We start from the raw sequence: 55,056 nt of genomic DNA on the forward strand, positions 1-55,056 counted from the left end.
CGTGAGGCTCTGGACGCCGGTGTAGAGAGCGACCACCACGAGCAGCACCGCGAACGTCTGCTTGAGCCGCGCCGACGGCACCCGGGCAACGACGCGACTGCCGAGCAGGCTGCCGACCACGGCCGCGCCGGTGAAGGTGGCGATCAGGGCCCAGTCGAGCTCGGTGGCCAGCTGCGCCCTGGCCGCCAGCGCGGTGGCGCTGTTGACCGCGATCACGAGCAACGACGTGCCGACGGCGACGGCCATCGGGACGTCGAGCACCAGCACCAGGGCGGGAACGATTGCGAATCCTCCTCCGACACCGAAGAACCCGGTGAGCAACCCTACGGCGGTCGCCGTACCCACGAGCAGGGCCACACGACGAGCGTCGTACGAGCGGGTCGGCGTTCGCGCGTCCCCGACGCGCCCCGCCTCCATGGTCGCGTCGATATCGATGTCGGCGTCGGTCGTCCCGTCGGCGGCACGAGGGGTTGGGCGAAGCATGAGCACCGCGACGACGAGAATGAGCGTCGCGAAAATGGCCAGCAGAACCGCAGGCGAGACCTTGACCGACAACCGGCTGCCGGCGAGCGACCCGACCGTGCCGAGCAGCCCGAAGGTGAGACCGTGGCCGAACCTGACCCGACCGGCGCGGGCGTGCGGCACCAGACCCATCAGTGCGGTGACGCCCACGATGAGCAGCGAGCTCGTGATCGCCACCCGCGGCTCCTGGCCCAGCAGGTAGACCAGGGCCGGAACGGTCAGCACCGACCCGCCCCCACCGAGAGCCCCCAGGCTGAGCCCGATGACGACGCCGAGCGGCAGCGCCAGCAGCAACACCGGTCAGCGTTGGCGGAAGAGGCGGCTCAGCAGTGATCCGCCGGATGTCGCCGGGTCGGCCTCGTGTCCGGGGCACCGCTGGCTCGACGGAACCCCCCGCAACACCTGGTCGACGTGTTGGCCGCAGCCGGCCCACGTGGTCTTGCCACAGGTTTTGCAGCTCACTGCACGGCACATGGCGGGGTACTCCTTCGGGTCGATGGTGCTGGGTTTGGTGAACACGCCGAGGTGATCGGCGCGGGGTGGGTTCGACTGGTGGTGCGGGGTGGGTGCGGGGTCAGGCAGCCGTGACCAGAGGGAGACCGCTGGCGGCTGCGCTCTGCTCGAAGTCGTCGTCGACGGCGACGACCTGGTGGCCGTGGGCCGCGAGTACGGAGGCGGCGATCGAGGCGCGGTAGCCGCCCGCGCAGTGCACCCACAGCTCGCCCGGTGGAACCTCGTCGAGCCGGCCGAGCACCTGGTGGATCGGGATGTTGACGGCGCCCTCGATGTGGTTCTCGGCGAACTCACTCGCTCGACGGACGTCGACGACGGTCACCGGGCGGTGGTGTCGCACCTGGGCGAGGTCGGCGAAGGCGGCCCGGGGGAAGGTGCCCAACGGCTCGTCGGTCCACTGGTGGGGCTCGCCATGCGCCGCCCCCTGCAGCTGGTCGATGCCGATGCGCACCAGCTCGCGTTGCGCCTCGGCGATCTGCGCGGGGCTCTCGCCGAGCAGCGTGATCGGCGTGCCCCAGGGAATGAGCCAGCCCAGGTAGGTCGCGAACTGGCCGTCCAGGCCGAAGTTGAGGCTGCCGACGACGTGACCGGCGGCGTAGGCGGTGCGGTTGCGCAGGTCGACCAGCCACTCCCCCGCCGCGAGCCGGCTGCGGATGACCTCCCGGTCGGCCATCGACGGAGGTGTGAGGTCGGGCGCGGTCGGGCCGGCTGCGTTGCCCGGCCCCATGTGGGTGTAGTAGGCGGGGTAGGCGTCGAGACCGGCCAGCACCTCGGCCACCCACTGCTGCTCGCTCTGGGTCAGCGCCGGGTTGTCGCGCTTCTCGTCGCCCATCGTGGAGGCGTCGCTCCCGCCGCTCGAACCGGCCGAGCAGAAGCTTCCGAAGCCATGCGTGGGCAGCACCTGGGCGTCGTCAGGCAGCTCACGGGCCAGACGCCGGGCCGACGCGTACTGATGACGCACGAGGTCGTGCGTGTGGTCCTCTCCGAGCAGGTCGGGCCGGCCGGTGGCACCGAAGAGCAACGACCCACCGGTGAAGACGCCGGCAGCCGCACCGTCTGTCTCCAGGGCGTACGACAGGTGCGTGTAGGTGTGCCCGGGTGTGGCGATGGCCCGCACCCGCAGGCTGGGTGAGACCTCGACGACGTCGTCGTCGCGAATGGGAGTGCGCTCGAAGCGCACCTCGTCATCGGCGTTGACGTAGTAGGCCGCTCCCGTGGCCTTCGCCAGCGCGAGGCCACCGGTGAGGTAGTCGTTGTGCAGGTGGGTCTCGAAGACGTGCGTGATGCGTACCTGCTCGGATGCCGCCAGCTCGAGAACGCGGTCGATGTCTCGTTGCGGGTCGATCACGAGAGCGACCTGACCGTCGTGAGCCAGGTAGCTGCGATCACCCAGCGTGGGCGTCTCGATCGTGAGAATGGTCGGCATCGCGTTCCCTTCCGGTGGTCGACGACCGGGTTCTCCGGCCCTCTCAATTACCCTAGGGGGTATCGAGACGATATCAAAACAGAGCGGGTCCGAGCCCGCCTCTCGGGGGTCGACACGGGTGCGTGATGAGGCCGGTCGGCCGCCCCCGCCGGGGCGCACGCGACCCCTCGGATCGCCGCCGGGGTCAGGAGAGGCGAACCCGTTCCCCGAGGCGCGGCACGACCGCACACCAACCCAGCTCGTCGGTGATGAGCTCGGCCAGGGCCCGCGCCGACGGGGGCTCGCCGTGCACCACGTACACGGTCACCGGAGGGGTCGGGAGCCTCCGCAGCCAGTCGATGACCTCGCCGGCATCGGAGTGCACCGAGAACCCGTCGTCGGTCACGACCTGGGCCCGCACCGGCACGTAGCCCCCCATCATCTTCAGCGCACGGGCACCATCGTGCAGGTCACGGCCACGGGTGCCGACGGCTTGGTACCCGGTGAGCACGATGGTGTTCCGTCGATGGGGCAGCATCCAGCGCAGGTGATGGATCACGCGTCCGCCCGAGGCCATGCCCGACGCCGACACGATGATGCAGGGCCGACCGGGGTTGTTCAGGGCCTTGGACTCCTCCGCGCTTCGGGCCAGCCGCAGACCCGACCAGTCGAGGGGCGGCTGTGGCGTGTCCGGTCGAAGCTCGCCGGCCAGGCCCGGGTTGCGGTAGACCTCCAGCGCCGCGAGCGCCATCGGGCTGTCGAGGTAGACCGGTACCGACGGGATGTCACCGCGCTCCATCAGCTGACGGAGCGCATGGATGACCAGCTCGGTGCGGTCAATGGCGAAAGCGGGGATGAGCACCGACCCACCCCGACCGATGGTCTCGCGGATGGCCTGGGCGAGAACCGGGTGGGCGGGGTCGGTGGGTGGGTGGGCGCGGTCGCCGTAGGTCGACTCCACCACGACCACATCGGATGCCGGCGGGTCGGCGCGCGGTAGCAGCAGCTCGTGCTGCGGCCGCCCGAGGTCGCCGGAGAACAGGACCCGGGCTTCACCGGCCCGCAGCAGTGCGCTGGCCGAGCCGAGGATGTGCCCCGCGCGGGTCAGGAGGACCTCGAGGTCGGGGGCGAGCATGACGGGCGTGTCGTAGGTGATGGGCCGCAGCAGGGAGATGGCGCGTTCGGCGTCGGCTGAGGTGTAGAGCGGCAACGGCGGGTCGTGTTTGGACCAGCCGCCCTGTCGGGCGTCATCGGCATCCCGCTCGAGCAGACGGGCGCTGTCTCGCAGAACGATGGCGGCGAGGGCGGCCGTCCCTTCGGTGCACCAGACCGGGCCGGTGAAACCTTCCCGCACCAAGGCCGGGAGGTAACCGCAGTGGTCGAGGTGGGCGTGGGTGAGCACGACGTTCTGGACCGAGGAGGCGCGCACGGGGGGCGGGGCCCAGTTGAGTCGCCGCCATTTGCGCTCGCCCTGGTACAGGCCGCAGTCGACCATCGTGCGCGCGTCATCGTGGTCGATGAGGAACTTGCTCCCGGTGACGGTTCCGGTGGCCCCCAGGAACGTCAGCGCGGTCATCGCACGACCACCACGGTGCAGGCGCTGTGGGAGAGCACGTGCTTGCTCGTCGAGCCCACCAGCAGCTCGAGGACACCACCGTGCCCCCGCGCGCCGACGACCAGCATGAGGGCGTCGGCCGAGAGCGTGACCAGCTCTTCGGCCGGGTGCCCGGCCAGCACGAGCTGGTCGATCCTGACCTCGGGGAAGTCGACGGCCACCTCGCTGGCGATATCCTGCAACGTCTCCTGGGTCACCTTCTCGGAATCGCCGATGCGCTCCCAGGGCGTGGTGCCGACCAACGGCTCCAGGGTGATCGGGAAGACGTTCCAGACCGCGACCGCGAGCACGTCGAGACCGCGCAGACGAGCCTCCTCGCAGGCCCACCTCACGGCCCTGCGGCTCTCCTTCGAGCCGTCGACACCGACGACGATCGTTCTCGGACCGGCCATCTCGAACTCCTTGGGTTCTGACAGGTGGCTCTGGGGCTGGCTGCGCCTGCCACAGGGCGGGTGGGACATCCGCGACTCCTACGTCTGCATTCTTCCCGCCGCCCATGCCGTGGGACAGAAGCCTTCGGCCCCCTCGACCCGGGACCAAAGACCCTGGGTCGGGTGGCCCACCGCTGCCGGACCGCGAGCCGGTCTACCGGCCCTGGAGATACGGACCTTCGGCCCTAGCCCTGCGACCACCCGGCCCGGAGGCTGGGTGTCATCAGTTCGACAACGCCTGATTCACGAGACAGGCGACCACGACAGACGGAGGCAGTCGTGAAGGCGCTCGTCTACCACGGTCCGGGCCAGAAGGCTTGGGAGGACGTGCCGGAGCCGAGAATCATCAACCCGACCGACGTCATCGTGCGGGTCGACACCACGACGATCTGCGGAACAGACCTGCACATCCTCAAGGGTGACGTTCCCGCTGTCACCGACGGGCGGATCCTGGGCCATGAGGGCGTCGGGACCGTGACCGAGGTCGGCGGCGCCGTCACCACGGTGGCCGTCGGCGACCGGGTGCTCATCTCCTGCATCAGCGCCTGCGGCGCCTGCTCGTACTGTCACCAGGGGCTCTACGCGCACTGCCTCGCCGACGAGGGTGCCAGCGGCATCGGATGGGTCTTCGGCCACCTCATCGACGGCACGCAGGCCGAGTTCGTGCGTGTTCCCTTCGCCGACAACTCGGTGTACAAGCTCGATGACTCGGTCAGCGACGAGGCCGCCGTGGTGCTCTCCGACATCCTGCCGACCTGGTTCGAGATCGGCGTGCGTTACGGCCGGGTGAAGCCCGGCGACGTCGTCGCGGTGATCGAAGCGGGCCCGGTGGGTTTGGCGGCGATGATGACCGCAAGTCTCCACGGCGCGGCGCGCGTCATCGCGGTCGACCTCGACGCCCACCGCATCGAACAGGCTTCGCAGTTCGGGGCGACCGACGGTGTCAACAACGGCGCCGACGACTGGGCCCAGCAGGTCAAGGCAATGACCGACGGCCTCGGGGTCGACGTGGCGATCGAGGCCGTGGGCGTCCCTGCCACCTTCGCGGCCTGCCTCGAGATCGTGCGCCCGGGCGGGTCGGTGGCCAACGTCGGGGTGCACGGCGCCCCGGTGGAGCTGCCTCTGCAGGACTTGTGGATCATGGACCTGTCGATCACCACGGGCCTGGTCAGCACCTCGACCACACCGATGCTGCTCAAGCTGGTGGCCCAACGCAAGCTCGCCGCAGAGCGCTTCGTCACGCACCACTTCCGTCTCGACCAGATGCTGGAGGCCTACGACGCCTTCGAGCGTGCGGCGGAGACCAACGCCCTCAAGATCGCCATCAAACGGTAGGTCGCCATCACGCGGATGCCGGGTGTCAGCCCGATGACCGCCAAGCGAAGGGATGACCCTGGTGTCTGCCACCGAGCCCCGAACGGGGCTCCCTCAATGGCACGCCGTGCTGGCCGTCGTCGCCCATCCCGATGACGAGTCGTTCGGGCTGGGCGCCATTCTCGATGCCTTCGCGAGGTCGGGCACGCGCACCACAGTGCTGTGCCTGACCCGCGGTGAGGCCTCGACCCTCCATGGAGTGTCGGGTGACCTGACCGCAGTGCGGGCCGGCGAGCTCGAGAAGGCGGCCCGGGCCCTGGGGGTGTCGGCGACCGAGCTCGCCGACCACCCCGACGGCGCCCTGGCCAGCATCGACCCGGACGTGCTGGCCGCCGAGGTCTCCGCCGCCGCCACCCGTCATGACGCCGAGGGACTGCTCGTCTTCGACCCGTCGGGCATCTCGGGTCACCCCGACCATGTCGCGGCCACCGCGGCCGCTTTGGCCGCCGCCGATAACGATGGGCTCCCGGTGCTGGCCTGGACCCTTCCGAGGGCGGTCGCCGACCGGCTGAGGCAGGAGTTCGACGTTCCCTTCGACGGTCACGGCGACGCCGAGATCGACCTCGTGCTTCCCGTAACACGAGACCGCCAGCGGGTCGCGAGCCTGGCGCACGCCAGCCAGGCGATCCCGAACAGCGTGCTGTGGCGCCGCCTCGAGCTCCTCGGCGACCGCGAGCACCTGCGCCGGCTCAGATGAAGAGCAGCTGAGCGCCGTCGGTCAGCTCGATGAAGTCGGAGGCAGAGATGATTCCCTCGACCTCGTCACGCAGGTCGTCCTCCTGCAGGTGCTGCATGTCGGCCGACATCCGACAGGCCCACAGATGACCCCCGAGCCCACGATCTGGTCGAGGAAGTCCGGAACCTCGGGCACGTCGAGCTCAGCGATGGACTTCTTCATCTTCGACGTCGCGAGGTGCGTCATACCCGGGATGCCGCCCAGCCCCATGGGCAGGTGGGTCGCGGGGTTGCCCCGCGGGGTGAACTTCAGAGTGCCCATCGTGCTCTTGTTGATCATGTCGAAGCCCCGGAAGGTGAGAACAGACGGGTCTCCACCCTTCCCCGAGGGCGGCGTTGGCCAGGATCAGACCGGGGTAGGCCATGTCGAGGCTGCCCCTGCTGCAGATGATCGCGAGCTTGAGCCCCTGCTAGGCGGGGCTGTCGAACGATGGCACGATCGGCGCCGGTGCGCCGTCCGACCGGGCTGTTGCTTGGCGGGCTTGCCGGGGAAGAACGAGACCTCCGGTGAACCGGTGAGCTGCTCGTGAAGCGCGCGCGCCTTCGTAGGTGTAGAACTCGCCGAAGCTGCGATGCCACAGCACACTCAGCATGCCCGGCGTCTGATCAGGCCGCGGCGACGTGCCGGTGTCGATGACGAGATAACAGGCGAACTCGCAAATTCGACCACTCGAGATCGCCCTGCTGAGGCCTACCCTCCGGGGTATGACATCAGGGTGGGGGCGGCTCCTGTCGAACCTTCTTTTATACCCTAGAGGGTATAGTTGTCCCACAGGAGGAAACCATAGCCAGCCGCGAGCTGACGACGGCGAGCTTCGAGCAGACCGTCACCGGCAACGACTCACCCCTCCAGCACGATCACCACGAAGGAGTCATCATGGGATACGCACTGACCACGGAGGTTGACCGGCCGTTCGAGGAGGTTCTCGAGCAGACCCGGGCCGCCCTCGCCGGGCACGGCTTCGGGATCCTCACCGAGATCGACATGGCCGCGACCCTCAAGGCCAAGCTCGACGTCGACATCGAGCGCCAGGTCATCCTCGGCGCCTGTCGCCCACCGTTGGCCCACCAGGCCCTGCAGGTCGACCCCTCGATCGGGCTGCTGCTGCCCTGCAACGTGGTGGTCCGGGCCATCGATGCCGGCCGCACCCGCGTGGAGGCCATGGACCCCGACATCATGGTCACCCTGACCGAGAACCCGGCGCTGGCCGACGTCGCCGCCGATGCCCGCACCAGGTTGGCCCAAGCCCTGCACGACCTCAACCAGCCTGCCGCGTGAGGCAGACTCGGTTCAGCACCGCCTCCAACCCCACCCCAGCCCGGCCCACCGAAGGACATCGCCATGGTCACCCTCAACCCCGATGACATGACTCCTGTCGTCAACCGGCTCAAGCGCGCTCAGGGCCAGATCGGCGGAGTCATCCGGCTGATCGAGGAAGGACGCGACTGCAAGGACGTCGTCACCCAGCTGGCTGCGGTCAGCCGCGCGCTCGACCGGGCCGGGTTCGCCATCGTGTCAACCGGTCTGCGACAGTGCCTCAGCAACCCCGACGGCATCAGTGACGAAGACCAGGCGACCATGGAGAAGCTGTTTCTCACCCTCGCCTAGTCGACCGCGCAGCCACGACAACGACGGCCGTGCCCACGGCGGTCAGCGTTCCCACAGCCGCAGTGAGCGCTCGAAGATGCCGGCCAGGTCGTCGGCCTCGACCGGCCGCGGGCTCGTGGCGAGCAGTCGCTGCTGTTTGAGAGCGCCCTCCACGAGGGCATCGGTGTCACCGCTGCCGAAGCCGACGGCATCCGTGCCGTTGGGCAGCCCGATGTCGCGCATCAGGTCGCAGAGCACCCGCGGGAGCAAGCCGGCGGGGTCGTCACCGGCCTCGGCTCGCGGGTCGAGAAAGCCGGCGGCCGACAGGTGTCGCTCGGGGTTGCTCTCGAACGTCCAGCGGAAGGCCTCGGGTGCCGTCAGCGACACGGCCATGCCGTGGGGCACCATCGACTCACCCGCGGGGTAGTCGACCGGGTGGAAGTCGGTGACTCTGCCGGCGATCGGGTACGCGTTGGCGTGCGGCACGTGCACGCCGGCGTTGCCGAACCCGAGCCCGGCAAAGGTGGCCGCCATGGACATGTCGCTGCGAGAGGCGGGGTCGCCCTCGAGCACGGCGGGGCGGAACGCCGTCGACAACAGCCGCATCGCCTTCTCGGACCAGAGGTCAGAGATCGGGTTGGCGCCGCAGTACGGCACCCGCTGGTCGGCCGTCTTCTGCTCGTAGGAGGTGTACGGGCGGGCGGTCCAGCTCTCGAGGGCGTGACAGAGGATGTCCATCCCGGCGCTGGCGGTGACCCCGGCGGGCTGGGTCAGGGTCAGGAGCGGGTCGACCACGGCCAGCACGGGCCGCAGCCGAGGGTGGCTGATGCCGGTCTTGACGTGCTGGTCGAGCACGTCGAGCACACAGATCGTGGTGCTCTCGGCACCGGTACCCGTCGTGGTCGGCACGGCCACGAGCGGCGCCAGGGCGTTCGGTGGGGCCAGCCCGCCGCCGACGGGTGCGTTGACGTAGTCGAGCAGCTCGCCGGGGTTGGTGAGCATGAGGTTGACGGCCTTCGCCGTGTCGATCGACGACCCTCCTCCCACGGCAACGAAGGCATCGAAGGGCCCGTCGGCCCGGGCCCGGTCGATCGCCACGAGCAGGCTGGCGTCGGTGGGCTCGACCCGAGCGGAGTCGTGCACCACGGCGACGATCCCGAAGGTGGCCAGCTGCTCGGCCACCCGCCCGGGAGAACCCGTGGCCGCCACCCCGGGGTCGGTGACCACGAGCACCCGGCGGGCCCCCAGCTGTCTTAGGTCGTGGCCGATCTCGGCCGAGGCGCCCGGGCCGAACTTCAGCTGTGGCGAGCCGTAGGTGAAGACGGTCTCGGCATGCTCGGGCAGGTAGGTCATCATTCCTCCAGGTCGGCGGGGCTCTGCTGCGAACCTAGCCTGCCACTCCGGGCGTCGGGTGCCTCGGCATAGAGTCAGGCCATGGCCAGTGCAGCAGCCGGCACGCTCGTGGTCGGCGCGGGAGCCGCCGGGCTCTGCCTCGCGACGAGGTTGCGTGAGCTGGGCGACGACCAGGCCATCACCATCGTCGGCGACGAACCCGAGCCGCCCTACGAGCGGCCGCTCCTGTCGAAGACCTACCTTCGCGGCGAACACGACCGGTCCTCCATCTTCCTGCGTGAGGCCGGGTGGTTCCAGCAGCAGCAGATCGATCTCGTCACGGGTGACGGGGTCGTCGAGATCGCCAGGGAGGCCTCGGGCGGCACCGCGCTGACGGCATCCGGTCGTTCGATCCCGTTCGCGCGTCTCGCCCTGGCGACGGGGGCAGCGCCGCGCCGGTTGATGGTCGAGGGCGCCGACCTCGACGGGGTCGTGCTGCTGCGAACGCTGACCGAGTCCGACGACCTCGCCCGACGGCTCCGACAGGCCGGTGACGTCGTCGTGGTCGGTGGCGGTTTCATCGGGCTCGAGGTCGCCGCCAGCGCCCGCGCCCTCGGCTGCCGCGTCACCGTGGTCGAGCTCACCGGGCACCTTCTGGGCCGGGCGGTCACACCCGAGCTCTCGCACTTCTTTCGGCAGGCGCACGAGCGCCGTGGCACCACCGTGGTTCTCGGAACGGGCGTCTCGCGGCTCACCGGCCACGACGGCACCGTCACCGCAGCCGTGCTGACCAACGGCACCCGCCTGCCCGCTGACGTCGTCGTCGTCGGTATCGGAGCGACCCCGCGCACCGTCCTGGCCGGCGGGCTCGGGCTCGACGTCGAGCCCCGAGGCATCGTGGTCGACCGCCACGCGCTCACCTCTGACCGGGCGACGGTCGCAGCAGGCGACTGCACCGTGTCACCGAACCCCTTCTCGCGCGGCCTGGTCGGCCTGACCCGCCTCGAGAGTGTGGCCCACGCCGACGACCAGTCCCGCACGGCCGCTGCCACCCTCCTCGGGCACCTGGCGGCCTACGACACGGTGCCGTGGTTCTGGTCAGACCAGGGCGAGCTGCGGTTGCAGATCGCCGGTCTGCCGATGGGCGCCGACCTCAGCGTGCTGCGCGGCGACCCGGCATCCGAGAAGTTCTCGGTACTCAGCTTTCGCGACGGACTGCTCATCGCCGCCGAGTGCGTCGGGGCCTCCCCCGACTACGTGGCGGTCAAGCGCGGGCTCGAGAAGGGCATGACGGTCGACCCGGATGCCGCTGCCGACCCGAGCGTGCCGCTGAAGCGCCTGCTCACGCCGCTCTGAGCAACCTTGATACCGGGCAAAACACCCCGTCTCCTCCTGTCTGACAAGGCTGCTGCTGCGCTAGCGTGAAGTTTCGCCCAACGAAGGGACGGCCCCAATGTCTGTACTGGCGGGTCTGCGCACGGCAGACACCCTGATCGACGCCAACCTGGTCGACTACACGATCATCGCGCTCTACTTCGTGTTCGTGATGGGTATCGGCCTCATGGCCCGTCGCGCCGTCTCCGACTCGCTCGACTTCTTCCTCTCCGGGCGCTCTCTCCCCGCGTGGGTGACCGGGCTCGCCTTCATCTCGGCCAACCTCGGTGCCGTCGAGATCATGGGCATGTCGGCCAACGGCGCCCAGTTCGGCATCTCGGCCGTGCACTACTTCTGGGTCGGCGCCATTCCGGCGATGCTCTTCCTCGGTGTCGTGATGATGCCGTTCTACTACGGCTCCAAGGTTCGCTCGGTGCCTGAGTTCATGTTCCGACGCTTCGGCACCGGGGCCCACCTGGTCAACGCCATCAGCTTCGCCGTCGCGCAGCTGCTCATCGCCGGGGTGAACCTCTACCTGCTCGGCTCGATCGTGCAGGCCCTGCTCGGCTGGCCGCTCTGGGTGGCCCTCATCGTGGCCGCCGTCATCGTGCTCTCGTACATCACCCTGGGTGGCCTGTCGGCGGCGATCTACAACGAGGTGCTCCAGTTCTTCGTCATCGTCGCAGCCCTGCTGCCGCTGACGCTCATCGGCCTCAACCGGGTGGGTGGCTACCAGGGGCTGAAAGACAAGATCACCGAGTTCGCCTCGACCCCGGCGGCCGTCGCAGCGAACGTGCCGTCTGCCGACCAGCAGCTCCAGTCGTGGCCCGGGCAGGCGCTCACCGGGTTCGGCTCCGGCACCCTCTCGGTCATCGGGATCGTCTTCGGCCTGGGGTTCGTGCTGTCGTTCGGCTACTGGACGACGAACTTCGTCGAGGTTCAGCGCGCCATGGCCAGCAACTCGATCTCCGCAGCGCGCAAGACCCCCATCATCGGCGCCTTCCCGAAGATGTTCGTCCCCTTCATCGTCATCATCCCCGGCATGATCGCCGCAGTGCTCGTCAACGAGATCCGTGAGCTCAAGAGTGGCGCCGCACCGGCCGGAGGTGCCTCGGGAACCGTGCAGTACAACGACTCCCTGATCCTGCTCATGCGCGACGTGCTGCCGAACGGCCTGCTCGGGCTGGCCATCGCCGGCCTGCTGGCGGCCTTCATGGCCGGCATGGCGGCCAACATCTCGGCCTTCAACACCGTGTTCAGCTACGACCTCTGGCAGCGCTACATCCGCAAGGACCACAGCGACGACTACTACCTGCGCATCGGGCGGCTCGCGACGGTGGGGGCGACGTTCGTCGCGATCTTCACCGCGATCATCGCCAGCTCGTTCTCGAACATCATGAACTACCTCCAGACCCTGTTCGGGTTCTTCAACGCCCCACTGTTCGCCACGTTCATCCTCGGTATGTTCTGGAAGAAGATGACACCGACGGCGGGCTGGGTCGGTCTGTCGGCAGGCACGATCTCGGCCGTGATCTTCGCCTTCCTCAGCAAGGACTCGTTCGGCTCGGCCAGCCTCGGAGTGATCCCGATCGGCGGGCAGGGCGCGGCGTTCCTCGCTGCCTCCACCGCGTTCGTCGTCGACATTGTGCTCAGCGTGCTCATCTCGCTCAAGACCGAACCGAAACCCGTGGCCGAGCTTCGGGGGCTGGTGTACTCGGAGACACCGAAGGAGGACCTCATCGACCCCGAAGAGGTGAAGCTGCCGTGGTTCCGGCGCACGATCCCGCTCGCGAGCATCGCCCTGGTGCTCGTCATCGCCCTCAACTTCGCGTTCTGACAGGGAGCCGGACATGACCGACAACCAGCACTCCGCAGACGACACCGAAGACGCACCCAGCGATGGCCGTCACACAGCGGGCGCCTTCGACATCCGCAACTTCATCGGGGGCCTACTCGGCATCTACGGCGTCATCCTCACCCTGATGGGCCTCTTCGGCGACCAAGAGCTGAACAAGACCGGCGGCTGGAACGCGAACCTGTACACCGGCCTCGCGCTCCTGGTCGTCAGCGCGTTCTTCGTCACCTGGGCCCGCGTCAAGCCGACGGTCGTTCCGGCGCACGTCGAGCCACCGGTCGAGGACGAGACCCGACCCGGCCCAACTGTGCACCCCCCGGGCCGCTGAGGGCACCGGGTCACGACGTGAACGTCAAGCCAGGCGTGGCCCTCGCGGGCGCGGCTGGCAGACCGGGCACGAGAACGACGAGCGGTTCATGAAGTGCTCGCGCCGGATGGGTGCACCACACCGGTCGCAGGGCGCCCCCTGGCGACCGTACGCATGCAGTGAGCGGTCGAAGTAGCCGCTCGCGCCGTTGACGTTCACGTAGAGCGCGTCAAAGCTGGTGCCGCCCTGCCCGAGCGCCTGCTCCATCACCTCGCCAGCGTGGTCGAGCAGCCGCGAGAGCGTGGGCTTGGTCAGCGCTGAGCAGCGGCGTTCACCGTGCACGCCGGCGCGCCAGAGGGCCTCGTCGGCGTAGATGTTGCCGATACCCGACACGAGGGTCTGGTCGAGCAACGCCCGCTTGACGGCACTCTCACGCCGCTTCATGAGACGCACCACGGCGGCCTGGTCGAACTCGGGGTCGAACGGGTCGAGCGCGATGTGAGCCACGCTCTCGGGGATGCCGTCGTCGCCCAGCGGCGAGAGCGCCAGGCCCCCGAACGTGCGCTGGTCGACGAACCGCAGCTGCGGCCCTCCGTCGGTGAAGTCGAAGCGGGCATGACAGTGCTTCTCGAGCGGCGCCTCGGCGGGTTCGACGAGCAACTGGCCGCTCATACCGAGGTGCACGATGAGGGCGTCGTCACCATCGAGAGCCAGCCACAGGTACTTGCCCCGGCGTGCGGCCGCGGTCACGGTGACGTCGTGCAGGCGGTCGGCGAGGTCAGCCGCGCCGGCCACGTGCCGACGCGCCACCCGGATGCCGCTGATCCGCGTGCGTTCGACGTGCCGGCCCACGACATGCTCGGCCAGGCCGCGGCGCACGACCTCCACCTCAGGAAGCTCGGGCACCCCAACGCCTCAGGGAAGGCTCGGCGGGGCAGGGTCGACGGCCGCCGCCGACCGGCGCTCGCTGAGGCTGGCCCAGGCCTGCTGGGCGGCCTGCTGCTCCGCCTGCTTCTTGCTGCGGCCGTGCCCCTCGCCGAGGACCTCGTCGCCAAAGACGACCCTGGCGTGGAACTCCTTCTCGTGGTCGGGTCCTTGTTCTGCCACCCGGTAGTCGGGCGAGCCGAGCGACGAGAGAGCCGCCATCTCCTGCAGGCTGGTCTTCCAGTCGAGGCCGGCGCCCAGGCCTGAGGCCGCCTCGATGAGGGGGTCGAAGTGGTGGTGCACGAGCCGTCCGGCTGGCTCGATGCCGCAGGAGATGAACACGGTGCCGATCAGCGCCTCCATCGTGTCGGCGAGGATCGAGGCCTTGTCGCGACCACCCGTCGCCTCTTCGCCCTTGCCGAGCATGACGTACTCGCCGAGCGAGAAGCTGCGCGCCACGTCGGCGAGCGCCCGCATGTTGACCACGGCCGCCCGCAGTTTGGCGAGGTGGCCCTCGGCGAGGTCGGGGTGCACCCGGTAGAGCGTCTCGGTCACGACGAGCCCGAGCACCGAGTCGCCGAGAAATTCGAGCCGCTCGTTGTTCGGCAACCCACCGTGCTCATACGCGAACGACCGGTGGGTCAGGGCACGCAGCAGCAGCGGCTCGTCGACGCTCTGTCCGACCACCTTGTCGAGGTGGTCGACCAGAGCGTCGACGGGCCGCTGCGGCGCGCTCAGGACCCCGGGAACACCCTGCTGGGAAGGGGTGCTCACGACGCTGATCAGGCCTGGTGTTCGGTGCGCTCGGCCACCGCGTAGTGCCGACCCTTGTAGGTGCCGCACGACGGGCAGGCGATGTGCGGCTGAGCCGCAGCACCGCACGACGGGCAGGTGGTGAGGGTGGTCGGCGTCGCCTTCCAGTTGGCCCGTCGCGAACGGGTGTTGGAGCGAGACGTCTTCCGCTTCGGGACAGCCACGTCAGTTCCTCTTCTCTTGCGGGTCGGCTTCCAGCAGCTTGCTGAGGGCCGACCATCGTGGGTCTGGTGAGTCGTGCTGGTGACCGGGGTCTTCCGCGAGGTGGATTCCGCATTCGGAACACAACCCCGGGCAGTCCTTACGGCACACCGGTTTGAACGGCAAGCTCGGGACGACTGCGTCACGAGCCACGTTCTCGAGGTCGATCAGGTCGGCCACGATCTCGTGCTCGTCGTCGTCCTCGTCATCATCGCCCACCTCATGGCGGTGGGCCATCCGATCGGCGTACGCGAACAGCTCCTGGAACCGGCCGCCGACCGCGCGGTCGACGGGGTCCAGGCACCGCACGCAAGCGCCGGTCGCCCTGCCGCTGACCGAACCTGTCACCAGCACCCCCTCGACGACCGACTCCAGCCGTGCCTCGAGGTCGACCGGCGAGCCGGCCTTCATCGAGATGACCACAGTGCCGACGTCTTCGGGAAGAGCGAACGTGCGCGAGAGCTCATGCATCATGCCGGGTCGCCGCACCAGCTCCCTGGTGTCGAACACCCAGGGAGAGCGGAGATCGGGACGGTTCATGGCTCCTGCGCACAGTTGATGGTTCGGCCCCCGTCAGACGGACGTGAACCGACGTCACACGCTACCGGAGCGTGGGCGCGCGCCCAAATCAGCCGAGCCTGTCGTGCAGCGCCCGCCCGACGGCAACCGGCACGAGACCGGTGACGTCGCCTCCATAGCGCACGACCTCCTTGATGAGCGAGCTCGAGACGTGGGTCAGGGCGGGGTCGGCCGCCAGGAACAGCGTCTCGATGCCGCTCAGGTGGTGGTTCATGTGCGCCATGGGCAGCTCGTAGGCGAAGTCGGTGCCCCCGCGCAGACCCTTGACCAGGGCAGCGGCCTCGACCTCCGTGCACACGTCGACGACGAGCGTGTCGGCCCAGGCCGCCACCCGCACGTTGGGCAGGTGCGCGACGGCGGCCTCGATGAGCTCGATGCGCTCGTCGATCGTGAAGGCGCCGTGCTTCGCAGGATTGTGCAGGATCGCCACCACGACCTCGTCGAACAGACCACTGGCCCGCTCGACCAGGTCGAGGTGCCCGTTCGTCACCGGGTCGTAGGACCCCGGGCACACGCACCGTCGGGGCCCCGCTGCAGTCGTCACGCGCCCAACCTAGCGTCAGGCGACGACCTCGGGCGGGGGCGGTTCGGCGAACCAGACCGTCGTGTCGCCATAGCGCTTCTCCCCCGACAGCTCGAGACCGGCCGGCCACGACGGCTGAGGCGTGCGGGCACCCCGCTCGACCACGACGAACGCGTCGGGGGCGAGCCAGCCACGGTCGACGAGGGCCGTCAGCACCGCCGTCAGGTCGGCCTCACCCACGTCGTAGGGCGGGTCGAGCAGCACGAGATCCATGCGGATGCCGTCAACCGGGCCCAGCGTCAAAGCATGCAGCACCGTGTCGGTGACCACCCGCAGGCCGGCGATGCCCAGGGCGGCGATGTTCTCGCGAATGACCGCGGCGGCCGCGCGATGGCTCTCGACGAGCACGACCAGCGACGCCCCTCGGCTGGCCGCCTCGAGGCCGAGGGCGCCAGACCCGGCGTAGAGGTCGAGCACGTGGGTGCCATCGAGCAGACCGCGGTGCTCGAGCCGGCTGAACAGCGCCTCTCGGACCCGGTCGGAGGTCGGCCGGGTCGTGCTGCCGGGCGGTGTTCGCAGGCGGCGCCCCCCGGCCGCTCCGCTGATGATGCGGGTCACGGGTCAGCCTCGCTCCAGGTAGGCGGCCTGGTCGTCGTCGAGACGCATGGCGACGGCCGCCGCGAGCGCAGGATGCCGGCGCAGCTGGGGGTCGTCGGCCACGACCGCGAACGCATCCTCGCGCGCGTCGGCGATGATCTGCTCGTCGTCACGTCGGCCGAGCCGCAGGTGGCGCACCGAGTTGCCGCGGCCGCTCTGGCGCGCCCCCAGCACGTCACCCTCGCGGCGCAACATCAGGTCGGCGCGGGCCAGCTCGAAGCCGTCGGTGGTGGCCGCGACCGCGTCCAGCCGTTCGAGAGCGCGGTCACCGGCCCCACCCGTCATGAGCAGACACAGACCGGGCACGCTGCCGCGCCCCACCCGGCCACGCAGCTGGTGCAGCTGGCTGATCCCGAACCGGTCGGCGTCGACGACCACCATCACCGACGCGTTCGGAACGTCGACCCCGACCTCGATGACCGTCGTCGCCACGAGCACGTCTATCTCGCCCGCCCCGAAGGCCCGCATCGTCGCCTCCTTGGCGTCGGCGTCGAGCCGTCCGTGCAGCACCTCCAGCCGAACGCCTTCGAGGGACGGGTTCGACCGCAGCTCGTGCAGCTGGGCGTAGACCCCGGTCAGCTCCCTCGGTGACTCGAGCGGGTCGTCGGGGCCATCCCCTGGCTCATCCCAGTCGAGCCCCCAGTCGCCGGCCTCCTCGTCGGAGGTGGCGTCCCCCTTCGCCGGCAGGGCCGGGGCGGCATCGGGGTGCTCGCCGATGCGCGGACAGACCACGTAGGCCTGGTGCCCCTTCGCGACCTCCTCCGCGACCCGTTTCCAGGTGCGCTCGGTCCAGCCGGGTCTCTCGGCGTCGACCACGTGCGTGGCGATGGGTGAACGTCCGCGAGGCAGCTCGCGCAGGGTGGAGATCTCCATGTCGCCGAACACCGTCATCGCCACCGTTCGGGGAATCGGTGTCGCCGTCATCACCAACACGTGCGGTGGTCGAAGGGCCTTCTCTCGCAGCGCATCTCGCTGCTCGACGCCGAACCGGTGCTGCTCGTCCACAACCACGAGCGCAAGGTCGGCGAACTGCACGTGCTTCTGGATGAGGGCATGGGTGCCGATCACGATGCCCGCCTCGCCCGAGGCGGCGGCCAGCAGCGACCGTTTGCGGGTCGCTGCGCTCTGGCTGCCGGTGAGCAGCGCCACCGTGGTGCCGATCTCGGCGCCTCCGAGCCGGCCCCCCTGGGCGAGGTCACCGAGCATGGCGGTGATCGACCGGAGGTGCTGGGTGGCCAGCACCTCCGTCGGCGCCAGCAGCGCCGCCTGACCACCGGCATCGATGGCCGCCAGCATGGCCCGCAACGCGACGATGGTCTTGCCCGAACCGACCTCGCCCTGAAGCAGCCGGTTCATCGGACGGTCACTGGCCAGGTCGCCGGTCAGCTCGTCTCCGACGGCGACCTGCCCTGCGGTCAGCTCGAACGGCAGTCGGGCGTCGAACGCCGAGAGCAGACCACCGGGGCGCGCCAGCCGCGGCGTCGCGAGCTCGGCCTCGGCGGCTCTGCGACGCTGGGCGAGAATGGTCTGCAGCACGAAGGCCTCGTCGAACTTCAGCCGGCGCATCCCCCGCTGCGGGTCGTCGCCCAGACCGGGCCGGTGCACGAGCTCGAGCGCCTCGCGACGAGGGAGCAGCCCACGGGCCACCCGAACGCCGTCGGGCAGCGGCTCACGAACCCGGTCGACCGTGTCGAGGGCGTAGTCGACCATCCGGCGGATGTGGAAGGAGTAGATCTTGCCCGTGGCCGAGTAGACCGGGATCAGGTGGCTCTCGTAGTGCTGGGCGGCGGCACGAGCCTGCTCCTCGTCGGCCGCGAGCTCGTAGTCGGGGTGGGTCAGCTGCAACCGGCTGCCGTAGGTGCCGACGGTGCCGGCGAACACTCCCCGCGCACCGGGCACCAGCTTGGCGGAATGGCCGTAGGCGCTGAAGAACGTGAGGTCGAGCTGATGACCTTGCTCGTCGGCGAGCACGACCGTCAGCATCTTGCCCTTGCGGCCACGCATCGGCCGGGTGGTGGCCGTGGCCACCTCTGCGACGACCATGACGTCGTCGCCCGGGCGCAGCGCCGACAGGTCGGTGCTCTGCCCGGGGGGCAGGTACCGGCGTGGGGCGAACTCGAGCAGGTCGGCCACCGTCTGGAGCCCTTTGGCGCGAGCCAGCGCAGCGGCATCCCCCTTCTTGACGAACTTGCTGAGCAGCGAGTCCTCGGTGAGCGCGACCACGCCGTCACTCCACCCCGAGCAGGAGGCTGTAGACCGGCTGGCCACCATCGATCAGCGTGACGTCGAGCCCGAGGTGGGCCGCTCGGGCCTCGCGGCTGACGGCCTCGGCGAGCTGGTCGGTGGCCCCGGTGCCGGTGACCAGCGTCAAGAGCTCGCCTCCGCTCGCGATCAGACGGTCCACCACGAGGCCGGCGACCTGCTGGAGGTCGTGGCCGACGACCACGATGTCACCGTCGATGATCCCGAGCACGTCACCCGGCTCACACGGCCCCACGCTCGTCAACGCTGATCGTGTGGCGGTCGTGACGGCGCCGTGACGGGTGGCCGCGGATGCCGACTGCATGGCCAGCACGTTGGTGGCGGCCGAGTCGATCTGCTCGAACACCGCGAGCGCGGCGACGCTCTGAACCGCGGCTCGGGCCCGCACGACGTGGGCTTCGATGCCCTCGTCGGAGGCCGCCCTGACGGCGGCGCGCGCCGCAAGCTCGGTGTCACCGTCGCTCGGCAGCACGATGACTCCGGCAGCCCCGGCGGCGTGCTGGGCCCGGATCGCCTCGATGATCTGGCCGGTGGATGCTCGACGTGAGGGAGCGGACGTGACCACCATGGCGCCGACCTCCCGAAAGAGCGAGATGAGGCCGTCGCCCGCGACGCAGGCCACGATGGCCGACCCGGCGGGCCGCACCTTCGGGTCGGGCGGCTGAACCGCGAGGGCCCGGTCGTCGTTGTCGCCTACCTCGTGCCCGGCCGCGTGCCCGACGTGCTCGTGCCCGACGTGCTCGACGTGCTCGAGACCGGTGATGCGCACCCGGTGCGGCCGACCGGCCACGATGCCGGCCTCGACCGCCGCCCCTGCGTCGTCGACGTGAGCGTGGATGTTCCACTCCCCGTCTCCACCGACCACCAGCACCGAGTCGCCGAGCTCGACGAGCCGGTCTCGAAGCGCCTCGACCCGCTCGTCGCTCGAGTCGGCCAGCAGGTACATCACCTCATAGCTGGGCCCGGCGTCACCGGTCCCGGAGGTGTCGCTGCCGCGGGCGTCGGGGCCGGTGGCCTGCATACGGGGTTGCCGGCTGTCGGACCGGGACCGGCGTTCGGGGCCACGGGGCCGGTCGGTTCGGTGGCCCCAGCGCTCCCCCCATCGTTCGGTCACGCTGATGCCCTCGTCTCCGGCGCACACGCGCTCGAGGCACTCGAGCAGCACGACGTAGCCGGCGCCGCCGGCATCGACGACCCCGGCGTCGGCCAGCACCTTCAGCTGCTGGGGCGTGCGCGCCAGGGCCTCGGCTCCGGCTGCGAAGGCGGACGCCGCGACCGCGTGCAGCCCCCGCGGAGCCGCGTCGACGGCGGCCACCGCCGCCGCCCGGGAGACGGACAGGATGGTGCCGTCCTTGGGGTCGGTGACCGCCTTCCAGGCCATCTCGTCGGCCCGCTGAAGGCCCACGGCGAGCGTGGCGGCGTCAATCTCACGGTGGCCGCGTGCGGCGTCGGCGATGCCCCGCGCCAGCTGGCTGAGGATGACGCCGGAGTTGCCCCGCGCGGCCCACAACAGCGCGGAGGCGAAGCTGACGAGCAGGTCACCCGCCCCCGGTTCGACTCCCTCCGCGCCCGGAGCTAGCACGGGCGCCAGACTCTGGTTGCGGTCGAGCGCCCCGTCGAAGGTGAGGAACAGGTTGGTACCCGTGTCTCCATCGGGCACGGGAAAGACGTTGAGCGCGTCGATCTCGGCCCGCCGCTCGGCGAAGCCGGCCCGGATGAGCACCGCCCAACGACGCACGGCATCGGCGTCGAGCAGGGTCAGTGCCTCGTCAGGCGTTGCCATCGCGCCGGGCATCGAACTCCTCCTGCTGGTCTCTGGTGGGAGGCTAGCGTCTCGCTCCCCCACACGCATGCCACCCTCGGTCGCGCGCCGCCGCGCAAAGGGGTGGGAGCCGTCGCCTCGAGTCGGTCGGGCGACTACTTTGGAGGAGATGGAGCCTGACCCCGACGCCATGCATCGCAAGACCCGACCCGACGCCCCGGGCGGCTTCTACGCGGTCGAGGCTGCGGGTCTGCGCTGGCTCGCAGCGGCCGAGGCATCGGGGGGTACACGCGTGGTGCGCGTCGCCGCGGTCGGTCGGCGCCACATCGATGTCGAACGCCTGGAGACGGCGGTGCCGACGGCCCGGGCCGCCGAGGATCTGGGCCGGTCCCTGGCCCACACCCATGCGGCCGGCGCCCCGGCGTTCGGCGCTCCCCCTGCGGGTTGGCGGGGGCCGGCGTGGATCGGTCGCCAGAGCCAGACGAACCACCCGTCGCCCACGTGGGGTGCCTTCTACGCCGAGCAGCGGGTCGCACCCTTCGTGCGACGCGCCGTCGACGCCGGCCACCTGTCGGCCGACGACGCCCGGGTCGTCGACCGGGCCTGTGCTCGCCTGGGTGGTGGGGAGCTCGACGACGACCTGCCCCCCGCACGCATCCACGGCGACCTCTGGTCGGGCAACGTCGTCTTCACCTCGTTCGGCGCGGTTCTCATCGACCCGGCCGCCCATGGGGGTCACGGCCTCACCGACCTCGCGATGCTCGAGCTGTTCGGCTTTCCCGAGCTGGCCCGCCTGCGCGCGGCCTACCACGAGGTGCGGCCCCTACCCGACGACTGGCCACGGCTCGTCAAGGTGCACCAGCTGCATCCGCTGGCCACGCACACCGCCTCCCACGGGCCCTCGTACGCTTCCGAGCTCGTCGACGCGGCCCGCAGCATCGTCTGAGCTGCTCGTTTTGTGATCGGCCCGTCCGGTCGGCTACTCTTGAACGGTTCCCCTCGTGCACGGCGGGTGACGTGCGCCCCGCGTGTGTCGACCTTTCTCGCCCAAGGTGGAGCATCAGACCTTTCGTCATCACCGACATTTTCAGGAGATTCCCGTGGCTGCCAACTGCGACGTCTGCGGCAAGGGGCCGAGCTTCGGTCACAACATCTCGCACTCGCACCGTCGTACCAAGCGGCGCTGGAACCCGAACATCCAGCGCGTTCGCACGATGGTCGGAGGCGTGACCCCGAAGCGGCTCAACGTGTGCACGTCCTGCCTCAAGGCGGGCAAGGTCGCACGCTGACCCACCCTTTCCGTTCGACCTCGATGGCCGGCTCTCCCTGACGGAGGCCGGCCTTCGTCGTACCGAGCCGTCTCCACTGCGCTGACTGCGCTGACACCGCTGACCTCAGGCGGAGTCTGGGCGAAAATGGTCCCATCCCAGGTGAGCCACCTGCTCGCCGTCGACTAGCACCCCCGGGGTCTCCCCCGGCACTGGGGCCCGCACCCGACCGATGCGTCGCCAGCCGGACGGCATCCGACCTGGTGGGAAGGTCGCGAGCAGCGAGTGCTCCTCTCCCCCGGCCAACACGCACTCGAGGGCGACAGCGGGGCCCAACGCGCCGCTCAGCGCGGCCACGTCGTCGACCAGCGTGGCGGTGTCGACGTCGATGACCGCCGCACTGGCCCTCGCGAGTCGACCCCCGTCGCGCAGCAGTCCGTCGGAGATGTCGAGCATCGCGGTGGCGCCGCTCCTGGCCGCCTGCGGCCCCGCGGCCAACGGCGGCTGCGGTCTGCGTTGGCGCGCCACGGCATCCGGATGCCGGTCTGCCCGGTCGTCGCGCAGCAGTCGCCACCCGGCATCGGCCAGACCGAGCGAGCCGCACACCGCCAGCACGTCGCCGGGCCGGGCTCCCGACCGCAGCACGGGTTCGCCGTCGAGATCACCGAGAGCCGTGACCGACACCATGACCACTCCCGGTGGCGCCGAGGACAGGTCACCTCCCAGCACGGCCACACCTGCCTCCAGGCAGGCCTGGGCGAGCCCGTCGGCGTGGTCGAGCACCCATTCGAGCGAGAGCTGCGGATCGGCGACCAGGGTGACGAGCACACCGGTCGGCCGGGCTCCCATCGCGGCAATGTCGGCGAGGTTCTGTGCGATCACCTTGTGGCCGATGTCGGCACCGGAGCTCCAGGCGTCGAGCCAGTCGCGACCCAGCACCATCGTGTCGGTCGTGGCGACCGTACGGGGTGTGGTCGCCAGCACCGCAGCGTCGTCACCCGGGGCCACGAGCAGGTCGTCCGACACGGGAAAGCGCGGCAGGATCCGTCGTAGGAGGTCGTCCTCGTCGAGCTCGTGCAGCGGGGTTCCGCCCGTCATCATCGGGCCCGGCCTGATCGTCATGTCGCTCTTCCTATCGTGCTCTGACACCCGCTGTCGGCCACGGTCACGCGCCGGCTGGTACCCCGAGGGACGAAACCCCCTCCGGCACGGTAGCGTCAGGGCACGGTGGCCCGCTCGGGTGGGCGCCGAAAGCCCTCGCGGCTTCCGCAAGCCCCGTCAAACACAGTGAGGTGACACGTGGTTCAGGCCTACATCCTGATTCAGACCGAAGTCGGCAAGGCGGCCAGTGTGGCGGAGGCGATCGCGACGATCACCGGCGTCACGATGGCCGAGGACGTCACCGGCCCCTACGACGTCATCGCCCGGGTCGAGGCCGCGAACGTCGACGACCTCGGGCGCCTGGTCATCGCCAAGCTTCAGGACGTCCCCGGCATCACCCGCACCCTGACGTGCACCGTGGTTCACGTCTGAGCCGGCCCTCCACCACCCGTTCGGTGGCACTGGTGACGGCGGCGCTGTGCGCCGCCGTTGCCGTGTCCGCCTGCTCCCGTACCCCCGAGGTGTCCCTCGCGCCCCAGGCGGCCGCGCCGGTGTGCACCACGCTGAGCTGGCCGGCATCCGTCAGCGGTCACGAGCAGGTGGCGACCTCCCCCGCCTCACCGTCGGTCAGGGCCTGGGGCGACCCGGCCATCATCGCCCGCTGTGGCCTCGACCCCCTCGCGCCGACGACTGACGAGTGCGTCACCGTCAACGGGGTCGACTGGGTGGTGCGCTCGCTCAGCGACGGCGGCGCCGCCACGACGTTCGGACGCGACCCGGCGATCGAGGTTCTCGTGCCCGCCGACTACGGCCCGGTGCCGTTGCTGCTGCCGGCCTTCGGCGACGTGGCCACCTCATTGCCCAGCAACGGGCGCCGGTGCACCTGACTTCAGTGGCCGCAGGGCCGCTCGCTCAGCGCAGCCCGGTGCGCCGTTCCAGGGCCAGGCTGAGCAGCTCGTCGATGAGCTCGGGGTAGGCCAGCCCGGATGCCGCCCACATCCGCGGGTACATCGAGCTCGGCGTGAACCCGGGCATGGTGTTGATCTCGTTGACGACCACGCGTCCGTCGACGGTGTAGAAGCAGTCGACGCGGGCGAGTCCCTCGCAGCCGAGCGACTCGAACGCCGCGGCCGCCAGCCGACGCACCTCGTCGCTCACCTCGGGTGGCAGGTCGGCGGGGCAGCTGAGGTCGACGTCGGCCTCGGAGAGGTACTTCGCCTCGAAGTCGTAGAAGGCATGGTTGGCGTGCACCTCGATCTCGCCGACGAACGACGTGTGCGGCGCGTCGGTGCCGTGGCCCTCGAGCACGGCACACTCGATCTCCCGGCCGCTGATCCCCTCTTCGACCAGCACCTTCGGGTCGTGCTGCCGAGCCGTCTCGATCGCGGCCTCGAGCCCGCTCGGACCGGCGACCTTGGTGATCCCCATGGACGAGCCCGCCCGGGACGGCTTGACGAACACCGGGTAGGACAGCGCCGAACACCGCTCCAGAGCGGCGGCCGGGTCGGCCCGCCAGGCCCGGTCGCTGATCACGACGTAGGGGCCGACCGGGATGCCGTGGCCTGCAAAGACGACCTTCATGTAGTGCTTGTCCATTCCGGCGGCGGAGGCGAACACCCCTGACCCGACGTACCGCACGTCCGACAGCTCGAGAAAGCCCTGGAGCGTGCCGTCCTCGCCGAAGGGCCCGTGCAGCACCGGAAAGACGACGTCGACGGCGCCCAGCTCGACCGGGGGCTGCCCGGCCTCGAGCACGGTCAGTGCCGTCTCGCGCGTCGACAGCGGGAGCACGACGCGCGAGGGCGACGGCTCGACCTCAGGGGTGTGGGCGGCGGTGAGCTCGAAGCGCTCCGGGTCATCGGCCGCCAGCACCCACTGCCCGTCGCGGGTGATCCCGATGGGCACGACGTCGTACTTCTCGCGGTCGATGGCGCGCAGCACCCCGGCGGCCGTCGCGCAGGAGACGGCGTGCTCGGACGACCGGCCGCCGAACACGACCGCGACGCGGGGCCGGCTCTGCTCACCCGTCGTCCTGGGCTGCGTCTCGGCAGGCGCGGCAGGTTCGGCAGGCGCGGCCGGCTCGGCCGGCTGGCGCGGTTCGGCTGGGGTGGCGGGCTGGTCGCTGGTCATCACGCGAGACTCTATCCCGGGGCGAGCCGGCCGACTCGTACGCTGAACGGGTGAGCCACGCGGTCGACCCGAACACTCTGCACACCGATACGTACGTCGTGGCAGCGGGTCGCCCGACGCGCTCCCCTGGCGCGTCGGTCAACCCGGCGGTCGAGCTCACGTCGACCTACTCCGCTGACGGACCGGTCAACTACGCCCGGGTCGGCAACCCGACGTGGAACGCCTTCGAAGAGGCACTGGGCGGGCTCGAGGGTGGGTCGGCGCTCGTGCATGCGTCCGGGATGGGCGCCATCTCGGCCGCCCTGTCACTCGCCGAAGCTCACGCCACTATCGTGGCCCCCGACCAGACCTACAACGGCACCGGCGACCTGCTCAGCGCCTACCAGGCGGGCGGCGGCACGGTGGCGCGTCGGCACGCGAGCGACACGGCCGGGCTGCTCGTCGCTGTCGACGCACTCGGGCCGGGTGACCTGCTCTGGCTCGAGTCGCCCACCAACCCGCTGATGGACGTCGTCGACCTGCCGGCGGTGCTCGCCCGGTCGAGCGAGCGGGGGGTGACCAGTGTCGTCGACAACACGCTCGCGACGCCGCTGCTGTGTCGTCCTCTGCAGCTCGGCGCCGACGTCGTGGTGCACTCGGTGACGAAGTACCTCTCCGGCCACTCCGACGTCGTGCTCGGCGCCAGCGTCGTGGCCGACACCGAGCGCGGCCGGGCACTCGGGGAACGGCTGCGGCGACACCGCACCCTGCACGGGGCGATCGCCGGGCCGATGGAGGTCTTTCTCGCGCTGCGCGGCCTGCGCACCCTGTCGGTGCGCTTCGAACGGGCCTGCGCCAACGCGGCTGTTCTTGCCGCTCGGCTGGAGGCTCACCCCGCCGTCGCCCGGGTTCGCTACCCCGGTTCGGGGGCCATGATGGCCATCGACGTGGCCGGCCCCCCTGACGACCCAGAGCCGGCGGAGCAGGTCTGCGCCGCCACCAGGCTCTGGCTGCACTCGACGAGCCTCGGGGGCGTCGAGTCGCAGATCGAACGGCGCCGGCGCCACCCCTCGGAGCCCGACACCGTGCCGCACAGCCTGCTGCGCCTGTCGGTCGGGATCGAGCACGTCGAAGATCTGTGGGCCGACCTAGACCTGGCCCTGCGGGTCGGCACGGGCGCCGTTCAGCCCTGAGGGCCTGCCCCGACGGCTGACGGTTGGCTCTGCCCACCCCGCCCCGCCACGGTCCGATCCCCGCGGCCGAAGCAACCAACCAGCCGCACCAACCCCGCCACGGTCCGATCCCCGCGGTTCAGCCTGACCCGTGCCCGCAACGCCGCCGCTCAGCTGAGGTGCTCGTCGTCGGTCTGGCGCGCGGGGACCACCTGGGAAAAAATAGGGTCAGTGCTTCTCGACCTTGAGGTCACGCGACATCAGCCGCGGGCCGATGTCGCGTGCCGAGTGCCCGTCGCGGACCACCGCGACGACCTGCTCGACGATAGGCATGTCGACGCCCTGGGCGACGGCGAGAGCCAGTATCGACTGGCACGACTTGACGCCTTCCGCGGTCTGCTTCGTCTCGGCCACCACCTCGTCGACCGTCAGGCCCTGCCCCAGGCGCACCCCGAAACGGTGGTTGCGTGACAGCGGCGACATGCAGGTCGCGATGAGGTCGCCCACTCCGGCCATACCGAGAAAGGTCTCAGGCTCGGCACCGAGGGCCAGACCGAGCCGGGTCGTCTCAGCCAGCCCGCGGGTGATGATGGTCGCCTTGGTGTTGTCACCGAAGCCCATCCCCTCGGCCATGCCCACCGCGAGCCCCACGACGTTCTTGGTGGCGCCGCAGATCTCGGCACCCACGACATCGGTGCTCGTGTAGGGGCGGAAGGTCGAGCTGGCGCAGGCCGCAGCAACGCGTTCGGCCCCGGCCATGTCGGCGCAGGCGATGACACTCCCGGCCGGCTGGCGGGCCGCGATCTCCTTGGCCAGGTTGGGTCCGGACGCGATGACGATGCGCTCGCTCTCGACTCCGCCGACCTCGGCGATCACCTCACTCATCCGCTTCGTCGTGCCGAGCTCGACGCCTTTCATCAACGACACGACGTCGGCAGCGCGCGGGATGGCGTGGCCCCACTGCTCGAGGTTGGCCCGCAGGGTCTGGGACGGCACCGCGAGCACGACGATGTCGGCACCGTCGCAGGCGCCGACCGGATCGGTAGTGGCTCGCACCGACGAGGAGAGCTGGAGGTCGGGCAGGTAGTCGAGGTTGCATCCTGCGTTGATCTGGTCGGCCACCTCCTGGCGCCGGGCCCACATCGTCACGGTGCACCCGGCGTGGGCCAGGACCGAGCTGAACGCGGTGCCCCAGCTGCCCGTTCCCATCACGGCGACATGCGTCATCCGCTGCTCCTCCGGCCGCGTCGCCGACGCAAGAGACCCGTACGAGCGGAGGGGCGGCCTTCCGCGCCGGGGTTGCCCGTCTCGGCGACGCCGAGTCGCCGGGGGTCGACGCGGTCGAGCGGGGCGGGCTCCCCCCGCAGCACCTCGAGCTGTTCGGTGACGCGAGCCATGAGCCGGTCGGTCGCCTCTCGGAGCACCTTGGTGTCGATCGGCCGGTCGTAGAGGTCGCTGAGGTCGACCGGCGGTCCGGCGTACACCTGCATCGTGCGGCGCGGGAAGAGGCGCAGCCGCTTCCCGTACGGGGGGAGGATCTCCTGTGCCCCCCACTGGGCCACCGGGATCAGCGGGCAACGGGTCTCGAGAGCGATCCGAGCCGCTCCGGTCTTGCCCCGCATCGGCCAGAGGGCAGGATCTCGGGTGATGGTGCCCTCGGGAAAGATCCCCACGGGCTTGCCCTCGTGCACGGCCGCGACCGCCGCCCGGTAGGAGTCGGCCGCTGCTGCGGATCCCCGGTAGACCGGGATCTGGCCGGACTTGCGCAGCACCCAGCCGACCACAGGCACCGTGAACAGGCTCTCCTTGCCGAGAAAGTAGGCCTCCCGGCCGCTGTCGAACATGAAGTGGGCGAACACGAGCGGGTCGACGTAGCTGATGTGGTTGGGCGATACGATGAAGCCGCCCGTGGCGGGCAGGTTCTCCAGGCCTCGCCAGTCGCGCTTCGTCAACACCATGAGCGGCCGTCGAAGCAGAAACGCGGCCAGCCGGTAGGCGAACGGAAGTGGCCTCTCACGTGCACCGCCCACGGCGTCGGCCTCCTAGCGCCACCACGTGCCGCGTCAGCGCGTGTCGTGCCCTCATCTTGGTCACCCGGGGGTGGCGTGTCGAGCAGGCGGGCGGCGAGTGGGACGATTGATTCCAGCATGACCGACCTTCCGACGCCACCGCCATCCTGCAGGCCACCCGGCGAGACACCGTGGCACGTCGTCATCCCGGTCAAGGACACCCGTTTCGGAAAGTCGCGGCTCGCCCGGGCGACCGGAGCCGACCGAGCCGCCCTCAGCCGCGCCGTCGCCGACGACACGATCGCCGCCGCCGTCGGGGCGGTCGGGGCCGCACGCGTGCTGGTCGTCACGTCGGATGCCGGTCTCACCGCCCAGCTCGTGAGGCTTGGCATCGACGTGGTGCCCGACCCGGGTGTCGGGCTGAACCCCGCCATCGTGGCGGGGCTACGCCGGCTGACGCACACGGGCCGGCTGTCACGACCGGCCGCCCTGCTCGGTGACCTTCCCTGTCTCACGGCCGTCGACCTCCGAGCGGCCCTGGCCGCAGCCCACCCCCACGACCAGTCGTTCGTCCCCGACGCCGATGGCGTCGGAACGGTGCTGCGCTGCGGCGGCATGGCATCGGGTCTGCGACCGCGGTTCGGGTCAGACAGCGCGGCTCGTCACGCCGCAGACGGTGCAGCGCGTCTCGATCTCGACCTGCCTCGTCTGCGAACCGACGTCGACGACCCGGCCTCACTGGCGGCGGCCATCGGTCTGGGTCTGGGGCCACGCACGGCGGGCCTCGTGGATCGACTCGGATCTGGTTGGATTCAGGGCATGCAGGCTAGCGTTCACACCTTCGATCCCGAGCACCACACCGGCAGCGTGCTGCTCGACGACGGGCGGCAGGTGTCGTTCACGGCTGCCGCCTTCGAGGCGAGCGGGCTGCGTCTGGTGCGGCTAGGTCAACGGCTGACGGTGGAGGTGGCCGACGAGATGGTGGTCTCACTCGGCATCGTCGGAATCGGCCCCGGCCAGCAGATCCGCTGACGGCAGCCACCCGGCGCGCGTAGAGGGCCCGACCGATGGGTCGGGCCCTCTACGCGCGCAGAGACCTGCAGTGTTCTTCAGCGAGTGGCCGCCTTACGGGCCGTCGTCTTCTTCGCGGCAGCCTTGGTGGCCGTCTTGGCGGGTGCGGCCTTGGTCGCCGTCTTCTTCACGGCGGTCTTGGTCGCGGTCTTCACGGCAGCCTTGGCGGCGGTCTTGGCCGGTGCGGCCTTGGTCGCCGTCTTCGTGGCGGCGGTCTTGGTCGTCGCCCTGGCCGGCGCTGCCTTGGCCGGAGCCGTCTTGGCCGGTGCGGCCTTGGCGGGTGCGGCCTTGGTCGCCGTCTTCTTCACGGCGGTCTTGGTCGCGGTCTTCGCGACAGCCTTGGTGGCCGTCTTGGCTGGTGCGGCCTTGGTCGCCGTCTTCTTCACGGCGGTCTTGGTCGCGGCCTTCGTGGCGGCGGTCTTGGCCGTGGCGGTGGACGAACCGGCCGAGGCCCGCGAAGCAGCAGACTCCGTGCGCGACAGCTTCTTGGCGCCTGAGACGACGTGCTTGAAGTTCGTTCCGGACCGGAACTTCGGCACCTTGGTCTTCTTGATCTTGACCGTCTCACCGGTCTTCGGGTTGCGACCGGTGCGCGCGGCGCGCTCGACCCGCTCGAAGGTTCCGAACCCGGTGATCCCGACCTTCCCACCCTTGGCGACTTCGCGGATCACGATGTCGAGGAGAGCCTCGAGCGAATCGGAAGCGGCCTTCTTGCTGCCCAGCTTCACCTCAAGGGCATCGATCAGTTCTGCCTTGTTCACGTCTTCCCCTCCAGAGGACTGTCGAGGTCAACGACCCGACGGTACGTCCGGATCCAGTCCGGTTAGGACCTGACGGTAAACGCAGATTGGCGCGAGGTCCACCACATCTGCAGGCATTTGCTTGTGTCGCAAGGGCATTGAGGTTCGTCACTGGTGGTCGGACGAGCCGTCGTGAGGGCACCCCTCGGGGTGCGAAACGTGACCAGAAAGGCCGAAAGCCCTTGATTGACAAGGGCTTTCGGTTTCGTCACGGCGTTGTGACGGAGGTCGTCAGGCCAGTGTGGTGACCGGTTTGTGGCTCGGGCGACCCTTTTCGAACTCGGTGACCTCTTGCTCGTGTCGCAGGGTGAGCCCGATGTCGTCGAGCCCCTCGAGCAGACGCCAGCGCGTGTAGTCGTCGATCTCGAAGGGGGCCACGATCTCGCCCGCCCGTACGGTTCGGGCCAGGAGGTCGACGGTGATCTCGGCGCCCGGGTTGTTGTCGAGGAACTTCCAGATCAGCTCCACGTCATCCTGGGACACGATGGCCGTGAGCAGCCCTGCCTTGCCACTGTTCCCCCGGAAGATGTCAGCAAACCGAGAGCTGATGACGACCCGGAAGCCGTAGTTCATCAAAGCCCAGACGGCGTGTTCGCGGCTGGAGCCGGTGCCGAAGTCGGGGCCGGCCACGAGCACCGACCCGGCGGCGTACACGGGGTTGTTGAGTACGAAGGACTCGTCCTTGCGCCAGGCCGCGAAGAGGCCGTCCTCGAAGCCCGTGCGGGTCACGCGCTTGAGGTACTCGGCCGGGATGATCTGGTCGGTGTCGACGTTGCTGCGACGAAGCGGCACTCCGACGCCGGTGTGAGTCTTGAACTTGTCCATGGCTCAGGCCTCCTGGGCGGTGATGGAGGTCTCGAGACCGGCCAGGTCGGCCGGGCTCGACAGGGTGCCGCGGATCGCGGTGGCGGCGGCGACGAGGGGGCTGACCAGGTGGGTGCGCCCGCCCTTGCCCTGCCGGCCCTCGAAGTTGCGGTTCGACGTCGACGCGCTGCGCTCGCCGGGCGAGAGGGTGTCAGGGTTCATCCCGAGACACATCGAGCAGCCGGGAAGGCGCCATTCGGCGCCCGCTGCGGTGAAGACGGCGTCGAGGCCCTCGGCCTCGGCTTGCAGACGCACCCGCGCCGAGCCGGGGACCACGAGCATGCGCACGCTCTTGGCGACCTGGTGTCCCTTGACGACGGCAGCCGCGGCCCGAAGGTCCTCGATGCGACCGTTCGTGCACGAGCCCACGAAGACGGTGTCGACCCTGATGTCGCGCAGCTTCGTTCCCGGCTCGAGGTCCATGTAGGCCAGCGCGTTCGCGGCCGACACCCGGTCGCTCTCGTCGGCGAACGACTCGGGGTCGGGCACGGAGTCGCTGAGCGGAAGGCCCTGACCCGGGTTGGTCCCCCAGGTGACGAACGGCGTCAGGTCGGACGCGTCGAGCTCGACCTGCTCGTCGAACTCGGCGTCGTCATCACTACGCAGCGCCGTCCACTCGGCCACAGCGGCATCCCAGTCGGCGCCCTGGGGGGCGTGAGGGCGCCCCTTGAGGTAGTCGAAGGTCGTCTGGTCGGGGGCGATCATGCCGGCGCGCGCACCGGCCTCGATCGACATGTTGCACACCGTCATCCGGGCTTCCATCGAGAGCGCCTCGATGGCCTCGCCGCGATACTCGAAGACATAGCCCTGACCGCCGCCGGTGCCGATCTTCGCGATCACCGCCAGCACGACGTCCTTGGCGGTGACTCCTTCGTGCAGCCGACCGACCACGTTCACCGCGAGCGTGCGGAAGGGACGCAGCGACAGCGACTGAGTGGCGAGCACGTGCTCGACCTCGGAGGTGCCGATGCCGAAGGCCAGGGCGCCGAAAGCGCCGTGGGTCGAGGTGTGGCTGTCGCCGCACACGACGGTCATGCCGGGCTGGGTCAGGCCGAGCTGCGGGCCGACGACATGAACGATGCCTTGGTCGACGTCACCCATCGGGTACAGACGAAGGCCGAACTCCTCGCAGTTGCGCCGCAGCGTCTCGACCTGGATCTTCGATACCGGGTCGGTGATCGGCCCCGGAGTCGTGGGCACGTTGTGGTCTTCCGTGGCCAGCGTGAGGTCGGGTCGGCGCACCGGGCGACCGGCGAGGCGCAGACCGTCGAAGGCCTGAGGGCTGGTCACCTCATGCAACAGGTGCAGATCGATGTAGAGCAGATCGGGCTCACCCTCGGCGCGGCGTACCACGTGTGCGTCCCAGACCTTCTCGGCCAACGTCCCAGCCATGGCTTCCCTCCACGTTGTCTACCGGTGTCCTACCGGATCGAGCAAGGTTTCACCCGTCGCCCTCGACACCGTTCCGGTACAGCGTGGACCTTTGGCGAGGCCACGGAATTGACGTCTCATTGCCTGAGACGGCAATATCAGTGCATGGACACCTCATCTGGAGTCGGAGTTCTCGACAAGGCGGCCACGGTGCTGGGCGCTCTCGAGGCAGGCCCAGCCACCCTGGCCCAGCTCGTCGGCGCCACCGGTCTGGCTCGACCGACGGCCCATCGGCTGGCGGTCGCTCTCGAGCATCACCGGCTGGTCTCGCGCGACATGCAGGGCCGCTTCGTGTTGGGTCCGCGCCTGGGCGAACTCGCCTCCGCCGCCGGAGAGGACCGTCTGCTGGCCGCGGCCGGGCCGGTGCTCGGTGCCTTGCGCGACCACACCAACGAGAGCGCGCAGCTCTTCCGGCGGCAGGGTGACCAGCGCATCTGCGTCGCGGCCGCCGAGCGCCCCGTCGGCCTGCGCGACTCGATCCCCGTCGGGGCGACCCTCTCGATGCTGGCGGGCTCGGCGGCCCAGGTGCTGCTCGCGTGGGAGGAGCCCGACCGCCTCCATCGCGGCCTGCAGGGAGCGGCGTTCACCGCGACCGCCCTTTCCGGTGTGCGGCGGCGTGGGTGGGCCCAGAGCGTGGCCGAACGCGAGGCAGGCGTGGCGTCGGTGTCGGCGCCCGTTCGCGGGCCGTCAGGCCGGGTCGTGGCTGCGGTCTCGATCTCGGGCCCGATCGAGCGGCTCTCACGTCAGCCCGGTCGGCTGCACGCGGCCACGGTGGTGGCCGGGGCGAACAAGCTGACCGAGGTGCTGCGTCGTCACCACGCCACCCAGCAACAACAACAACAGCAGCACCACAACGCCTGACCGCGCGTTCCAGGCACCTTCAGCCGCCTGGGACTCCGGAATACATTCGGCTCTTGAAGGGTGTCCAGGTCCAACGTGCCGGTTGCTCGTCCGAAGATCGTGGGTCTGTGCGGTTCGTTGCGCTTCGTCAAGGAGTTGACGGCTGAGCGCACGCGCTCGACGCTCGATCTGGCGATCGTCCTGGCTCCGGAGGCCACCCGCTGCCCCGGTTCACGAACGGTGCTCCGGAGTCGCGAAGACCCGTCTCGAGATGGCGTCGACCTCATCGTCGTCGTGCCGCACACGCGTGCTGCAGAAGTCGGGTAAGGCAACAGATCGGTCACGATCTGTTGCCTAGCAGGGACCGTGACAACCACAGTGGGCCGCGGCACGTCAGTCTGTTCAGTGCGCCACCGCCAGGGTGGGGCGACGTGCCACGGCACGACGAGGTCAAGGGGACACCATGCAGCAGAACCGCGGGCGCGCACGTCTGATGAAGGGGGCGCTCGGCGTGGTCGGGGCTCTGTCCCTCGCACTCACCTCCGCCTGCAGCTCCGCGCCCGACACCGCTGCGCCCCCGACCAAGGTCGGCGCCACCGCCGCCGCCGGCTCTTCCCAGACGAGCACGGGGTCCGACCCGAGCCAAAGCACCTCCGTGCCTACGACGTCGCCGTCCACCAGGCCGGTAGCAGCTCCGACCACCTCGGCCTCGCCGAAGCCTCCCACCAAGCCGGCGAGTCCCCCCAAACCGTCACCAAAGCCCACACCGTCGAACACGGCCAAGCCGGCGAAGCCCGCTCCGGCGGTCCGGATTGTCCTGCAGGCCGGCGACACCGGAAGCACCGTGCGCGCTCTCCAGGCCCGCCTGCGTCAGATCGGCTGGTTCACCGGCGACGTCTCGAACCTCTACGGAAGCAGGACCACGGCATCCGTTCGGGGGTTCCAGGCCAAGCGCGGGTTCGATGCCACCGGAAAGGTCGACGAGGCGACCTACAACCGGCTGCTGTCGATGACCCGTCGACCCACCTCGGACGAGCTGGCCAACGTCAAGCCCAAGCCGGCGACCCCGACGCCGGCCACCCCGAAACCCCAGCCGACCGGCATCAGCTGGGACCAGGACGCTCGCTGCATGACCGGCCGGGTGATGTGCGTCAGCAAGTCGACCAGCGTGCTGACGTGGGTCATCGACGGCAAGCCTCAGTACCAGTTCACCGTGCGGTTCGGTAGCGCCGACCTTCCCACCCGCGAGGGCCTCTTCTCGGTCTATCGCAAGGCGCGGGAGATCCGCTCGAACATCGACCAGTCGCTCATGCCCTACAGCATGTTCTTCTCCGGCGGCGAGGCCGTGCACTACTCCCCCAACTTCGCCCGCGTCGGCTACGCCGGCAACTCGCACGGCTGCGTCAACGTGCGCGACTACAACGGCATCGCCCGCCTCTACGCGGCCGTCAACCTCGGCGACAAGGTCGTCGTCCACTGGTGAGGCCGGCAAAGCGGCGGTCGTAGGCTGACGGGAGTCACCCCGAGGTCCTGACGACATGGAGGCACCGTGCTCAAAGTTGGTTGGAAGGCATCCGCCGAGCAGTTCGGCCCGCGAGAGCTGGTCACGTATGCCGCCCAGGCCGAGCACCTGGGGCTCGACTCCGTGTTCATATCCGACCACTTCCAGCCGTGGCGCCATCGCGACGGGCACGCCCCGTTCGCCATGTCGTGGCTGGCTGCCGTGGGCGAACGCACCGAGCGGGTGCAGCTCGGCACGTCGGTGATGACCCCCACGTTCCGCTACAACCCCGCGGTCGTCGCCCAGGCGTTCGGCACGCTGGGGGCGCTCAACCCTGGTCGAGTCGTGCTCGGCATCGGCACGGGTGAGGCCCTCAACGAGGTCGCCGTCGGCGCCGCCGGCTCCCCGTGGCCCGAGTTCAAGGAGCGTTTCGCCCGACTCCGCGAGGCGGTCGCGTTGATGCGCGAGCTGTGGACGCAGGAGCGGGTCACCTTCGAGGGTGACTACTACCGCACCCACGACGCGACCATCTACGACCGGCCCGAGCAGCCTGTGCCGATCTACGTCGCGGCCGGTGGGCCGCTGGTGGCCCGCTACGCCGGTCGCAGTGGCGACGGGTTCATCTGCACGTCCGGGAAGGGTCGCGAGCTCTACGAGGAGAAGCTGCTGCCCGCGGTCGACGAGGGCCTGGCGAAGTCGGGGCGCACCCGTGACGACATCGACAAGATGATCGAGATCAAGCTCTCCTACGACCGCGACCACGACGAGGCGGTGCGCAACTGCCGGTTCTGGGCCCCCCTGTCGTTGACCGCCGAGCAGAAGCACGGTGTGCACGACCCCGTCGAGATGGAACGGCTCGCCGACGAGCTGAGCGACGAGCAGATCGCCTCCCGCTGGATCGTGGCGAGCGACCCGGCCGCCGTGGTCGAGCAGATCAGGCCTTACCTCGACTGGGGCTTCAACCACCTCGTCATCCACGCGCCGGGCCACGACCAGGCCCGGTTTCTCGACCAGTTCTCGGCCGACGTGCTCCCGGGACTGCGCGAGCTCACCTGACCGCTCACCGCATCCGCCCCAACGACCTTTCCGACCCGCCTGCGTCAAGGCGCGCCAAGACGGGCCACGACGCGCCAAGAAGCCCCGACACCGACGTCTCATCGGGAGCCCAGGTGGGTACGGGAGCATCATGAGCGAATCGAACACACCTTCGAACGACACGACCCCCATCGACGAGGCCGGCTCCGCGCCCAGCGGCGACGTGATCGGCGGCACGAGCGGCGACGGGGCCATCAAGGACACCGACGACTGGGTGACCGGCGACGAGCCGATGACCGGCGCCCAGCGCAGCTACCTCGAGACCTTGGCACGGGAGGCGGGCGAGACGTTGTCGGCCGACCTGACCAAGGCCCAGGCTTCCGAACACATCGACCGGCTGCAGGGCGCCACCGGCCGTGGCGCCAACTCCTGACCGAGTCGAAGGTCGAACGTCAGGGTTCACCACACGCCCGGAGCAGCGGTCGCCGTCAGGCCGCCCGCCTGATCCGGGCGTGCTGGCGCCCGGACGCCTCGACGGGCCCGAAGGCTGCGGCAAGACCGATGAGTGGCATGTCGACGTAGAGGCTCTCGGCCGACCCGGCGGGCACGGCGTACGTCTCGTGCCAGATCCCCACGGCTCCGCCCGACCCCTTGCTGCGACGGTAGAAGTCGAGCCAGGCCGGGCGGTGGTGGCGTTCTGGCGCGTGGGCGTAGGCGTAGATGTCCTCGACGCTTCGCCAGTACTGCACGAGTGTCGGGCCGCCGAGGGCCACCAGGGTGCGGTGCGAGAGAAACCCCGGGTGCGGGCCCTCTCCCCGCTCGGCTGCCGCCTTGGCGGTGTACAGCTCGGTGATCATCGGGCCCATGGCTGCGAACGTGGGCATCCACAGGTCAGGACGCCACGGACGGTTGACGCGCAGCCCGATGAGAAAGACGGCGAGGTCACCGTCGTGGCCGTGCGTGTGGCTCTGGTGTTCCGACATGCCGGCTCCTTAGGGTTTATGACTATCCAATGATGGACACTGCTACTATCCAAAGTCAAGGAGGTGGCCGTGAGGGTTTCTGAGCTGGCGGTGAGATCTGACGTGACGATCGCATCCGTGAAGTACTACATCCGCATCGGACTGCTGCACCCCGGGGTCGCCCAGAGCGCAACTCGGGCAGAGTACGACGACTCGCACCTCGAGCGGGTCCGGCTCATTCGCACCCTCGTCGATGTCGGTGGCCTGTCCATCGAGCGCATCAGCGAGGTCGTGGCGGCGCTCGACAACCCCCCGGCGAGCCGCCACGAGCTGCTCGGCACCGCACACGAGGTGCTCCGTGACCGTGACCGCCCTCCGGCCTCGGCATCGGCCCAGCGGCTCGTCGACGGCGTCGTGCCGGCGTGCCTGCCCTCAGCCGCCGACCACGGCAACCCGGGCCGCTCCCCCGCCACGCTCACGCTCGACCAGGCCATCACGGTCGCCGAGTCATCGGGTTGGCCAATCACGGCCGAGACGCTGACGTGCTGGGGTGAGGCGATGCGCGCGGTCGCCGAGGTCGATGTCGTGGCCGACCTCGCCGACGCCTCACCCGCGCAGGCCCTGCGTTACGCCATCATCGGCAACGTCGTCACCGACCCCATCCTCCTCGCGCTGCGCCGAGTCGCGCAGGAGCGCCTCAGCTCTGAGCGGCTCGGGGGCGTCACTGCCCCTCCCTGAGCAGCCACGTGGCGCTGCTCAGGTGTTGACGTAGGGCCGGGCCTCGAGAATCTTCGACAGCTGCTTCGTTCGCTCCGGGGTCCAACCGGGCGGCTGGGTGACCGCGACCCACGAGGTGAGGTTGGCGGTGGCGGAGTAGAGGTGCCCCGTGCCCATCGGGATGTTGCCGGCGCCGGGAAGGTCGAGCAGGGTCTGCCACATCGTCACGACGGGGAACCAGTCCATTCGCGGGCTGACATCAGGCCCACGTTGGCCGGGGAAGAGCCATTCCGGCTCGGCGAAGGCCATCTTCGTGGAGAAGAAGACGATCGGGTCGCTCGCGTGCTGCAGGTAGACCAGACGAGTCGGCCCCCAGGTGCCGGTCGTTCGGCCGAGCCCGCCCTGCTCGTTGGCGAAGCGCACCGTTCGGCCGTGCTCGTAGATCGGCAGGGATGCCGGGCTGCCCGGGTCGCGCTCGGCCGTCAGTCGCTGGTGCAGCGGGTTCACGAACGGAGGTCCCACCATGAGGGCCCCGTCGATCGGCTCGTTGACGATATTGATCGACTCGAGGATGCTCTCCACCCCGAAGGAGCCCAACGACAACCCGTAGAGGTAGAGCTTGGGGCGGCTTCCTTCGGGCAGGGAGGCCCAGTACTGGTGCACGGTCGCGAAGACCACCTGAGAGGTCTCCTTGACGGCCGCCTGGTCGGCGAGCAGCGAGATCCAGCTCGGCAGGAACGAGTACTGCACCCCGGCGATCGCGGTGTCGCCGTTCCAGGCGAACTCGAGCGGGTCAACGCCGTTGCTGTCGAGGAAGCCCGTGCCCGTTGTCGTGGCCACGACCAGCACCTTGCGCTCGAACGCTCCCGACCGCTTCAGCTCGGCCAGCAACAGGTCGGCCCGGCCCTGCAGCGAGTCGGCGCCCTGGATACCGACATAGACCCGAACCGGCTCCTTGGCGCCGCCGCCGTTGGCCTGGTTGAGCTCGGCGACCGTCGGACCGCCACCGACGAAGTACCGCCCCTGACGGCCCAGGGAGTCCCACGACGAAAGCGACTGCGGGCTGCCCGAGCGTTCGGGCTCCGTCGGCCGCCGCATGTCTTCGGTGACCCGCGTGTCGTTCGGTGCGAAGGTGGCGTTGGCAGCGGCGAAGAACCCGTTGACGAGCACACCGGTGAGCAGCGACCAGATGACGACGAGCAACACGGCGGTACCGGTGACCGCGGCGACACGCCGGGGCAGGCGCCGGCCGAGCCAACGTAAGACGGTGTGGAAGAGCAGCCGCAGACCGCGGGAAACGGCGAGAACGAGGGCGGCCACCACGATCGTGACCACGATGATGACCGGCCAGATGGTGGGTGAGATCGGATCCATGCCGAGGAGGCTGCGGGTCTCGTTCTGCCAGCCCACGAACCGCCACCCCGAGAACACCGCCGCCAGTACCCCGAGGGTGACGAGCAGGGGAACGAGGATGCGGTGCGCCCGCCCGGTGATGCGCGGGATGCCGAGAAACTCCCACAGAGACTGAGCCCCGGCTCCGGCGCCATAGCCGATCATGACGGTGACACCCGAGGTGACGCCCTGGATGACCCCGTCGCGGGGCAGCAGTGAAGGCTGGAGCGAGAGGCTCAAGAACCACGCGGCCGCGGTGACCCCGACGCCGGAGAAGGAGAGCTCGAACACGCGGCCGGGTTTGCCCAGCCGCGGGCGCCACCAAACGCGGTTGCCGCCCGCGGGGGGAGGCGAACCGGCATCCGGTATCTCCTCGGGCGCGTCGGGAGATGACACCGTGACCGACATGACGGGCTCCTCACCCACGACCGTGCTCGCGTGCACAGAGCATAGGGCGCCGAGGCTAACCCCCACCGGGCCTCATCAGCGACTCGCCGAGGCCACCACCAGACGTGGGGGTGGGACCGGAGACGACTCAGGCCCGGATCCTCGTGGATCCGGGCCCGTTGGTGTCTGGTAGCCCCGACGGGATTCGAACCCGCGCTACCGCCTTGAGAGGGCGGCGTGCTAGGCCGCTACACAACGGGGCCCTAGCGGCACCGGGCGAACCCGGCACAGGAGAAAACCTTACCGGCAGGGAAAGGGATTCTCCGAATCGGCTCGACCGGCATCCTCTGCAATGCCCATCGTGCCAAAGCTGGGGTACCAGGACTCGAACCTAGAATGACGGAACCAGAAACCGTTGTGTTGCCAATTACACCATACCCCAAGGGGTTTCACGTCGAGCCTGCCCGAGGGCCTGCTGCGGGTGAACCGAGTTGGAATACTACCGGTCGTCGACCCTGGCCCCAAATCGGTCGGCCACCGACGGGTTCACGCGGCGCGCAACGCCGAGGTCAGCTGGTGCAGGCTCGTGACCCGGGTCACGTTCTCGTCGGTGCCCGTGCCGGCTCGATCGAGCCACACGGCGCGGAGCCCGGCGTCACGGGCGCCCAGCACGTCCCAGGCGAGGCTGTCGCCCACGCAGACGCAGGCCGGTGCGGGCGTGTCGACCCGTCGGCAGGCCTCCAGGTACATGCGAGGGTCGGGCTTGCCGAACCCCAGGGTGTCGGTCGTGACGACCGCGTCGAAGGCGTCGAGCAGGCCCAGCGCCTCGAGCTTGAGGGTGGTCGGAGCCGCCGCGGAGTTGGTGATCAGCGCGACCGGCAGACGTCGGCCTCGTGCGACCTCGAGCAGGTCGGGCACGTCCTCGAAGAGGCGCTGCGCCCCTCGGAAAGCGGGGTCGTAGGCCTTGGCGTAGCGGGCCAGGGCGCCCTCCGGCGTCGCGACCCCGAACGCTCGAGCCACCTCCTCGATGCGTCCCACGCGCATGTCGTCGAACCGCACCTCCCCCGAGGCGTAGCGCGGGAACCACCGTTCCGGGTCCTCGTAGTAGCGCACCGCCATCGCCGCGTGGTGGGCTGCGAGGTCGGGCCACAGGGCACCCAGCGCAACGCTTCCGGCGGTCACCATGGCGGCGCGGGTGTCGACGATCGTGTCGTCGACGTCGAGCAGCAGCGCGCGGATGCCGGCCAGCTCGTTGGCGAGCCGACCCTGGCTCACAGGGCTCATCGCCCCTCCCCCAGCCCGAAGAGCGGCAGCGCCGCGTCGACGCCCTCGAGCGTGGTCGTGCCGGCCGCGCGCCCGGCCCGCCACGCGTCACGCTCGAGCCGCACGTGCTGCAGCACCTCACCGCTGTGCGGCAGCACCGACGTGTGGGTCGCGCGGTAGCCGAGCGACTGCGACACCCCGAGCGAGGCGGCGTTCGCCGTCACGGCCGAGCTGATGGCGGCCTCGGCGGCCAACGGTCCGAACGCGAGGTCGAGCACGGCGGCGCGCATCTGGCGACCGAGCCCGCGTCCTCGCACGCCCGCCACGAGCCACGACGAGGAGTCGACCGTGTGGTCGGTGAGGTAGTCGGGGCCCTCCAGCCACTGCACCCCGATGACCGCACCGGCACGGCGCACGACGAAGGGCAGCATCCAGTCGCTGGGTGACCAGAGGCCCAGCGCCCGCCAGTAGCCCTGCATGACGACCGCTCGCCGGTTCGCCTCATGGCCCAGGCCTGCGTACGTGGTGGCGTGCGGGTTGAGCTCGAGGTCGGCAGGCAGCACCGAGAGCACGAGGGGCAGGTCGGGCTCGGCCATGACGGTCAGGGCGAGATCCGGTGTGGTGAGACGGATGCCGTGCAGCGGCCAGAGATGCTCCACGCCGGTGGCGGTCAGAGTGAGTCGCGAAGGGCGCGAAGGCGAGCCAGCGTGGAGGTCTTGCCGAGGATCTCCATCGACTCGAAGAGGGGCGGCGAGATACGGGCTCCGGAGACTGCCGTGCGAAGCGGCCCGAACGCGAAGCGGGGCTTGATGCCCAGGCCCTCCACGATGGCCGTGCGCAGCGCGCTCTCGATGGCGGTGGCGTTCCATCCGCTCCCGGTGCCGAGCACACCGGTTCCGTGGTCGTCGATGTCGCCGAGCACGTGCAGGGCGGCGTCGATGACGGCCCCCGAGTCATCTTTGAGCTGGGCTCGCGCGTCGTCGTCGATCGCGAGCTGGTCATCGGCGACGAAGAAGGGCCGCACCAGCGCGGGGGCCTCGGTGAGCAGCGCCATCCGGGTCTGGATGAGCGCCGCGACCGCTTCGAGTCGCCCGAGCTCGCCGAGCGACGGGTGGCTCGAGAGCACGTCGTCGGCCTCGAGGTAGGGCAGCAGCCGCGAGGCGAACTCACCGACGGGCAGTGACCGGATGTGAACGCCGTTCAGCCACTCCAGCTTCTTGAGGTCGAAGATCGGCCCGATCGGGTTGACCTTCGACCAGTCGAAGGTCTGGCTGAACTCGTCGAACGAGAACACCTCGACGTCATTGCCCTCCGCGTCTTGCTGCGGCGGATAGGCAAGCAGCGCAAGGAAGTTCACGAGCGCCTCGGGAAGGTAGCCCTGCTCGCGGAACCAGGTCAGCCGGGCCGCCGGATTCTTGCGTTTCGAGATCTTCGACTTGTCGGCGTTGCGCAGCAGGGGCATGTGGGCGAACTTCGGCGGCTCGAGCCCGAGCCAGCGGTAGAGCAGGAGGTGCTTGGGGGTCGAGCTGATCCACTCCTCACCCCGCACGACGTGCGTGATGCCCATCTCGTGGTCGTCGACGACCACGGCGAGGTGGTAGGTGGGGAACCCGTCGCCCTTGAGGATCACCTGGTCGTCGGGCCGAGGCGCCGACACCTTCCCCCGGATGACGTCGTCGAACACGAGGGGTGGGTCGTCCGGGATCAGCATGCGCACCACGGGGGTGTCGTTGAACCCGGGCAGGGCCGCTCGCTCGTCGCGGGTCTTGCCGACGCACAACCGGTCGTAGCCGGTGGGCTGCTTCGTCTTCTGCTGCATCTCACGCATCTGCGCGAGCCGCTCGGTCGAGCACCAGCAGTGGTAGGCGAACCCTTCGGCGAGCAGCCTCTCGACGTAGGGGCGATAGGTGTCGAGACGCTCCGACTGACGGTACGGCGCGAAGGGCCCACCGATATCGGGCCCTTCGTCCCAGAAGAGCCCGAGCCAGCCGAGCGTGTCGTAGAGCTGCGCCTCGCTGTCCTCACGGAACCGCGCCCGGTCGGTGTCCTCGACGCGGAGCACGAACTGCCCATCCTGCTGCCGGGCGAACGCGAGGTTGAACAGCGACATGTAGGCCGTGCCCACGTGCGGGTCACCGGTCGGCGAGGGGGCGACGCGGAGGCGCACGGCTCCCTGCCCGTCCGAGGTCGAGACGGGCGGCGAGGGAGCCGGTCGCACCTCGACGGCACTCCCGTCGTCTCCGTCACTCGCGTCGCGAACGGTGGTGGGCGGCATCCGGGCGTCGTCGTTCGTCTCACTCATGGTGGCGCCAGCCTATCGGCCGACCCGCGCTCTGTTGTGGTGTGAGTCGGGGCCCTCGCGAAGTATCGGAGCGAGGCACGAGCGTAGAACTTCGTGGGGTGGTCTCAGCGACGCACGAAGGTGTTGGTCAGCGAACCGATGCCCTCGATCTCGACCGTGACCTGCTGACCCGCGTCGACGCGGCCGACGCCGGCGGGGGTGCCGGTCAGGATGACGTCGCCGGGAAGCAGGGTGAAGGCAGCCGAGGCGTACTCGATGATCTTGGCGATGCCGTGGATCATGTCGGCGGTCGTGCCGTTCTGCTTCACCTCGCCGTCGACGGTGGTGAGGATAGACAGGTCGGCGGTGTCGAGCTCGGTCTCGATCCAGGGGCCGAGGGGGCAGCTGGTGTCGAAGCCCTTCGCCCGGGCCCACTGACCGTCGCTGCGCTGCCAGTCGCGAGCCGTGACGTCGTTGGCGATGGTGTAGCCGTAGATGCACTCGGCGGCGTTCTCGGCCTTCACCCCCTTGGTGATCGTCCTGATGACGACCGCGAGCTCACCCTCGTACGAGATCTCGTCGCTACCGGCCGGCAGCACCACCGGGTCGAAAGGGCCGACCACAGACGTGTTCGGCTTGAAGAACATCAGCGGTTCCTTCGGCGCCTCACCGCCCATCTCCCTGGCGTGTTCGGCATAGTTCTTGCCGATCGCCACGACCTTCGACCGCGGGATCACCGGGGCGAGCAGCCGCGCGTCCGCGAGCATGACGGGGCCCTCCCCCGACGGCTTGAAGCCGATGTAGAGGGGGTCGCCGGCAAGCGGCGTGATCACCTCGCTGCCGGGGTCGCCCTGGACGATGCCGTATGCCGGGTCGTCCCCGGTCGTGTACCTCGCGATGCGCACGGCCCCACCCTACGACGGAGGTGGGCGCGGTTGGTTCGCCGTTCAGCTCGGTGGCCGGGTCGGGTCGGTGTCGTCGGTTCCGTTCGTGCCGCCGGCGCCGTGCCCGCCCTGCCCGCCGTGCCCGGGCGCCTCCACCAGGATCGGGCCCGGATAGGCAGAGAGCCGCTCGAGCAGGGCGTCGACGTCGACGTTCGCGTAGCGGTCGTGCGCGTCCTGCACGGTGGTGCGCCGGGTGAACAGGGCATCCGCCTCGTCGAGCAGCAGCACGGCTCCCGACTCCTGCGCCCGGGCCAGCTCGGCCTCAAGCTTCGCCGTCGTCTCGGTCTGGAACCTCGAGAGCAGGGCGGCAACGTCGATCCGGCGAACGGGGGCTGCCCGCTCACCGGCGAGACGCTCCGCCAGCTCAGCGACCAGCGGGGTGACCCGCTGCCAGCGGCCGGTGCTGAGGGTGAGCGACTCGACGACGGTGCCGGTATCGATGTCAGGGGCGACCGTGTAGCCGGCCACCCAGCAGTCGGGCAGGCGGTAGGTCACCGTCAGCCCGTCAGAGGTGTCGACGAGGGTCAGCTCGACGGTCTTGCGCAACACCGGGCCTCGGGCCCAGAGGTCGAAGGCGAGGTCGTCGCTGACACCGCGGGAAACGGTGATCGAGTCGGTGTCAGCCCGACCGGGAACGTGGAAGCTGGCCCCGGTGCCCCCGTCGCGCACGGTGATGACGTCTGTCGAGCTGCGCAACGGGGTGACGACGCTGACACCGCCGACGGCCTGGCCGTCCCAACGCACCTCTACGGCGAAGTTTCTCATCCGCCGATCGTCCTCACCCCAGCCCCACGGGGCAAGAGGTCGCCGGGCCCCGAATCGCCTACCCTCGTGGGGTGAAGATGCTGACCGAGCCGACGTGGCGGGCCGCCCCCGCGGCTCACGAGGCGCGGGTCGACGCGGCGACGGCGGCGCACCTGCGGCGCCGGAGCGACGGTCGCAAGCACCCGGTCGAGGACTTCCTCTTCACCTACTACTCCTTCAAGCCCGCCCAGCTGCGTCGCTGGCATCCCGGAGCTGGCGTCGGGCTTGCCGCGGGGGGCACTGCACCGCAACGGGACTGGCGCCACTACACACTTGCCGGCGATGTGGTCTCGGTCGACGCGGTCGGCTTCGTCGCTGCCCGCAGCGACACCCTGCGCTTCGTGCGCGACCTGCTCGTGCGCACGGCATCCCGGCCCGGGCGCTTCGGCTGCTTCGGCCTGCACGAGTGGGCGATGGTCTATCGGCAGACGCCGGAAGACGTTCGGCACGCCGACTATCCCCTGCGGCTGGGGTCAGAGGGTACGGATGCCGTCGTCGAGAGCCACCAGATCGCCTGCTCACACTTCGACGCCTTCCGCTTCTTCACTCCCCCGGCCGTGCCGCGCAACGCCCTGTCACCGACGCGAGCCGGCCAGGCGGCATCCGAACAGCCCGGCTGCCTGCACGCCGGCATGGATCTCTACAAATGGGCCCACAAGCTCGTGCCTGCCGTTCGGAGCGACCTGGTGATGGATTGTTTCGACCTCGCCCGCGAGATCCGCGCCCTCGACATGCGGGCAGCGCCCTACAACCTGCGCGAGCTCGGCTACGAGCCGCTGCTCATCGAGACGCCTGAGGGCAAGGCGCAGTATGCCGCTGAGCAGCGCGGTTTCGCTGCCCGCGGGCTGGCGCTACGGACCCGTCTGGTGGAGGCGATAGACCAGGTCTGGTTGTCGGCGGGGCTGGACCCGGGAGTGCTGGCTGGGGCTGCGGCCTCGGCCGAGCGGTCGACGTAGCGGTAGAACGGGCTGCCCGAAGGGGTCGAGCATGAAGGGAACGCCCAGTTGTGGCTGGAACGCGGCCACCTTCGCTCCGACAGACACCGCATGGCGAGTTGGTCAGGCATCCGCGGCGAGTGCCTTCTTGGCTTCCCGCAAGAAGTCCTCGCGCAAGCCCAATGCCTCAACGAAGCAGTCTCTGGCCGCTGCGGCCTCCCGCTCGATGATCGCGCCTGTCGTTCTTCGCAAGCAACGCTCCAGTGCCATGGCTGACTGTGCAACCTCATCCGGTCCCACGAGCTCAACCATGACCCGCTGCGTCCGCATACTTGCTGAAAGCTCGCGGAGTGCCCCGACCTCCAGCCCGTCGGGATCCAGCTCAGGGATGGGGTTGATGGGGTCGCCGGACGGCGGGGCCTCCGGCACGAGTTCCGCGACTGCACTCGACATGATGACTGCAAGCTCATAGCGACTGATGTCTGCCGCGCGTATGTACCGGGTCTGCAAGTCGACAAGTCCCTCAGCCGGCGAGAGAAACCCCCGATATGTCGCGCGACGATCAACGAGCCGCGACTGCTGGCGCTCAAAGGCTTGCTGCCGGACAACCTGTTGATGACCTGACCAGTACGCGATCGCGGCAGCGACGACGGCGGCGCCGGCCGCGATCCAGGCAGCGAGAACAGTGACGTCCATGGCCTCGAGTGTCGCGCTCTGCGTGCCCAGGCGACGGCGGAATGAAGAAATGGAGGTTGTCGAGGGAACGTTTACAACGGCAATCGGGGCCGGGGCGCATTGCCTGGGTCAACGCACGGAATCGCTGCCCTTCGTTAGAGCGGTTGCCCAAAATACGCATCATTCTCCGTGCCGACGAGAGTCCGCCCTCCGGGCAGGAGTCACGCAAGAACTCGCCGAGCCGAACCTGGGTCGATCCGCCGCCGAACAGGCCCCGCCCACCCTCTCAATCGTCGCGGTTGAACGCGATCAGGACCAAGAAGACGACAAGCAACAGCTGCTCGTCGAGGTGCGACTCACCGTCTGTCTCGAGGTGTCGGGGGCGGGACCCCATCTTGTCGTACTCGACCATGACGCCGCCGATCCGTCGCACCCGGTTGCCGCCCATGTCGTACTCGATGTCCATGTTGCCGATGCGGACGAGTCGGTTACCGAGTCGGTCGTACGCGAGTTCGAGGTCGCCCAAGCGCACTGGTCGGTTGCCCAGCTTGTCGTACTCGACCAGCTCCCCTGCCACACGACGAAGTCGGCTTCCAGCCATGTCATAGTCCAGATCGCAGTTCCCGAGCGTCTTGGGCCGACTTCCCAACCTGCCGTAAGAGACCTCCAGATCGCCGATCTGACGGAGACGACTACCTAGTTTGTCGTAGCTGAGCTCGACCCTCATGCCTGCGAGCCTAGTCACGGGAGACAATGCCTATCCAGGTGCCCGGCGGGTCCCAAGGCTTTCAGGCCGAGCGCCCGAAAACCGATGCGCCGCGCTCGATGCGGGCTCGTCAGCCTGCAGTGGATGACGACGTTTGCTTCACTGCCTCACCGAACCTTGCGGCAACACGATCGGCCGCCGGCAGGCCGTGCACGACTAGCCCTCCTGCGGCTTCTGCAGCGCGCGGACGCGATTGTTGCGGGGGTGATGCTCCAGCTCGGCCCAGCCCAGCAGCTCAAGGACGGGGGTGACGTAGTTGGCGAGTCGGCCGCGGTAGCCCTTGCGTAACCCGTAGTAGCCACCCACCGGGTTGCCCGGGTCGCGGGCCCACGCCTCGACAGTTCCGGTCTTGACCGGCTTGCCCTCATCGGCGTTGCCCAGCGGCATCCAGTCGGCGTGCTGCTCCAGCATTACGCGGAGGTCGTCGAGCGCACGGAGGTGGTAGGAGAGTCGAGTGGTGCCGACCTCGACCACGAGCGCGGGTGGGTCGGCGGTCTCGTCACGCCACGCCGAATACGTCGAGGTGAGCGGCGGGGTCTTCAGCAGCCACGGGTCGTTCGGGGAGCCGTCGCCGTAGGTCACCTGGCTCATCGAGTCGCCTCGGTCGTGCGGCCGAGCCCTTCGGCGAAAGTGTCGAAGTGGGGCTGGAGGTCGGGCATGTTGCGCCAGATCAGAGCCAGCATCGGCCCGGTGAACTCCTCGCGCATCACGAAGTCGGTGCCGCCGGCCGAAGGAGTCAACGTGAAGCTGCGGACGCCGCGAAAGAGTCCCGCGGGGAGGCCGCCTTCCCAGACCATCCGGAGCGGGGCCTCCCTCAGGGTGACTCGGGTCTTGAAGCCGCGTCCGGGCACGGCTTCGGACCAGAGAGTGAACGTATCGCCCAGCTCCATGCGGCCGTCGATGCGCTGGATGCCCGTGTCGGCCGCGATCAACCGATCGCTGTCGGTCAAGGCCGCCCACACCACTGCAGGCTCCGCTTCGATGTGGCGGTGCACCTCGTAGGATTTCATGCGATCACCTCTTCCGGAGCGGAACGTAGCAGCCATAAGGTGACGTCTACTGTCACCATTGGTCTCCCTTGGGGGGTGCGCGATGCGCGCTTCGCGGCTTCTGCTGATGTTGTTGCTGGTGCAGAACCGCGGTCGCATGACCAGCGACGACCTGGCCGCCGAGCTCGAGGTGAGCAAGCGGACGATCCTGCGCGACGTCGAGGCGCTGTCGGAAGCGGGTCTGCCGATGATCGTGCGACCAGGCCGCGGAGGTGGCATAGAGCTCGGCTTCAACTACCGGACCAGACTTACCGGACTGGCCGCCGACGAAGCCGAGGCACTGGGCGTGCTGCTGGGACGAAGGGCTCCAGAACTCGCCGCGCTCGGCCTGACGGACTCAGCGGCTCGAGCAACCACCAAGCTCATCGAGTCGCTGCCCGACACGAGCCGCGCCATCGCGAAGCGAGCTGCGGCCCAGTTTCGACTGCGACCAACGGAGCTGCCGGAGGACGAGCGGGTGTCAGCGCTGGCCGAGGCCGTACGCCGCAGGCGCGTCGTCCGCATCCGGGCGCGAGGCCCGGGCGCGCGCACCGTTCATCCCCTCGGGCTCACGTTCGGGGCGAGCGGGTGGGAGGTCGTGGACGCCCTCGACCCCAGCACGTCGATCCCACTCGCCGAGTGCGGGACCATCAACATCTCGAGTCAGGTCTTCAGCGTCCCGCCGCCCTGACACGGAGTCACCGCCGGGACGTCACAGAACCGGTACTCACCGTGGAACAGGCCACCCGTCGGCATCCCGAAAGCCGGTCCCCCTCGCGGCACATAGTGCCGATGAGCTCGTCACTCCGCGCCGGACTGCGCCGCCTGCGCGGGACGCGGCCAGTACTTCTTGGGCGGCGGGTACACCACGCGGGCGATCGTGGCCGAGAGCCATCCCAGGAAGAACCCGAGACTGACCAACCAGAACGGGTCAAGGGTGCTGGAGGGATCGATGAGCCGGGCAACCAGAAGAACGAGACCCCAGACGATCGCGGTCCCGATGCTGTAGGTGGTATAGGTCCGCAAACGCTGGTGCATGGGTTCGTCTCTTTTCGCTGCCTGGGGGGCCCGGGGCTCCACTGCCAACGGTACGTCCGCTCCGTGTCCGTCGTTCTCGACTTCGAGCTCTACGCTGGTTGGGTGCTCGACCTGGACGCCATCGACGTTGAGGACCTCGCCACTGCGCTGGCAGATCAGACCGACTACGAGCATCGATGGCTGATCGACCCAAGAACGGGTGAGCTCGCTTTCTGGACCAGCGACCTGGGCATCGATGGTGACAACCCGGTCGAGCTCGACGAGCTGGACCTGATCCTGATCGACCCCCTCCCGTCCCACGTCTGGTACCAGGACATGGTCGACTTCGCCGAGGGCATCAGCGACCGCGGCGCCGGTGAACGCCTGAGCCGCTCGCTGGTCGGCAAGGGCGCGTTCCGGCGTTTCAGGAACGAGCTCTACCAACGACACCCCGAGCTGATCACACCATGGCACGCCCTGCGTGATGCCAGGGCGCACATTCGGGCCGTGCGGTGGCTGGCGGACGAAGGACTGATCGAAGACGACGCCGCGCAACAGTTCGCTCGAGAGCACGACGAGCCCGCCTTGCCGTGAAGCCCCGTACGGCGGCCGGCCAGACGCGAAGCGCACCCGCGTCAAACCGGGGAGGAGTCGGAGCGAAGGACCTCAAGATTCGGCCAGGACACGTGCTTGAGGGTGGCACTTGACCGAAGGGAACAGGTACGACGACAGCCGTTGGTGGCCCACTGGAGGTCTCGCACCGAATCCCGTCAGGCCATCAGTACGTGTGTCGACCAGGTCGAGGTCCCCCTGGTGCGTGGCGGTGCCCGTTCAGTCGCCGGGCGCCTCCGGTCCGGTAGAGATCTGACGCAGCGTTGAGATCACGGTGACCTCGGGCCAGTGCTTGGCGTGCAGCTCGGCGAACTCGCGTTGATCGGCTACCGCTTCCTCGAGGCTGTCGTACTGCATGATCGACCAGCCGCCGACGACCTCCTTGGCCTCGGCGTACGGCCCGTCGACCCGGCTGATCTCACCACCACGCACCACGAAGTTCACGGCGTGCTCAGTCCCGTACAGGCCGCCGCCGTCGAGGAACACACCACTGGCGGCGCGTTCCCCGATGTGAACGTCCATTGCATCGAAGAGTGCCTGTGGCGGGGTGCCGACACCCTCTTCCATCCTCACGAAGCCCATAAAACGCGGCATAGCGATCACTCCTACGGTTGCTGGCGGGTTGCTTCTTACCCGTACGTCGAACGGCCACTCGACTCTTCGACATCCATCTTGAGAAGACCCGAACTGTAGTGGCGCCACCACGATCACGCGGTGACGACCGGGTCGAACAAGCATGGAGGCGGCTGGCGTCGAAGCCCGGTTCTCCAGTGCTGTGGTTGAAGCGCAGAAGGAGCCCAATCTCGTTCACCACTCATCGCTGCGCAGAAGTCTTCGACGAGGCCGGGCTGTGGTTCAGGCGCCGACGCTCACCCCGTGGGAGAGGGGCGACATCGCCGTCCTCACAGGTCTGCACCGGTCTGCTTTGATGGCCCCATGGGTCCAGTCGTAGCTGTCTCCGGAGGTCAGGTCATCGGTACCAGCCACGCGGGGGTGAACGTCTTTCTCGGCATCCCGTACGCGGCCCCGGCGGTCGGCCGGAGCCGCTACCGCGAACCGCAGCCGGTCGTGCCGTGGCCGGGCCGGCGCGACGCGACCAGCCACGGCCCCACCCCGGCGCAGACGCCCTACCCGGCCCCGATGGACGAGGTGCTACCCAGCTCGGTGACCCCGGGCGACGACTACCTCAACCTCAGTGTGTGGGCACCCTCCGAGGGCGAGAACCTGCCCGTGATGGTGTGGATTCACGGTGGCGCGTTCGTTCGTGGAGCCAACTCCATCAGCACCTACGACGGTTCGGCGTTCGCCCGCGACGGAGTGGTCATGGTCGGCGTGAACTACCGCCTGGGCGCCCCCGGGTTCGCCGTGCTCGACGGCGCCCCCACCAACCTCGGGCTCCGCGACCAGATCGCGGCGCTGACCTGGGTGCGCGAGAACGTCGCCGCGTTCGGCGGCAACCCCGACAACGTGACCCTCTTCGGTGAGTCGGCCGGCGCGATGAGCGTCGCCACCTTGATGACCTCACCCGGGGCGCAGGGTCTGTTCCACCGCGCTATCGCGCAGAGCGGTGCCGCAACCGTGGCCTGCTCTCTCGACGACGCCCGCTTGGTCAGCGGCGAGCTTGCCGCCCAGCTCGGCGTGCCCGCCACGGCCGAGGCGTTCGCCGAGCTCGACCCCGACGACGTGCTCGCCGCCCAGACCGCGGTGGCGCTGGCCATCCAGGCCGACCCGAATCCGCAGCGTTGGGGCGCCAGCATCCTCCAAGGCGGCTTGGGCATCATGAGCCTCTTCCCGGTGATCGACGGTGACGTGGTGCCCGAGGTGCCCCAGGCCGGCATCGCCCATTGCACAGCCGCCGGGATGCCGCTGCTCCTCGGCACCACACGGCAGGAGTACCGCCTCTTCCTGGTCTCCACCGGTCTCGCCGACGCGGTGAGCACCGAGATGTTGCCGGCGCTGGCAGCCCGCTATGGCTGGCCCGACCAGGCCGTTGAGACGTACACCGCGAACCGACCCAGCGCCTCGGCCGGCGACATCGCCGGCGCGATTCTGACCGACGCCGCCTTCCGCGTTCCGACCACGGCGCTCGCCGCGGCCCAGCACGCCTCCGGGGGCACCGTCTACACCTACGAGTTCGCCTGGCCCACACCCGTCATGGGTCTCGGCGCCTGTCACGCCCTCGAGCTCGGGTTCGTCTTCGACACCCTCGGCGAGGGCTCCGCGATGGCGGGAGCGAACGCGCCGCAACCGCTGGCCGACGAGATGCACCGTGCCTGGGTCGCGTTCGCGCGCGACGGCGACCCGGGCTGGACCGCCTGGACGCCGGACGACCCGGCGGTGATGACCTTCGACTGCGAGTCCGAGGTCGTCTACGGGCCGCGCGCCGACGAGCTCGCTCTCTGGCCCATCGGTTGACACCACGCTGGTCGAGCCGGCCAAACACCTTTACCTGACGGCCGGCGATGGACGCTGACGAGACCCGGCCCGAGCATCGCGACCCCTGAAACGGGGGTCTCTGGCGGGCCGCGGCCCCGGTGCGCACCTTGGCGGCACGGCTCGTCGCCCCAAGACGTACTGACCGCGGAGGTGGGTGGAGGGCAGCCGCATCCTGTACCTCCCTCGCACCCACCCGGCGTGGGAGGGTCGGGCATGGTCACGGCAGACGACAACGAGCTCGAGGCGTTCTGGGACATCGCCCGGGAGCACGCGGGTCTTGCCGGGGTGCCGGTCTACACGGGTGAGAACCCGGTGCGAACGCTGCAACCTCCCGCGTGGGCCTTCGGAGCGACCCCCGAGCAGGCTGACGAGCTGCTCGGACTGGTGCTCGACGGAAACAAGACGGCGACCGCGAGCTCGCTCGGTGACTACGCGAGGGAGGGCGAGCAGCCGCCCGAGCCCGGGCTGCTCGGCATCCTGCTCGACGGGGCCGGCCATCCGCGCGCCCTCGTCGTGACGACCGAGGCCCGGGTCGTGCCCTTCGACCAGGTAGACGCCGACCACGCCCGCGACGAGGGGGAGGGCGACCGCAGCCTCGAGCACTGGCGGACGGTCCACGAGCGCTTCTTCGCCGAGCACACCGATGGTGGCTTCTGGCCAGACATGCCGGTCGTGCTCGAACGCTTCCGCGTTCTTTACCCGAGAACCTGACCATTGGGTGGCACCCCGAGCCGGGTCAGACAGCCGCGTATGGCGTCGACGGCGCGGGGTAGCTGCTCTCCTGGGTCGGCATCAGTATCCACAGCACCGGGTAGATCAGCAGCTGGCTGCCGGGCACAACCAGGAGCAGCAGGACGAACAGCAGCCGCGCCTCCCACGGCGTGAGTCCGAACCTGCGCCCGATACCGGCGCAGACCCCGCCGAGGATCTTGCCGTCACGGCTGCGGACGAGGCCCTGGTGAGCGAAGGTGGAGCGGATGTCGTTCATGGTGATCCTTTGCTGGTTCGACTGGTAGGTCCAGCCTGCGACCTACGAGCCACCCCGACCATCAGGGACCGCCCTGCCCACACCCCTGGTGGACCCTGACGCAACCCCGACCCTCAGCCCGTATCAACCGCCGCCGGCCGCGCTCTGGTAGCCGACAGCCGACGCCGTGCGCCCTCGAGGAGGACGCTGCGTTCGGCCGATCCCGGTAGCGGAACCCCGTCGAGCGAGGAGACTTCACATGGCGTCACGATGGGCAACAGCAGCAGTGATCCTGCTGATCGGTGCCGGCCTCGGTGGATGCGGCAACGGTGACAGCCCGAGCACCTCGAGCGCCGTCACGGCCGCAGTCTCCATAGTGCCGACCGACCTGGCCCGAGCGACATCCGGCGACACCAACCTCGACGGCGCGGCCGACGCAGGCAAGGCCATGACCGCCGACGACCTCTGCGGGTTCCTGGCCGACGAGACGCCGAAGGTCATCGACCTGAAACCCGCCGAGTACGCCTACGCCACCTTCGGCGGGGCACTCCTGACCTTCTACAGCGGCAAGGGTTTGCTGACCGACATCGATGGCGCCGACATCGACGCTCTCGCGGCCAAGGGCTGCCCTGAGAAGGCGGCCACCCTGTTGCCGGTGCTGGGAGCGAGCAGCTTCGAGAAGCTGCTATCGCAGTAGCCTTCCAGCGCGTCACCCTTCGCCGAGTGTGCTCGGGCTCACGGTTGGGCACCTTGTCTGCCGGGTAGGGATTGGACAAGTCAATCCCCACCGAAGGAGCGCACATGTCAGACGACAAGCAGGTTGCCAAGGACCTCGTAGAGACGCTGAAGGACGGCGAACACGGCTTCGCCTCAGCCGCGGAGAAGCTGCACGACGGCGACCACCCCGAGTGGGCCACCAAGCTGAAGCAGCTCTCTGAGCAGCGGGCCGGCTTTCGACGCGAGATCGTTGCTCTGGGCGACGAGTACGGCGATGACGTCGACGAGAGCGGCTCCGCTGTCGCCGCTCTGCACCGAGGGTGGATCTCGCTCAAGGACGCCCTCACCGGTGACAACGCCGGCAGCGTGCTCGGAGCCGCCCTCACCGGTGAAGACCACACCGTGTCCGAGTACGAGAAGGCGCTGAAGCAGGATCTCAGCGACGGTTTTCGGGACGTCGTGACCCGGCAGCACGAAGCCGTTGTCGCCGCCCGCGCAGAGGTGAAGGCCCTGGAGACTGTCAACTGACGAGTGGCGGCGGCCCTACGGGCCCGCTCGTCTCGTCTCGTCGACGACCACGCCAGGTCGGCTGATCTCTGCTGACCTGGCGTGTATCAGGCAGGTCCATCGCCACACTGATGGGTGTCGACGAAGGTGCAGGCACGCGCGTTCGACGCCTCCATCCTGTGAGGGGATGGCGCTGGGCGGGGCCTGAACCGCCCAGCGCTTCACGTCGTGGCCGGCGTCCAGGCGGCAGCCGATCCCGCCTGGACGCCGGCCAAGATCACGCCCAAACCCGCGTCGAACAGCGCGTCGCACGTGCAGCCCTCCCCGCAGCGCCCGACCAGCCCCGCCTGACGCCGGGTCTGCGCGGCAGCGACAGAGCCGAGCAGGTGGTGCACGATCAGCTCCACGACGGCCGCACCGTCTGACGCGACCGGCACCAATCTTGCTACCGCTCCGTACAGCGCGTTCAGGGCCGGGACGGCCAGCGGGTCGACCGCGTGGGCCAAGGCGACGACGTCGGCGCCGTCGGGCACGGTGACCAGGGCCGCGCGCAGGGCCCGGGTGTATCCGACCACGGCTTCACCGGCAGGCAGGTGCAGGCTCGGGGCGGGGACCTGCTCCCACAGCACGGCGGCGACCTCGACGATGAGCTCCTGCTTGCTGTCGACGTGCC

The 55,056-nt window shown here is 69.5% G+C and carries 60 protein-coding genes and 2 tRNA genes (2 of these 62 only partly in view); 25 read left to right on the forward strand and 37 right to left on the reverse strand.

The genetic code is table 11. The features are described 5' to 3' along the window. The 4 genes from BA895_RS10480 to BA895_RS10495 form a co-directional block, all read right to left on the reverse strand. On the reverse strand, positions 1-819 hold the 5' portion of the coding sequence (locus BA895_RS10480; protein WP_070191814.1) for a sulfite exporter TauE/SafE family protein. Its footprint begins 12 nt before the window's first position; 819 of the gene's 831 nt are visible here — the first part of the coding sequence; the start codon lies at positions 817-819; the stop codon falls past the left edge of the window. 277 nt (positions 820-1,096) lie between these two features. Further along, positions 1,097-2,461: a rhodanese-like domain-containing protein gene (locus tag BA895_RS10485; RefSeq protein ID WP_070191815.1), complete on the reverse strand. Its 1,365-nt coding sequence runs from the start codon at positions 2,459-2,461 to the stop codon at positions 1,097-1,099. Positions 2,462-2,645: 184 nt separating this feature from the next. Continuing rightward, the gene (locus tag BA895_RS10490; protein ID WP_070191816.1) at positions 2,646-4,016 is read right to left on the reverse strand and encodes an MBL fold metallo-hydrolase RNA specificity domain-containing protein; all 1,371 of its coding nucleotides are present in this window, start codon (positions 4,014-4,016) and stop codon (positions 2,646-2,648) included. After that, positions 4,013-4,516, reverse strand: coding sequence for a universal stress protein (locus BA895_RS10495; protein WP_083283201.1), 504 nt, complete (start codon positions 4,514-4,516; stop codon positions 4,013-4,015). Before BA895_RS10495 ends, BA895_RS10490 begins: the two co-directional genes overlap by 4 nt. A gap of 249 nt (positions 4,517-4,765) precedes the next feature. Between BA895_RS10495 and BA895_RS10500 the strand changes: the two genes are divergently transcribed. The 4 genes from BA895_RS10500 to BA895_RS10520 all read left to right on the forward strand — a co-directional run bounded on the left by BA895_RS10500 (position 4,766) and on the right by BA895_RS10520 (position 8,204). Then, positions 4,766-5,821: a zinc-dependent alcohol dehydrogenase family protein gene (locus BA895_RS10500; protein WP_070191818.1), complete on the forward strand. Its 1,056-nt coding sequence runs from the start codon at positions 4,766-4,768 to the stop codon at positions 5,819-5,821. Between the two features lie 61 nt (positions 5,822-5,882). Continuing rightward, positions 5,883-6,557, forward strand: coding sequence for a PIG-L deacetylase family protein (locus BA895_RS10505; RefSeq protein WP_254666413.1), 675 nt, complete (start codon positions 5,883-5,885; stop codon positions 6,555-6,557). A gap of 915 nt (positions 6,558-7,472) precedes the next feature. Then, a complete protein-coding gene (locus BA895_RS10515) occupies positions 7,473-7,874 on the forward strand; it encodes a DUF302 domain-containing protein (protein WP_070191820.1) in 402 nt (133 codons plus the stop codon). A 63-nt stretch (positions 7,875-7,937) separates the two neighbouring features. Then, complete coding sequence (locus BA895_RS10520; RefSeq protein ID WP_070191821.1) at positions 7,938-8,204, forward strand: metal-sensitive transcriptional regulator; 267 nt, start codon at positions 7,938-7,940, stop codon at positions 8,202-8,204. Positions 8,205-8,246: 42 nt separating this feature from the next. On the opposite strand, the gene BA895_RS10525 is transcribed toward BA895_RS10520, so the two are convergent. Next, complete coding sequence (locus BA895_RS10525) at positions 8,247-9,536, reverse strand: hydroxyacid-oxoacid transhydrogenase (RefSeq protein ID WP_083283239.1); 1,290 nt, start codon at positions 9,534-9,536, stop codon at positions 8,247-8,249. 81 nt (positions 9,537-9,617) lie between these two features. Here BA895_RS10525 and BA895_RS10530 point away from each other — a divergent pair, with 81 nt between their 5' ends. From BA895_RS10530 to BA895_RS10540, 3 genes are all read left to right on the forward strand, one after another. After that, positions 9,618-10,871 carry an NAD(P)/FAD-dependent oxidoreductase gene (locus BA895_RS10530; RefSeq protein ID WP_070191823.1) on the forward strand — a complete coding sequence of 418 codons (1,254 nt, stop codon included), beginning with the start codon at positions 9,618-9,620 and terminating at the stop codon, positions 10,869-10,871. 97 nt (positions 10,872-10,968) lie between these two features. Further along, complete coding sequence (locus BA895_RS10535; RefSeq protein ID WP_070191824.1) at positions 10,969-12,726, forward strand: sodium:solute symporter family protein; 1,758 nt, start codon at positions 10,969-10,971, stop codon at positions 12,724-12,726. 13 nt (positions 12,727-12,739) lie between these two features. After that, positions 12,740-13,072 carry a hypothetical protein gene (locus BA895_RS10540; protein WP_070191825.1) on the forward strand — a complete coding sequence of 111 codons (333 nt, stop codon included), beginning with the start codon at positions 12,740-12,742 and terminating at the stop codon, positions 13,070-13,072. Positions 13,073-13,096: 24 nt separating this feature from the next. Here the strand turns inward: BA895_RS10540 and mutM are convergent, their stop codons facing one another. The 8 genes from mutM to BA895_RS10580 form a co-directional block, all read right to left on the reverse strand. Next, positions 13,097-13,957 (reverse strand): bifunctional DNA-formamidopyrimidine glycosylase/DNA-(apurinic or apyrimidinic site) lyase, encoded by an 861-nt coding sequence (gene mutM, locus BA895_RS10545; RefSeq protein WP_070191826.1) that lies wholly within the window; start codon positions 13,955-13,957, stop codon positions 13,097-13,099. Between the two features lie 9 nt (positions 13,958-13,966). Next, positions 13,967-14,749 carry a ribonuclease III gene (rnc, locus tag BA895_RS10550; RefSeq protein ID WP_070191827.1) on the reverse strand — a complete coding sequence of 261 codons (783 nt, stop codon included), beginning with the start codon at positions 14,747-14,749 and terminating at the stop codon, positions 13,967-13,969. 8 nt (positions 14,750-14,757) lie between these two features. Next, positions 14,758-14,952 (reverse strand): 50S ribosomal protein L32, encoded by a 195-nt coding sequence (rpmF, locus tag BA895_RS10555; RefSeq protein ID WP_070191828.1) that lies wholly within the window; start codon positions 14,950-14,952, stop codon positions 14,758-14,760. Position 14,953: 1 nt separating this feature from the next. After that, positions 14,954-15,529 (reverse strand): DUF177 domain-containing protein, encoded by a 576-nt coding sequence (locus BA895_RS10560; protein WP_070191829.1) that lies wholly within the window; start codon positions 15,527-15,529, stop codon positions 14,954-14,956. Positions 15,530-15,617: 88 nt separating this feature from the next. Beyond that, on the reverse strand, positions 15,618-16,112 hold the full coding sequence (coaD, locus tag BA895_RS10565; protein WP_070191830.1) for a pantetheine-phosphate adenylyltransferase: 495 nt from the start codon (positions 16,110-16,112) through the stop codon (positions 15,618-15,620). Positions 16,113-16,127: 15 nt separating this feature from the next. Continuing rightward, complete coding sequence (gene rsmD / locus BA895_RS10570; RefSeq protein WP_070191831.1) at positions 16,128-16,709, reverse strand: 16S rRNA (guanine(966)-N(2))-methyltransferase RsmD; 582 nt, start codon at positions 16,707-16,709, stop codon at positions 16,128-16,130. A gap of 3 nt (positions 16,710-16,712) precedes the next feature. Beyond that, positions 16,713-18,971 (reverse strand): ATP-dependent DNA helicase RecG, encoded by a 2,259-nt coding sequence (locus tag BA895_RS10575; protein WP_254666414.1) that lies wholly within the window; start codon positions 18,969-18,971, stop codon positions 16,713-16,715. A gap of 4 nt (positions 18,972-18,975) precedes the next feature. Next, entirely contained in the window at positions 18,976-20,805 is a 1,830-nt protein-coding gene (locus tag BA895_RS10580; RefSeq protein ID WP_070191832.1) for a DAK2 domain-containing protein, read from the reverse strand. Positions 20,806-20,941: 136 nt separating this feature from the next. On the opposite strand from BA895_RS10580, the gene BA895_RS10585 reads away from it, so the two are divergent. Together BA895_RS10585 and rpmB are read left to right on the forward strand one after the other, a co-directional pair. Continuing rightward, complete coding sequence (locus BA895_RS10585; RefSeq protein ID WP_070191833.1) at positions 20,942-21,718, forward strand: fructosamine kinase family protein; 777 nt, start codon at positions 20,942-20,944, stop codon at positions 21,716-21,718. Between the two features lie 154 nt (positions 21,719-21,872). Further along, complete coding sequence (gene rpmB, locus BA895_RS10590; RefSeq protein ID WP_070191834.1) at positions 21,873-22,061, forward strand: 50S ribosomal protein L28; 189 nt, start codon at positions 21,873-21,875, stop codon at positions 22,059-22,061. A 105-nt stretch (positions 22,062-22,166) separates the two neighbouring features. Here the strand turns inward: rpmB and thiL are convergent, their stop codons facing one another. Further along, positions 22,167-23,162, reverse strand: a complete 996-nt coding sequence (thiL, locus tag BA895_RS10595; RefSeq protein ID WP_070191835.1) for a thiamine-phosphate kinase — start codon at positions 23,160-23,162, stop codon at positions 22,167-22,169. A gap of 177 nt (positions 23,163-23,339) precedes the next feature. Between thiL and BA895_RS10600 the strand changes: the two genes are divergently transcribed. Continuing rightward, a complete protein-coding gene (locus tag BA895_RS10600; protein WP_070191836.1) occupies positions 23,340-23,573 on the forward strand; it encodes an Lrp/AsnC family transcriptional regulator in 234 nt (77 codons plus the stop codon). Positions 23,574-23,596: 23 nt separating this feature from the next. Beyond that, positions 23,597-24,028: a DUF3515 family protein gene (locus BA895_RS10605; protein WP_070191837.1), complete on the forward strand. Its 432-nt coding sequence runs from the start codon at positions 23,597-23,599 to the stop codon at positions 24,026-24,028. A 25-nt stretch (positions 24,029-24,053) separates the two neighbouring features. Here the strand turns inward: BA895_RS10605 and BA895_RS10610 are convergent, their stop codons facing one another. Next, positions 24,054-25,271 (reverse strand): D-alanine--D-alanine ligase family protein, encoded by a 1,218-nt coding sequence (locus BA895_RS10610; protein ID WP_083283203.1) that lies wholly within the window; start codon positions 25,269-25,271, stop codon positions 24,054-24,056. 50 nt (positions 25,272-25,321) lie between these two features. On the opposite strand from BA895_RS10610, the gene BA895_RS10615 reads away from it, so the two are divergent. Next, complete coding sequence (locus BA895_RS10615) at positions 25,322-26,443, forward strand: PLP-dependent aspartate aminotransferase family protein (RefSeq protein ID WP_070191838.1); 1,122 nt, start codon at positions 25,322-25,324, stop codon at positions 26,441-26,443. A 207-nt stretch (positions 26,444-26,650) separates the two neighbouring features. Here the strand turns inward: BA895_RS10615 and BA895_RS10620 are convergent, their stop codons facing one another. Together BA895_RS10620 and BA895_RS10625 are read right to left on the reverse strand one after the other, a co-directional pair. Next, positions 26,651-27,649 carry an NAD(P)H-dependent glycerol-3-phosphate dehydrogenase gene (locus tag BA895_RS10620; protein WP_070191839.1) on the reverse strand — a complete coding sequence of 333 codons (999 nt, stop codon included), beginning with the start codon at positions 27,647-27,649 and terminating at the stop codon, positions 26,651-26,653. After that, a complete protein-coding gene (locus tag BA895_RS10625; protein ID WP_070191840.1) occupies positions 27,646-28,452 on the reverse strand; it encodes a 1-acyl-sn-glycerol-3-phosphate acyltransferase in 807 nt (268 codons plus the stop codon). The genes BA895_RS10620 and BA895_RS10625 overlap by 4 nt, the downstream gene beginning before the upstream one ends. 117 nt (positions 28,453-28,569) lie before the next feature. On the opposite strand from BA895_RS10625, the gene cofC reads away from it, so the two are divergent. Continuing rightward, positions 28,570-29,463, forward strand: a complete 894-nt coding sequence (gene cofC / locus BA895_RS10630) for a 2-phospho-L-lactate guanylyltransferase (protein ID WP_070191841.1) — start codon at positions 28,570-28,572, stop codon at positions 29,461-29,463. Positions 29,464-29,540: 77 nt separating this feature from the next. Here the strand turns inward: cofC and BA895_RS23925 are convergent, their stop codons facing one another. The 3 genes from BA895_RS23925 to leuC all read right to left on the reverse strand — a co-directional run bounded on the left by BA895_RS23925 (position 29,541) and on the right by leuC (position 32,558). Then, positions 29,541-30,263: an HU family DNA-binding protein gene (locus BA895_RS23925; protein WP_070191842.1), complete on the reverse strand. Its 723-nt coding sequence runs from the start codon at positions 30,261-30,263 to the stop codon at positions 29,541-29,543. Between the two features lie 270 nt (positions 30,264-30,533). After that, entirely contained in the window at positions 30,534-31,127 is a 594-nt protein-coding gene (gene leuD, locus BA895_RS10640) for a 3-isopropylmalate dehydratase small subunit (protein ID WP_070191843.1), read from the reverse strand. Positions 31,128-31,130: 3 nt separating this feature from the next. Then, complete coding sequence (leuC, locus tag BA895_RS10645) at positions 31,131-32,558, reverse strand: 3-isopropylmalate dehydratase large subunit (RefSeq protein WP_070191844.1); 1,428 nt, start codon at positions 32,556-32,558, stop codon at positions 31,131-31,133. 144 nt (positions 32,559-32,702) lie between these two features. Here leuC and BA895_RS10650 point away from each other — a divergent pair, with 144 nt between their 5' ends. The 4 genes from BA895_RS10650 (at position 32,703) to BA895_RS10670 (ending at position 36,406) form a co-directional block, all read left to right on the forward strand. Continuing rightward, a complete protein-coding gene (locus tag BA895_RS10650; RefSeq protein ID WP_070191845.1) occupies positions 32,703-33,458 on the forward strand; it encodes an IclR family transcriptional regulator in 756 nt (251 codons plus the stop codon). 442 nt (positions 33,459-33,900) lie between these two features. Beyond that, positions 33,901-34,920, forward strand: a complete 1,020-nt coding sequence (locus tag BA895_RS23930) for a peptidoglycan-binding protein (RefSeq protein ID WP_254666415.1) — start codon at positions 33,901-33,903, stop codon at positions 34,918-34,920. A 66-nt stretch (positions 34,921-34,986) separates the two neighbouring features. After that, positions 34,987-35,994, forward strand: a complete 1,008-nt coding sequence (gene fgd, locus BA895_RS10665) for a glucose-6-phosphate dehydrogenase (coenzyme-F420) (RefSeq protein ID WP_070191847.1) — start codon at positions 34,987-34,989, stop codon at positions 35,992-35,994. Positions 35,995-36,124: 130 nt separating this feature from the next. Next, the gene (locus BA895_RS10670; protein ID WP_070191848.1) at positions 36,125-36,406 is read left to right on the forward strand and encodes a DUF3072 domain-containing protein; all 282 of its coding nucleotides are present in this window, start codon (positions 36,125-36,127) and stop codon (positions 36,404-36,406) included. 55 nt (positions 36,407-36,461) lie between these two features. Here BA895_RS10670 and BA895_RS10675 read toward each other — a convergent pair whose 3' ends face one another. Next, positions 36,462-36,956 carry a DUF4188 domain-containing protein gene (locus BA895_RS10675; protein ID WP_070191849.1) on the reverse strand — a complete coding sequence of 165 codons (495 nt, stop codon included), beginning with the start codon at positions 36,954-36,956 and terminating at the stop codon, positions 36,462-36,464. 69 nt (positions 36,957-37,025) lie between these two features. Between BA895_RS10675 and BA895_RS10680 the strand changes: the two genes are divergently transcribed. Continuing rightward, complete coding sequence (locus BA895_RS10680; protein ID WP_175442296.1) at positions 37,026-37,673, forward strand: MerR family transcriptional regulator; 648 nt, start codon at positions 37,026-37,028, stop codon at positions 37,671-37,673. Between the two features lie 18 nt (positions 37,674-37,691). Here BA895_RS10680 and BA895_RS10685 read toward each other — a convergent pair whose 3' ends face one another. The 8 genes from BA895_RS10685 to BA895_RS10720 all read right to left on the reverse strand — a co-directional run bounded on the left by BA895_RS10685 (position 37,692) and on the right by BA895_RS10720 (position 44,684). Continuing rightward, positions 37,692-39,452: an alpha/beta-hydrolase family protein gene (locus BA895_RS10685; protein WP_139142600.1), complete on the reverse strand. Its 1,761-nt coding sequence runs from the start codon at positions 39,450-39,452 to the stop codon at positions 37,692-37,694. A 166-nt stretch (positions 39,453-39,618) separates the two neighbouring features. Then, positions 39,619-39,694, reverse strand: a tRNA-Glu gene (locus tag BA895_RS10690). Positions 39,695-39,801: 107 nt separating this feature from the next. Next, positions 39,802-39,873 (reverse strand) — tRNA-Gln (locus BA895_RS10695). Between the two features lie 104 nt (positions 39,874-39,977). Beyond that, positions 39,978-40,715, reverse strand: a complete 738-nt coding sequence (locus BA895_RS10700; RefSeq protein WP_070191851.1) for an HAD family hydrolase — start codon at positions 40,713-40,715, stop codon at positions 39,978-39,980. Further along, positions 40,712-41,353 carry a GNAT family N-acetyltransferase gene (locus BA895_RS10705; protein WP_070191852.1) on the reverse strand — a complete coding sequence of 214 codons (642 nt, stop codon included), beginning with the start codon at positions 41,351-41,353 and terminating at the stop codon, positions 40,712-40,714. The genes BA895_RS10700 and BA895_RS10705 overlap by 4 nt, the downstream gene beginning before the upstream one ends. An 11-nt stretch (positions 41,354-41,364) precedes the next feature. After that, the gene (gene gltX / locus BA895_RS10710) at positions 41,365-42,804 is read right to left on the reverse strand and encodes a glutamate--tRNA ligase (protein ID WP_070192011.1); all 1,440 of its coding nucleotides are present in this window, start codon (positions 42,802-42,804) and stop codon (positions 41,365-41,367) included. Between the two features lie 296 nt (positions 42,805-43,100). Further along, positions 43,101-43,880 carry a fumarylacetoacetate hydrolase family protein gene (locus tag BA895_RS10715; RefSeq protein ID WP_070191853.1) on the reverse strand — a complete coding sequence of 260 codons (780 nt, stop codon included), beginning with the start codon at positions 43,878-43,880 and terminating at the stop codon, positions 43,101-43,103. A gap of 42 nt (positions 43,881-43,922) precedes the next feature. After that, the gene (locus BA895_RS10720) at positions 43,923-44,684 is read right to left on the reverse strand and encodes a phage tail protein (RefSeq protein WP_070191854.1); all 762 of its coding nucleotides are present in this window, start codon (positions 44,682-44,684) and stop codon (positions 43,923-43,925) included. Between the two features lie 77 nt (positions 44,685-44,761). On the opposite strand from BA895_RS10720, the gene BA895_RS10725 reads away from it, so the two are divergent. Further along, a complete protein-coding gene (locus BA895_RS10725; RefSeq protein ID WP_070192012.1) occupies positions 44,762-45,679 on the forward strand; it encodes a 3-methyladenine DNA glycosylase in 918 nt (305 codons plus the stop codon). 102 nt (positions 45,680-45,781) lie between these two features. Here the strand turns inward: BA895_RS10725 and BA895_RS10730 are convergent, their stop codons facing one another. The 4 genes from BA895_RS10730 to BA895_RS10745 form a co-directional block, all read right to left on the reverse strand. After that, positions 45,782-46,354 (reverse strand): hypothetical protein, encoded by a 573-nt coding sequence (locus BA895_RS10730; protein ID WP_070191855.1) that lies wholly within the window; start codon positions 46,352-46,354, stop codon positions 45,782-45,784. Between the two features lie 265 nt (positions 46,355-46,619). Continuing rightward, positions 46,620-46,910 (reverse strand): hypothetical protein, encoded by a 291-nt coding sequence (locus tag BA895_RS10735; RefSeq protein WP_070191856.1) that lies wholly within the window; start codon positions 46,908-46,910, stop codon positions 46,620-46,622. A gap of 345 nt (positions 46,911-47,255) precedes the next feature. Then, a complete protein-coding gene (locus BA895_RS10740; protein ID WP_070191857.1) occupies positions 47,256-47,690 on the reverse strand; it encodes a DUF6855 family protein in 435 nt (144 codons plus the stop codon). Then, complete coding sequence (locus tag BA895_RS10745; RefSeq protein ID WP_175442297.1) at positions 47,687-48,145, reverse strand: SRPBCC domain-containing protein; 459 nt, start codon at positions 48,143-48,145, stop codon at positions 47,687-47,689. The genes BA895_RS10740 and BA895_RS10745 overlap by 4 nt, the downstream gene beginning before the upstream one ends. Before the next feature lie 70 nt (positions 48,146-48,215). On the opposite strand from BA895_RS10745, the gene BA895_RS10750 reads away from it, so the two are divergent. Beyond that, a complete protein-coding gene (locus BA895_RS10750; RefSeq protein ID WP_256388446.1) occupies positions 48,216-48,818 on the forward strand; it encodes a YafY family protein in 603 nt (200 codons plus the stop codon). Between the two features lie 110 nt (positions 48,819-48,928). Here the strand turns inward: BA895_RS10750 and BA895_RS10755 are convergent, their stop codons facing one another. Next, positions 48,929-49,165, reverse strand: coding sequence for a hypothetical protein (locus BA895_RS10755; RefSeq protein WP_070191860.1), 237 nt, complete (start codon positions 49,163-49,165; stop codon positions 48,929-48,931). Positions 49,166-49,228: 63 nt separating this feature from the next. Here BA895_RS10755 and BA895_RS10760 point away from each other — a divergent pair, with 63 nt between their 5' ends. Next, positions 49,229-49,738, forward strand: coding sequence for a UPF0158 family protein (locus BA895_RS10760; RefSeq protein ID WP_254666417.1), 510 nt, complete (start codon positions 49,229-49,231; stop codon positions 49,736-49,738). A 237-nt stretch (positions 49,739-49,975) separates the two neighbouring features. On the opposite strand, the gene BA895_RS10765 is transcribed toward BA895_RS10760, so the two are convergent. Continuing rightward, the gene (locus tag BA895_RS10765; protein ID WP_254666418.1) at positions 49,976-50,278 is read right to left on the reverse strand and encodes a YciI family protein; all 303 of its coding nucleotides are present in this window, start codon (positions 50,276-50,278) and stop codon (positions 49,976-49,978) included. 414 nt (positions 50,279-50,692) lie between these two features. On the opposite strand from BA895_RS10765, the gene BA895_RS10770 reads away from it, so the two are divergent. Both BA895_RS10770 and BA895_RS10775 read left to right on the forward strand, forming a co-directional pair. Next, positions 50,693-52,171, forward strand: coding sequence for a carboxylesterase/lipase family protein (locus BA895_RS10770; protein WP_070191862.1), 1,479 nt, complete (start codon positions 50,693-50,695; stop codon positions 52,169-52,171). A 234-nt stretch (positions 52,172-52,405) separates the two neighbouring features. Next, entirely contained in the window at positions 52,406-52,903 is a 498-nt protein-coding gene (locus tag BA895_RS10775; RefSeq protein ID WP_070191863.1) for an ASCH domain-containing protein, read from the forward strand. 25 nt (positions 52,904-52,928) lie between these two features. Here the strand turns inward: BA895_RS10775 and BA895_RS10780 are convergent, their stop codons facing one another. Continuing rightward, entirely contained in the window at positions 52,929-53,180 is a 252-nt protein-coding gene (locus BA895_RS10780) for a PspC domain-containing protein (protein ID WP_070191864.1), read from the reverse strand. A gap of 238 nt (positions 53,181-53,418) precedes the next feature. Between BA895_RS10780 and BA895_RS10785 the strand changes: the two genes are divergently transcribed. Together BA895_RS10785 and BA895_RS10790 are read left to right on the forward strand one after the other, a co-directional pair. Then, entirely contained in the window at positions 53,419-53,856 is a 438-nt protein-coding gene (locus BA895_RS10785; protein ID WP_139142601.1) for a hypothetical protein, read from the forward strand. A 104-nt stretch (positions 53,857-53,960) separates the two neighbouring features. Further along, a complete protein-coding gene (locus BA895_RS10790; RefSeq protein ID WP_070191866.1) occupies positions 53,961-54,404 on the forward strand; it encodes a PA2169 family four-helix-bundle protein in 444 nt (147 codons plus the stop codon). Positions 54,405-54,604: 200 nt separating this feature from the next. Here BA895_RS10790 and BA895_RS10795 read toward each other — a convergent pair whose 3' ends face one another. Then, positions 54,605-55,056: the 3' portion of a TetR/AcrR family transcriptional regulator gene (locus tag BA895_RS10795; RefSeq protein WP_070191867.1), read on the reverse strand. Its footprint extends 124 nt past the window's final position; 452 of the gene's 576 nt are visible here — the last part of the coding sequence; its start codon lies off the right edge, out of view; its stop codon occupies positions 54,605-54,607.

The organism is Humibacillus sp. DSM 29435, assembly GCF_001758225.1.
In the GTDB taxonomy this organism is placed as follows: domain Bacteria; phylum Actinomycetota; class Actinomycetes; order Actinomycetales; family Dermatophilaceae; genus DSM-29435.

Bases quoted from the DNA above. Each gene is read 5' to 3' on its own strand.
- BA895_RS10485 (WP_070191815.1), bottom strand. From the start codon at position 2,461: ATGCCGACCATTCTCACGATCGAGACGCCCACGCTGGGTGATCGCAGC.
- BA895_RS10490 (WP_070191816.1), bottom strand. From the start codon at position 4,016: ATGACCGCGCTGACGTTCCTGGGGGCCACCGGAACCGTCACCGGGAGC.
- BA895_RS10495 (WP_083283201.1), bottom strand. From the start codon at position 4,516: ATGTCCCACCCGCCCTGTGGCAGGCGCAGCCAGCCCCAGAGCCACCTG.
- BA895_RS10515 (WP_070191820.1), top strand. From the start codon at position 7,473: ATGGGATACGCACTGACCACGGAGGTTGACCGGCCGTTCGAGGAGGTT.
- BA895_RS10520 (WP_070191821.1), top strand. From the start codon at position 7,938: ATGGTCACCCTCAACCCCGATGACATGACTCCTGTCGTCAACCGGCTC.
- BA895_RS10525 (WP_083283239.1), bottom strand. From the start codon at position 9,536: ATGACCTACCTGCCCGAGCATGCCGAGACCGTCTTCACCTACGGCTCG.
- BA895_RS10530 (WP_070191823.1), top strand. From the start codon at position 9,618: ATGGCCAGTGCAGCAGCCGGCACGCTCGTGGTCGGCGCGGGAGCCGCC.
- BA895_RS10535 (WP_070191824.1), top strand. From the start codon at position 10,969: ATGTCTGTACTGGCGGGTCTGCGCACGGCAGACACCCTGATCGACGCC.
- BA895_RS10540 (WP_070191825.1), top strand. From the start codon at position 12,740: ATGACCGACAACCAGCACTCCGCAGACGACACCGAAGACGCACCCAGC.
- BA895_RS10560 (WP_070191829.1), bottom strand. From the start codon at position 15,529: ATGAACCGTCCCGATCTCCGCTCTCCCTGGGTGTTCGACACCAGGGAG.
- BA895_RS10580 (WP_070191832.1), bottom strand. From the start codon at position 20,805: ATGCCCGGCGCGATGGCAACGCCTGACGAGGCACTGACCCTGCTCGAC.
- BA895_RS10585 (WP_070191833.1), top strand. From the start codon at position 20,942: ATGGAGCCTGACCCCGACGCCATGCATCGCAAGACCCGACCCGACGCC.
- thiL (WP_070191835.1), bottom strand. From the start codon at position 23,162: ATGACGATCAGGCCGGGCCCGATGATGACGGGCGGAACCCCGCTGCAC.
- BA895_RS10610 (WP_083283203.1), bottom strand. From the start codon at position 25,271: ATGACCAGCGACCAGCCCGCCACCCCAGCCGAACCGCGCCAGCCGGCC.
- BA895_RS10620 (WP_070191839.1), bottom strand. From the start codon at position 27,649: ATGACGCATGTCGCCGTGATGGGAACGGGCAGCTGGGGCACCGCGTTC.
- cofC (WP_070191841.1), top strand. From the start codon at position 28,570: ATGACCGACCTTCCGACGCCACCGCCATCCTGCAGGCCACCCGGCGAG.
- leuD (WP_070191843.1), bottom strand. From the start codon at position 31,127: ATGGACAAGTTCAAGACTCACACCGGCGTCGGAGTGCCGCTTCGTCGC.
- leuC (WP_070191844.1), bottom strand. From the start codon at position 32,558: ATGGCTGGGACGTTGGCCGAGAAGGTCTGGGACGCACACGTGGTACGC.
- BA895_RS10650 (WP_070191845.1), top strand. From the start codon at position 32,703: ATGGACACCTCATCTGGAGTCGGAGTTCTCGACAAGGCGGCCACGGTG.
- BA895_RS23930 (WP_254666415.1), top strand. From the start codon at position 33,901: ATGCAGCAGAACCGCGGGCGCGCACGTCTGATGAAGGGGGCGCTCGGC.
- BA895_RS10670 (WP_070191848.1), top strand. From the start codon at position 36,125: ATGAGCGAATCGAACACACCTTCGAACGACACGACCCCCATCGACGAG.
- BA895_RS10675 (WP_070191849.1), bottom strand. From the start codon at position 36,956: ATGTCGGAACACCAGAGCCACACGCACGGCCACGACGGTGACCTCGCC.
- BA895_RS10685 (WP_139142600.1), bottom strand. From the start codon at position 39,452: ATGTCGGTCACGGTGTCATCTCCCGACGCGCCCGAGGAGATACCGGAT.
- BA895_RS10700 (WP_070191851.1), bottom strand. From the start codon at position 40,715: ATGAGCCCTGTGAGCCAGGGTCGGCTCGCCAACGAGCTGGCCGGCATC.
- gltX (WP_070192011.1), bottom strand. From the start codon at position 42,804: ATGTCGCTGTTCAACCTCGCGTTCGCCCGGCAGCAGGATGGGCAGTTC.
- BA895_RS10720 (WP_070191854.1), bottom strand. From the start codon at position 44,684: ATGAGAAACTTCGCCGTAGAGGTGCGTTGGGACGGCCAGGCCGTCGGC.
- BA895_RS10725 (WP_070192012.1), top strand. From the start codon at position 44,762: ATGCTGACCGAGCCGACGTGGCGGGCCGCCCCCGCGGCTCACGAGGCG.
- BA895_RS10730 (WP_070191855.1), bottom strand. From the start codon at position 46,354: ATGGACGTCACTGTTCTCGCTGCCTGGATCGCGGCCGGCGCCGCCGTC.
- BA895_RS10740 (WP_070191857.1), bottom strand. From the start codon at position 47,690: ATGAGCCAGGTGACCTACGGCGACGGCTCCCCGAACGACCCGTGGCTG.
- BA895_RS10745 (WP_175442297.1), bottom strand. From the start codon at position 48,145: ATGGCTGCTACGTTCCGCTCCGGAAGAGGTGATCGCATGAAATCCTAC.
- BA895_RS10750 (WP_256388446.1), top strand. From the start codon at position 48,216: ATGTTGTTGCTGGTGCAGAACCGCGGTCGCATGACCAGCGACGACCTG.
- BA895_RS10755 (WP_070191860.1), bottom strand. From the start codon at position 49,165: ATGCACCAGCGTTTGCGGACCTATACCACCTACAGCATCGGGACCGCG.
- BA895_RS10765 (WP_254666418.1), bottom strand. From the start codon at position 50,278: ATGGACGTTCACATCGGGGAACGCGCCGCCAGTGGTGTGTTCCTCGAC.
- BA895_RS10770 (WP_070191862.1), top strand. From the start codon at position 50,693: ATGGGTCCAGTCGTAGCTGTCTCCGGAGGTCAGGTCATCGGTACCAGC.
- BA895_RS10775 (WP_070191863.1), top strand. From the start codon at position 52,406: ATGGTCACGGCAGACGACAACGAGCTCGAGGCGTTCTGGGACATCGCC.
- BA895_RS10780 (WP_070191864.1), bottom strand. From the start codon at position 53,180: ATGAACGACATCCGCTCCACCTTCGCTCACCAGGGCCTCGTCCGCAGC.
- BA895_RS10785 (WP_139142601.1), top strand. From the start codon at position 53,419: ATGGCGTCACGATGGGCAACAGCAGCAGTGATCCTGCTGATCGGTGCC.
- BA895_RS10790 (WP_070191866.1), top strand. From the start codon at position 53,961: ATGTCAGACGACAAGCAGGTTGCCAAGGACCTCGTAGAGACGCTGAAG.